This window comes from Burkholderia sp. JPY481 (assembly GCF_038900515.1).
GTDB lineage: Bacteria > Pseudomonadota > Gammaproteobacteria > Burkholderiales > Burkholderiaceae > Paraburkholderia > Paraburkholderia youngii.
On record NZ_JAYMRT010000010.1, the window covers coordinates 111,984 to 167,991 of the forward strand.

Here is a 56,008-nt window from a genome sequence, read left to right on the forward strand (position 1 = left end):
CGATACCGACAATACCGCTACCACGACGCGCGCCTGGTACGGCGATGTCCAGTTCCTTCCCGCGCCTTGAAACCCGGTGCCGTCGAACTGATCGAACCCGCCAGCACGACGCGGCTGGCCCGGTTCTTGAACCGATTTCCCGATCCTGCCCAGCTGTGGCATAACACGTGCTACGAGATCATATTCCCCAGGATCGCATAGCATGAATCAATCGAAACCCGGCGACTACCGAGCAACAGACGGCGCGCAAGGCGAGCCATCCATGCCTGAGGACTGGGCGCAGCGATGGATCGACTCGGTCATCGACTACGCGGTCATCGGACTTTCGCCGGAAGGCATCATCCGTACCTGGAATGTCGGCGGCGAGAAAATTCATGGCTTTCTGGCTGACGAAGTCATCGGGCAGCGTTTCGACATTTTCCACACGCAGGACGATCGCGACAAAGGCAGCGCCGCTGCGTTGCTCGATATCGCCCGAAGCACCGGCCGCTCCGAGTCCGAAGGCTGGCGCATCCGCAAGGACGGGTCACGCTTCTGGGCCAATGTCGTGATCACCGCTCTGATCGACGACACGGGGCGTGTGCTCGGCTTCGGCAAGATCGTGCGCGACATGACGGACAAGAAGACCGCGCACGATGCCGTCGTCGAGAGCGAACGGCGCTTTCGCATGCTCGTGAACGGAGTGACGGACTACGCGATCTTCATGCTTTCTCCCGCCGGCATCGTCACGAACTGGAACGCCGGCGCGCGCCGGATCCACGGGTACAGCGCCGACGAAATCATCGGCTCGCACATGTCGCGCTTCTACACGCCCGAGGATGCCGCGGCCGGCCTGCCGCAACGGGGACTGTCGATCGCAGCCAGCGAGGGACGGTTCGAAGCCGAAGGGTGGCGGGTGCGCAAGGACGGCCGGCGCTTCTGGGCGCACGTGGTGATCGATGCGATCCGCGACGAAGAGGGGACGCTGGCCGGCTTTGCGAAAATCACGCGCGACATCACCGAGCGTATGGAAGCCAGCCGGATGCTGGAGGACACGCGCAAGGCGCTGTTCCAGTCGCAAAAGATGGAAGCAGTCGGCAAACTGACGGGCGGCGTTGCTCACGATTTCAACAACGTGCTGCAAATCCTGCGCGGCAATCTGGAATTGCTCGACAGCCGGCATTACCGCGATGAATGGACTCGCGAGCGCGTGGCAAAAGCGATAACGGCGGTCGAGCGCGGCTCGAAACTCGCGTCGCAACTGCTCGCGTTCGGACGGCGGCAGCCGCTACAGCCGGTCGTTATCAACCTGGCCTCCGCTCTTCGCGGCATGGACGATCTGCTGCGCCGGGCTCTCGACGAGACGATCGACGTGGAAACGGTCGTCGCCGGCGGCTTGTGGAACACGCTCGTCGATATCCATCAGCTGGAAAACGTGATCCTCAATCTGGCGATCAACGCACGGGACGCGATGTCCGAGGGCGGCAAGCTGACGATGGAACTCTCCAATGCGATGCTGGACGACGAGTACGTCGCTTCTGTGCCGGACATCCAGGCCGGCCAGTACGTGCTGCTGGCCGTCACCGACACCGGCACAGGCATGCCGCCCGACGTGGTGGATCGCGCTTTCGATCCTTTCTTTACGACCAAACCGGAGGGCAGAGGAACGGGTCTCGGGCTCAGCATGGCCTACGGCTTCGTCAAGCAGAGCGGCGGCCATATCAAGATTTACAGCGAGGTCGGGCACGGCACGACGGTCAAACTGTATCTGCCCCGCTCGACCCGACCGGCAGTCGAACTGCCGCCACGCGTCACGCCGGCGCCCAAGGGAGGATCGGAAACGATCCTCGTCGTGGAAGACGACAGGAACGTGCAGTCGACCGCCCTCGACACGCTCTCGGACCTCGGTTACCGGGTCCTGAAAGCCGACGCCGCGGAGGAAGCGCTCGCCGTATTGCGCAGCGGCGTCCACATCGATCTGGTTTTCTCCGATGTCGTGATGCCGGGTCCGCTTCGCAGCACGGACATGGTCGCGCAAGCTCTGCGGCTGCTGCCGCATCTGAAGGTCCTTTTCACGTCGGGGTATACGCAGAACGCGATCGTCCATGGCGGCAGGCTGGACCCGGGCGTCGACCTGCTCAGCAAGCCGTACAGCCGCGAGCAGCTTGCGCATAAGATCCGCCAGGTGCTCGATGCCGGCGACCCGGTACGCAGTAAGACTTCGCGCGATGCGGCGCTCGGCGGCCCTCTCACCCCATTGCGTATCCTGCTGGTCGACGACGACGTGAATCTGGCTCAAGCGACCAACGAACTGATCGGCCTGCTCGGGCATTCGGGGAAATTCACGACGTCGCCGCATGAGGCGCTCGAGTGGCTGGCAAAAGAACCCTTCGACGTGCTGATCACGGACCTGCGCATGCCGGATATCGACGGTATCGAACTGGCGAAGCAGGCGACCGCGCGAGCGCCTTCACTGCATGTGGTGTTTTCGTCGGGATACGCAAACCCGCAATTGCCAGCGATGCAATTTCGCTGGACCGCATTGAGCAAACCGTTCACCATCGACGAACTCGCAAGGGTGCTGGCCGGCGTTCGTAAGCGGCAATGACGTGCACCTGCGCTCACCGGCGCGTCGGCGGGAGCCTTCCTCTATCTGACCTGTTCGCCCCGCCGGTCAATAGCGTAACGCCGGCAGTGCTCCAGATATTCCGCTTTGTTTGCGACGGTCAATTCAACCATGCTGCGTTTGCCGGTCCAGCTTGCGCCACGACCGGTGTAGCGCCCTCTTCATCGCGACCTGCACGACCGCCGGCCGTTGCGCCCGCTTCGTCTCGTTGCTGCGGGTGTCGTCGAAGGCCTGCTGGTAGCCGTCGATGAGCGCTTCCGCCATGCAACTGGTGATGACGCCCGGCAAGTCCGCGCTGCGCGCGGCGGTCGCGAGCGACAGTCCCAGCCTGAGCAGGTCGTGCACAGGATTGCCGATCACGCATTGATCCAGATCCCTGATCTGGACTGCCACGTGACCCGCTGCATCCGCGACCGGGCCGAGATTCCCGAGATGACAGTCGCCACAGATCCACACGGGCGGACCATCGGGCAACGCGCCGGGAGCCTGGCTGTCGAGCCACGCATAAAAGCGCCTGGCGCCTCCGCGTACGTAGTCGTACGCCGATCGAGCCATTTTGTGCCGGCGAAGCTCCGCCAGAAGAGGCGCCCGTTGGTCAGGAGCCGGCAATTTCTTCGAGGACGCCTTTTTCACAGTGCACCTCGCTACAACGGCCATCTGCCACAACCGCGTAGCTAAAACCGTGCCGCACCTGTCTTCAGCGGGCCGCGCGCCGATAGCCGCGATCATCGAGCCGAACGAACAGACCGACGATTTCCCGGGTGGGTATGCTGGCCGACAAGGTCGCGATCTTGATCGGAGTAAACCATCGGCATTGGACGATCTCATTGCCGGGCTCAGGTGATATGTCGCGCGCGAACTCGGCCAGGAAAACATGATGCCGCTTGTTCAGCCCGCCAAACTGGAACAGATACGTCAGGTGGACCTCGACGACGTTCGTTTCTTCCTCCAGTTCGCGTCGAGCTGCGTCCAGCGGGGTTTCGAGCCGCTTTATCGTGCCGCCGGGCAGCGACCAGCGCGAGCGCGAGCGAGCGACCAGGAGCAGTTTGCTGTCGCGTGCGCATAGGATTGTGGATCGATCTTTCATTTCCAGGTCGCGGGCATTCAGTCGTGGGAGCCGATCGCAGCACGACGAGCAAGCAGCGTGCGCGCTGACCTAATAAGTCACTGGCAGGCCGCGAGTTGTTCGACCCGGAGAAAGCTAAATACAATGCGATGCATGGCCCGAAGCACCGTCCCAATCAAGCCGGCTCGTGTCTTCGACTCCTTTGCGGATGATCGCGAGGACGAAGTGCGAGTTGCGCCAATCTGAGCGAGCACGCATGCGGAACTCCCACGAGCCGATAGCCGCCGGGCCCCGAGGCGCACTTCGGACGCCGACGCTCAGCGGCTCGTTGCTCGCGCTCGTGTTCTGGTGGCAGTCACTGACGCCAACGCTGATTCCGCGGTCGTGGGTAACGCAAACCGTCGTCGGCGCGTTTTGTCTGGCCATCGGCTACGGGGTAGGCACTTTGGCTGGCTGCGGGGTGAATCGGCTGCTGGAGCGATGGGGGCGCGTGCCCGGCATCGGGATCCGCCGGCGCATAGGGATCGTTCTCGCGGCGGCGTGGCTCATTGCACTATTCGTTGGCGCGAAGCTATGGCTCGGCTGGCAGAACGAGCAACGTAGTTTCATGGGGATGACAAGCATCGGCTGGTTGGATGGCGTGCTGATGAGCGTGGTGTCGCCGTTGGCGGCGGTGCTGCTGGTGGTCATCGGGCGAGTGGCGGCCCGTGGTGTCGCGGCAGTCAACCGGGTGATCCAGGGTCACGTGCCGTCGATCGTCTCCGTGCCGGCAACCGCGCTGCTCATCATCGTGATTGGCGTGGCGCTCGGTCGCGCAGTGGCTTTTCCCGCCCTCGCCACGGGCTCCGATCTCGTCCACGAGCCGAAGAACGAGAACACGACCGAGGGAACCCTGTCCCCCACGTCGCCCACGGTGTCCGGCAGCAGCATGTCGTTGGTCGCATGGGACAGCTTGGGACGCATGGGGCGCGACTTCGTCGCAACGGCGACAAGCAGGCAGGAGCTGGCGAAGTTCCACGGAGCGGATGCGAGGCTGGTAGATCCGGTGAGGGTCTACGTGGGGGTGCGTTCCGCGGATTCGCTCGAGCAGCGTGCGCGGATTGCGGTCCGCGAGCTCGAGCGCGCGGGCGGGTTCGACCGCAAAGTACTGGTCGTATGGATACCCACCGGCACGGGCTGGATCGTGCCCAAAGCCGCCGCCTCGCTGGAGCAACTGCACGGTGGCGACACGGCGATCGTGGCGATTCAATACTCCTTCCTGCCTAGCCGCTACGCGATCTTCGTGGACGCTGGGCTCGCGGACGTGGCGGGTATCACGCTCTTCAACGCCGTTCGCGCCCGCTGGTCGACGCTCCCACCGCAAAAGCGGCCGAAGCTCATTCTGTTCGGCAAGAGCCTCGGCGCCGCGGGAGTGGAAGCGCCTTTCGTGGGAGCGGACGCATCCGCGTCGGTGGCCAATATGGTGGCCGCGACCGATGGCGTGCTGATCGCCGGCGCCAAACAAAGCAATCTCATCCATGCGCAACTCACTCGCGAGCGCGATCGCGGGTCGCCCTTCTGGCAGCCGGTCTTCAATGGGGGGCGTGTCGTACGGTTCCTGAATCGCGATCCGCATCAGGTGGCATTGAATGCCGACTGGTCGGCTCCGCGAATCGTGTACCTTCAGCATCCGGCCGATCCGGCTGTCTTCTGGAGCGTCAGAGCGTTCTGGTGGCCGCCGGAATGGATGGCTCCGCCTCGCGGCTTCGACATGCCTCGCGCGATGCATTGGTTTCCGATCGTCTCAGGCGTGCAGGCGGTGGGCGACATGATTCACCAGCTCGCCGTGCCGCCGGGTTTTGGTCACAACTACTCTTCGGAGGATTACGTCAACGGTTGGGCCAGCGTGATGCCGCCCGACGGCTGGACGAAGGCCGACACCGAACGACTGGCGCGGTTCCTCGACAACGTCGCTGGCGACGAAACAGAACCGTGACCAGGCAGAAGGTGAACAGACTGGAGCGATGCTAACGCCACGCCTGGGTGAATTCGCCGATGACCCGCGTCAGATGCGCCTGCATCGCCGTGCGCGCAGCGGTCGCGTCTCGCGCCATGATCGCCGAGAAGATGCGCTGATGCTCGTCCTGCGACGCCGCCCGCAATGCGGGAGTATGGAAGTGCTCCTCGATCTTTTTCCACAACGGGTCCGCGCGCGAGTTGTCCCACATCGCAGTCACCACGAGCCGGAGCATTTCGTTTCCCGTCGCCCGCGCAATCGCCAGATGGAAATCACGGTCGGCGGCCTCGTTCGCCGACTTGTCGTGCATGTTTTCGCGCATCGCGCGCAACGCGGCGAACAGCCGGTCCAGGTCTGAATCCTTGCGTTCGGTAGCGGCCAACGCTGCGATCCCGCTTTCGATCACCACCCGCGCGCGCAGCGTCTCGATCGGCCCTAGCCCGCGCGGCAGTTTGAACATGGCGGAGCGCGGGTCCGGCGCGTCTGCCACATAGATGCCGGAGCCGACACGAACCTCGACCACGCCCTGCACTTCCAGCGCGATGATCGCCTCCCTCACTTGTGTGCGGCTCACGCCAAAGCGTTCGGCCAGCGTGCGCTCGGAAGGCAGGCGCGCACGCGGCCCGACGTCGTCGGCGGCGATCAGATCGTAGATCTGTTTCGCGAGCCCGACATAGGAACGGTCGGTCGCGTCCTCATCGGCACCGCGGCCGTTCGGCGTGTGTGAAAGCTCGTCCATTCAGGATTTCCGAAAGCTTCGAAGCGGCCAAAGGATCGGTTCGAGTTCGACAAAATGGTACACCAATTGACGGATAAGCCCGCCACGGGCCCGGCGCCACCCTTCCTGGGCATCGGACCGAGTCAGCAGGGGTTTCAGACCGTTCGGCTTCGCCGCAACGCCGTGGTAAACCACTATCGCGCGCGGATTGGTATGCCAGTACTGTCAGACGTGACTGATTTCGGACGGCCCTTCGTTTTGCTTCGGAGGCGACGCCTTTGAATACGTCGTTCCGCTGCTTCGGCGAGTCCGAATTCAGCCCCGCCGCAGCACATCCCGCAAGATTCCCTGCTTCACGCACAGAATTCGGCGGCGATTCATGACCGCCATGTTCGCCGGCAATCGGCAAGTTCAATCCAACAAAAAGGAGACGACATGCTTTCAGGAATCCAGGTGCTACGAGCGGCGGCGACCGCGGCATTCACGCTGTGCGCAAGCGCGGCTTTCGCGCAGGCAACGATCGTTTCCGGGCCGTCCAGCGATCCCACATGCATGGTCCCGTGGAAGAGCGACACGAAGTACATCAAGTATCCGAAGAAGAATGGGCCCTATCGGATCGCACTCGTGAACGGCTATATCGCGAACACGTGGCGTATCCAGATGATCAAGACGGCCAAAGCCTATGCGGCACAGCCGGCCGTCGCCGCGAAGCTCAAGGAGTTCAAGGTCGTCTCGACCGGCGAGGACGTGCCGGCGCAGATCTCGGCCGTCAACAACTTCATCGATGCCGGCTACGACGCGATCATCGTCGACGCGCAGAATCCCACCTCGTTCGGCCCCGCGATCCGCCGCGCGAAGAACGCCGGCGTCGTGCTGATCGCGTTCGACAACATCCTCGACAGCGAAGACGCGATCAACGTCAACGTCGACCAGTACGGGCTCGGCGTGCTGTGGGCGAAGTGGCTCGCGAACCACCTGTCGAACGGCGGCAAGGTGCTCGAGGTTCGCGGAGTGGCGGGCACGTCGGTCGACACGGACCGGCACAATGGTTTCATGAAAACCTTGGACGACACCGGCAAGAAGTGGAACGTCGTGCAGGTCTACGGCAAGTGGGACGACGGGGTCGCGCAAAAGGCCGCCGCCGACGCGATCGCCGTGCAGGGTCATTTCGATGGAATCTCGGCGCAAGGCGGCGACACGGGCGTCGTGCGCGCGATGATCGATGCGAAGCATCCGTTCGTGCCCTTCGGCGGCGAGACGGAAAACGGCTTTCGCAAGTTCTGCGCGCAGTACGGGGGCCAGGGCCTGAAGTGCACGTCGGCCGGCACCGGTCCAGCGCAGGTCGCAGTAGCGATCAAGACGGCGCTCGCCGCGCTCGACGGTCAGACGATCCCGGTCTCGATCAAGCTGCCGCTCGACGTCACCGACGATTCGAAGCTGAAGTCGGGCGTCAACTATTTCCCGAACGACTCCGACAACTTTTTCGTCGGCAACTCGTTTCCGACTTGCGGCATCAATTTCTCCGCGCAGGAGATCATGAAGCAGAGCCAGGGCAACCAGTGATCGGATGATGGCCGGAATGTGACGGGAGACGAAGCATGCCGCAGGATGCAGCGCAGCCGTTCTTTCAGATGTCTGGCGTGTCGAAAAGCTACGGCGGCGCGGTCGCGCTGGATCACGCCGAGCTCGCGGTGAAGAGGGGCCGCATTCACGCGATCCTCGGCGAGAACGGCGCGGGCAAGTCTACGTTGCTGAAGGTGATGTCCGGCGTCGTGCAGCCCGACGAGGGCACGATGCACTACGATGGCAGGCAGGTCTCGTTCGCATCCCCGGCCGAGGCGAACGCGGCCGGCATCGTCTGCGTTTATCAGGAGCTGTCGCTGATCCCCGACTTGAGCGTAGCCGACAACATCTTCGCTTCGAACCCGCCGCGACGTTTCGGCATGATCGACCGCCGGGCCCAGCGCCGCCAGGCGGAGGAGGCGCTCGCCCGAGCGGGCGCCGCCGACATCAATCCGCTTGCGAAAGTCCGGGACCTGCCGCTGTCGCGCCAGCAGATGGTCGAGCTTGCCAAGGGTCTGGCGCACGAGCCTCGCATCCTGATCCTCGACGAAGCTACATCGGCGCTGACCGCGGCCGACGTCGCGCGCGTGATCGAGGTGCTCAAGCGCCTGCGCGACGAAGGGCTTGCGCTGCTATTCATCTCGCACCGGATGCACGAGGTGAAGGCGCTCGCGGACGAATGCACGGTCTACCGCAACGGCCGTCATGTAATGAGCTTCGAGGCCGGCACGCGCACCGACAACGAAGTCGTCGAAATGATGATCGGCCGCAAGTACCAGCATGTGTTTCCGGCCAAACCCGCCAACGGCCGCGCAGCCGCCCCGGTTCTCGCGTGTCGTGATCTCGCGTGGAACGACACGCTGCAAGGCATCAGCTTTTCGTTGAAGCCCGGTGAAATCCTCGGCCTGGGCGGCCTCGACGGACAAGGCCAGCGCGAACTGCTGCTCGCGCTGTTCGGCGTGTTGCGCGGTTGCGCGGGCACGATCGAGGTCGACGGCAAAGCGGTGTCGATCGGCAGCCCGAGGGCCGCGCGCGCCAACGGAATCGGCATGGCGCTGATCCCCGAGGACCGCAAGACCGAAGGCCTGATGCTGCCGATGTCGGTACGCGAGAACCTGTCGTTTGCCGCGCTCGATCGCATGTCCAGCGGCGGCGTAATCGATCGCGACCGCCAGCAGTCGCTGGTCGAGCGGATGATGGAGCTGCTCGCGATCAAGTCGTTCAGCGTCGATGCGCCGGTGGGCTCGCTGTCGGGCGGCAACCAGCAGAAGGTGGTCATCGCGAAGTGGCTGATCCGGCAGCCGCGAATACTGCTGCTCAGCGACCCGACGCGCGGTATCGACGTCGGCACCAAGCAGGAGCTCTATCAGCTGCTCAGGCGCCTCGCCGACGAGGGCGCGGCGATCGTGTTCTATTCGACCGACTACGACGAGCTGATCGGCTGCTGCGACCGCGTGCTGGTGCTGTACGAAGGCCGGATCAAGAAGGAACTCGTCGGCTCGGCGATCACCGAGCAGAACCTGATCGCCAGCGCACTGGACCTGCCCGTCGGACAGGTTTCGCCTTCCACGGGAGTCGCGCTATGAGCGGGCTGCGCTACTGGTATGCGGAGAATCGCGGGGCGGTGTTCGCGTTCGGCCTGTTCGTGCTGATGTTCGCGATCTATCTGTTCAACTATCCGTCCGCATTGTCGGCCAACGTGTTTCAGACCGCGGCGAATAAGGCGGTGCTGCTCGCGCTCGTCTCGATGGGACAAGCGCTCGTCGTGCTGACGGCCGGCATCGACCTGTCGATCGGCATGACGCTGGTGCTGACGAATTGCATCGGCTCGTGGATCGTCACCGGCGACGCGCTGCACAGCGCGCTCGGCATCGTCGGCGTGCTCGCGGCGGGCGCGCTGTGCGGCGCGCTGAACGCCGTGATCATCATTTTCGGCCGGCTGCAGCCGATCGTGACGACGATCGCGACGAGCGCGGTCTACTACGGCCTCGCGCTGCTGCTGCGCCCCGTGCCCGGCGGCTCGATCAACGAGAACCTCGCCGACGCACTGACCGGCAAGGTCGCCGGCGTGCTGCCGGCGAGCCTGCTGATTCTGCTCGCCGCCACCCTGCTCGTCTGGGTTCCTTTCAAACGCTCGGCAATCGGGCGCGCGGCGTACGCGACCGGTTCGTCCGAACCGGCCGCGTTTCTGTCCGCCATGCCGATCCGCCGCGCCAAGTTCGCGAGCTATACGCTGGCCGGCCTGCTCGCCGCGATCGGCGGCCTGTTTCTGACGTTCTTCACCGACACCGGCGAAGCGAGCCTCGGCAGCGCCAATTCGTACACGCTGTTTTCGATCGCGGCGGTGGTGATAGGCGGCGTGTCGCTGCTCGGCGGCAAGGGCAGCGCGATCGGCGCGATCTTCGGCGCATTCGCGTTTCGCTCGATCGGCGACCTGCTGTTCGTATTCAACGTCGATGCGCTGTGGCAGCCGCTATTTCAGGGTGTGATTCTTCTGCTCGCTGTCGCGATCGGCGCATGCGGGCTGTTCAGGGTACGCAACCGTCTGGAGTGGTTTCAATGAGCCACGTCTCGACAACCGGCCGCAGCACCTTCGTGTCGAAGCTCACGCGCAGAATCGACAAACCGATCGTGATCGCGTTCGCGTGCATCGTCGCGCTGCTGCTCGTCGGCGGGATGTTTTCGCGCAGCTTCACGTCGCCTGAGTACATCCTGCTGCAACTGAAGGTCGGCGCGTTCCTCGGCATCATCGCGACCGGCCTGATGATGGTGATCCTGCTCGGCCACATCGACCTGTCGCTGCCATGGACGATCACCGTCGGCGCAATGATGGCGTGCGCGGTAGCGGGACACGGCGAACTCGGACAGATCCTCGCGATTCCGGTGGGGATCGGTTGCGGCGTGCTGATCGGCGTCGTCAACGGCATCCTCGTTGCGCTGCTGCGCATTCCGTCGATGATCGCCACGCTCGCGACCAATGCGGTCGCGCAGGGCATCATGATCGTCTATACGGGCGGATCGTCGCCGCAGGATTCCGCGCCACAGGTGATGCGATGGCTCGCGGCAGGCTGGCTGGTACCGGGCGTGCCGAATGCGGTTGCGCTGTGGGTGGTGATCGGCGGCGTCACGGTGTTCCTGCTGTCGCGGACGACCTTCGGCCGCACGCTGTACGCGATCGGCAATACCGAGCGCGCCGCGTATCTGTCCGGCATCAATACGCGGCTCGTGACCGTGGCCGCATTTGCGGTGTGCAGCGGGTTCGCGGCGTTCGGCGGCGTCTTGCTCGCCGGCTATGCATCGAAGGCAGCGCAGTCGATGGGCGATGCCTACCTGCTGCCGGCGATCGCGGCGGTCGTGCTCGGCGGCACGTCGATTCTGGGTGGCCGAGGTTCATACCTCGGCACGGTAGCGGGCGCGATTCTGATCACGCTGCTGCAGTCGATCCTTTCGGTCGCGCAGATGCCGGAGGCTGGACGTCAGATCATCTACGGCGTGGTGATAGCGGCGATGCTTCTGCTGTATGGACGCAGCAAGCGGGAAACGTAGCCCACGGCCACGCTCGCGCTCATCCATGCGCATCCACCCACGCGCGCGCCCAATCGAGGCCTGCATGGTGGGCTTCTTCCTCGCTATCGAATAGTCCGAGAATGCCCGACGCTTCGACCAGCTTTCCGCCCCGGGTGATGGTTCCGCTCGCCGCATAGCGCTCCGGTTGCAGGATGCCCTCGCCTTCCTGCTGAAGGATGGCATGCCCCCACAACGTGTAGCCGTCGTAGTCGCTGGTTTCCATTAGCGCACGACCCCTGAGGTTGCGGCGCGAGTGGGCATGCGATGCGCACTCTCTTCGAGTGTCATTAACGGCGGAATCTCCGACAAGTCCGGTTTTACCGTCGGCATGGTCTGCTGCATGTGGCGCGCGGTAGCAATAGTCATAGAAATGACGACGCAAAAAATATAGCACCGGTTAGCGCTTCAGTGGTGGCGACCATCGGGGCTTCGCGCATGGGGTGGTAGTCGGCGTCGCCAACGGTTCGATTCGACGAAGGAACGTTTCGTGCGGGCGCTACAGCATCCCCGGTTTCGGACGATCAGCCGCATGGACTCTCCCCCCGACAGACGCACCGCGTCCCGCGCCGCACAAGGTAGTGCGCCCGCTTCATCGTCGCAGCCTGCCCGCTCGTGGGCCGCCGATCTCGGACCGGGGCTGGCAAGCCTCGGTTGCGATAACGACCCCAGCGGCATCGCCACCTACTCACTCGCGGGCGCGTGGTACGGCTACGACATGCTGTGGACCTGCATACTGTCGTATCCGTCGATGGTTGCGCTGCAACTGGTCTCGGCGCGCGTCGCCGCCGTCACCGGACATGGCCTGACGGCGAACATGCGCACCCACTATTCGCCGGTGTTCTTCTATTTCGCTGTGGCGCGCTTCGTGATTGCGAACACGCTGAACATCGCCGTCAATGTGATGGCGATGGCCGCAGTTTTCCAACGCTTCACGCATGGGCCGCTCTGGTTGCTCGCGCTCGCATGCGGTTGCACGTCGATTGCACTGCAGTGGTTCATTCCGTATGCGCGCTATGCGCAGGTGCTCAAATGGTTGATGCTGCCGATGTTCGCGTACGTCGGCGTGCTGCTGATAGTCGATGTGCCGTGGCACACGGTCGTGCTGCGCTCTCTGGTGCCACACGTCGAGTGGAAAGAAGAGTTCGTGACCATGCTGATGGCCGTGCTCGGTACGACGATGAGTCCGTATCTGCTTTTTTCGCAGGCCGAGCAGGAAGCCCAGGAAGAACATCGGCAGCACCAACAGCACACCGCGCGGGGCGATCGACGTTCGTCGCAGCAGCTTCGCCGATTGCGTAACCAGACCTTGATGCGCACCGCGTTATCGAGCGTGGCCGCATCGTGCATGATGATTGCGGCTGCGGCGACGCTGCATGGTGCACAGACGCAGCCCGGCGAGCCCACGGAGCTTTCGCGAGCGCTCGAACCGCTGCTGAAGGGCTATGCCGGCCCCCTGCTCGGGCTTGCGCTGGTCGGCTCGGCGCTGCTCGCACTACCGCCGCTTGCCGGCTCGGCTGCGCAAGCGGTCGCGAGTTCGTTCGACTGGCCCCACGGCAAACAGCGTGATCGGCGCATTGCCGTTTTGCTCATCGCGCTCGCGGGGCTCGGGACGCTGCTTGGTCTCGCGCTCGGCCTGTGGCGCGTCGATCCTGTCAAGGCGCTGTACTGGAGCGCCGTCGTCAACGGTATGACGATTACGCCCGTGCTGGTGCTTCTCGTGCTGCTGAGTGCGAAACGCGAAGCGGTCGGCGAACTCGTCGCGCATTGGTCTTTACGCGCGCTGTGCTGGCTCGCGACCCTGACCACCGGCGTGGTCGTGGTCGCGCATTTCGTGCTCGAAGCGGTAGAGCGTGTGTCGCGATGAGCCCGGGCTACTTCACGCTTCGTAGATGTTCAGCGAGGCGCGCGAACATCGCGTCGCACCGGTTCAGTTGTTCGACCGTGATGAACTCATCCGGCTTGTGGCCCTGATCCATGCTGCCGGGTCCACAGACCACGGTCGCAATGCCCGCCTGCGTGAACAGTCCGCCTTCCGTACCAAAGGCGACCGTTTCGTATTGTTTCGATCCGCTCAACAGCGCGAGCAGGCGTGCCACGTCGCTATCGGGCGAAGTCGCGAGTCCAGGATACGCATTCAGCATTTGCACGCGGACATCGGTATCGGGCTGCACCGCGCGCATCTTCGGCAGCAGTTCGCTTGCCACGTAGGTTTGCAGTTGGTCCACCACCCTGTTGGGATCGAAGCCCGGCACGCCCCGCACTTCGAAATCGAACTCGCATTCGGCGGGCACGATATTCAGCGCGCGTCCGCCCTTGATGACACCGGTCTGCACCGTCGAGAACGGCGGATCGAAACGCGCGTCATGGTGTTCCGGCTGCGCGAGTTCGTCGCCAATCTGCTCGAGCCGGTTGATCAGCCGCGCCGCGTATTGAATCGCGTTGACGCCCTGCGGCGCGTACGCGGAATGACATGCCGCGCCCTTCACGTGGCAGCGCATCGCGAGCTTGCTCTTGTGGCCGAGCACCAGTTTCAATTCGGTCGGCTCACCAATCAGACACATGCGCGGCCTATGCGCGCGCTTTTCGAGTTCGGCCAGCATCGGCCGCACGCCGAGACAGCCCACTTCCTCATCGTATGAAAACGCGAGATGCACCGGCACTTCGAGCTTCAGCCTCAGGAATGCGGGCACTGCCGCCAGCACGCACGCGATGTAGCCTTTCATATCCGCCGTGCCGCGTCCGTACAGACGCCCGTCTTTCTCGGTGAGACGAAACGGGTCCACGGTCCATGCCTGACCGTCGACGGGCACCACATCGGTATGCCCGGAGAGCACGATGCCACCACGGTCTCGCGGCCCGATGGTGGCGAACAGATTTGCCTTGGTGCGATCGTCGTTATGGAACAGCTCGCTTTCCACACCTAGATCCGCGAGGTATTGCTGGACGAAGCCGATCAGCTCCAGATTGGAGTCGCGGCTGACGGTCGCAAAACCGATCAGCCGTTCGAGCAGCGCACGGCTCGACAGCTCACTCATCGCCGGGCACTCCGTAGCTCGGCGCCGCGGTCGGATTCAACGCACGCGCGATGTAGTCCCGCATCTGCGGCCGATACGCTTGCCATAGCGCGTCGAGTTTTCCGATCGGATCGTCATCCGCCCAATCGACACGCAGATCGACGACCGGCCAGACGTGTGTATCGACGATCTTCAGAGCCGCCGAATGCACGGGTCCGGCTTCTCCGCCTGCTTCGACGGCAGCATGCATCGCGTGCAGCAGACGATCGGCGAGCGCGCCTTGTGCGCTCTCGAACGCTTTCACCATCGCGTCGATCACCGGCTTGCCGGCGAGCAGATTACCCGCTGCCACACACTGATTTCCCGCGACCGCGTGATGCACGCCGAGGGCTTCCTTGCCGGTGAACAGCGCGGTTCGACCTTCGCTGTCGACCACCGTCACCTGCCGGTACTCGCTCCATTCGCTCGCGCCCAGCGCCCGTTCGAGCGCCGCATCCGGCGCGATACGCTCGCTTTCGAGCAGATCGAGAATCTGCGGGCCGAGCGCGGGCAGCGTCACGTTCTGCGTCGCCACCGCACCGACGCCCGCGCGCACCCACGGACACCGCGCACCCACCGCAATGCTCGACGAACTGATCGCGATACCGAGCTGGCCCGTCTTCTCACAACGTCCGACGATCGAGAATGTCATGGGAATCCTTTTAAGCCTGCGTCGGCGTCCAGTTGTCCGGAATCACGGCGATCACGTCGATTTCCATCAGCCACTGCGGCTGGCCGAGCGCGCTGACGCAAAGCCCCGTCGAAATCGGATACACGCCCTTCAGCCACTTGCCGACTTCCTGATACACCGGCTCGCGATAACGAGGATCGGTGATGTAGGTCGTCGTCTTGACGATATGCGACAGGTCGCTGCCCGCTTCCTCCAGAAGCTGCTTGACGTTCTTCATCGCCTGCTCGGCCTGCGCGCGCGGATCGCCGAGACCGATCAGGTTGCCGTCGAAATCCGTACCGACCTGGCCGCGCACGTAGACCGTATTGCCCGCGCGAACCGCCTGGCAAAGATCGTTATCGAGCGACTGGTTCGGGTACGTGTCCTTCGTATTGAACATACGGATGCGGGTATGGGTAGGCATCAGTTCACTCCCACTTCTTTGGTCTTCGGCTCGTGCGATGCGTCACACGCGGTATCGGGTGCAGTCGCGGCATGCGCGCCGCGCGCGTCCTGCTGACGCTGCGACGCGTCGCGATAGGCGAGGTATTTGCGCTGCGTGACGATGTGATCGGCGATGTGCCTGGCGTCGTGCCAGACGCCCCAGATAAACGACGACGCGCGCCGCGACAACCACGGCAAGCCGAGGAAATACACGCCAGGCTCCTTCGATACGCCGCGTTGATGCTGCGGCTTGCCCTTATCGTCGAACGCGTTCACGTGCAGCCAGCTGAAATCGACCGCATAGCCGGTGGCCCAGATGATCGTGCTAACCCCCGCGTTCCTCAGATCCAGTTCCGGCAGCGGATGCGTCACGCACTCCGGGTCCGGTGGAATCAGCCGTGCGTCGGGGTCTTCCGGAAGGTCGACGCCGTTGCGCTCGATGTAGGCGTCGGCGGTGTCGAGCAGCGACATCAGGTATTCGTCGCCACGCTTCAGATTGACGGCGAGGTCGGGTTCGAAGGTCACAACGCGATTCGCGAACGATTTCGTGGTGCCGACGAGCGTCATGCCGCGCTGCGCGAGCCTGCGAAAATCGATGGTCTGGCCGCCGTATGCGCCGCTGACGGCGATCGTCACATGCTCGCGTCCCGGCACCGCAACTTCCTTGTCCCATTCGCCGAGCACACCCAGCCACCAGCAGAAATCGCGGCCGCGATAGGCGCGCGGCGGACGGTCATGCGCGCCGACGGACAGATAAACCTTGCGGCCCGCGCGTTGCAGTTCGTCGGCGATCTGCACGCCGGACGACCCCGCGCCCACCATGAGCACCGCGCCCTCGGGCAGTTGCTCAGGGTTCCGATAGTGGGCCGAATGAAGCTGCGTGAGTTCGAGGTCCTGCGGCGCGATGGGGGGAATGACGGGACGCTGGAACGGCCCGGTCGCAACGACGACGCGACGAGCTTCGATCGTGCCGTCGGACGTTGCGACCGCAAATCCTGCCCGGCCCTTCAGACGCTCGACGCTCGTGACTTCGACGCCGGTGCGGATCGGCGCATTGAACATGCGCGCATAGGCTTCGAAGTACTCGGCGACCTGATCCTTGCCGGCGAAGCCATCGGGATCGAGTCCTTCGAACTCCATATTAGGGAAGCGGTCGTGCCAGGCGGGACCATTCGCGACCAACGAGTCCCAGCGGCAGGTGCGCCAGCGTTCCGCGATGCGGTCGCGCTCCAGCACGAGATGGGGCACGCCGAGTTTGCTCAGATGTTCGCTCATCGCCACGCCAGCCTGACCCGCGCCTATGACCAGCGTGTCGATCGACAATTTTTCAGCCGCCATGGCCTTCTCCTTCTGAAATACGCTCTGGATTCGGGTCTCTCGGTCGGACAGAATGTACGCCGCGCGGCGGCCAACAAAAACTATATTTTAAAAATGCTCTGCATCGTTTTTCGCTATGCAATCGAAAATTGTCGAGCGACAATCGGTTCGACCGAACACGGAGCAATTGATGGACGGCACCTCGATCCGCTACTCGTTGCGTCAGCTCAGGTATTTTGTCGTCACGGCCGAAACGCTTTCGTTCACCGCCGCGGCAAAGCGGCTGCACATCTCGCAGCCGTCTATCTCGACGTCGCTCGCGGATCTGGAGGAATCGTTCGGCGTCCAGCTGTTCATCCGCCATCACGCGAGCGGGTTGTCGCTCACGCAACCGGGCCGCGATCTGCTCGGCCACGCTCGCAATCTGCTTCAGAACGCCGAAGAATTACAGCTGACCGCAACCGAAATCGACGGCGGCATGTCGGGCTCCATTTCGCTCGGCTGCATGGTGTCGCTGGCGCCGCCGCTGATGCCCGGCATCATCAGCCGCTTCGTGCAGGATTATTCGGCGATCACCTTCCGTACCACGGAAGCGCATCAGGACACGCTTTTGAGCGGCCTGCACGACGGCTCGCTCGATATCGCGCTGACCTACAGCCTCGATATCACCGATGGAATCGCGTTTACCCCGCTGCTTTCGCTGCCCCCGTATGTCATCCTGCCCAAAACACACAGGCTTGCACGGGCGCGCCAGGTGTCGCTGGCCGATCTGCTGCCCGAGCCCTATGTGATGCTGGATCTTCCGCATAGCCGCGAGTACTTCTCCGCGCTGTTCGACGCGGTCGGCAGCCGCCCTACCGCGGCGTTCCGCTCGTCACAGCCTGAAGTGGTGCGTGGCATGGTCGCCAACGGCTTGGGTTACAGCATACTCAACTTCCCGCTGAAGTCGACCCGGACTGTGGACGGCGAAGACTTCGTGATTAAACATTTCAGGGAGAGTGTCAATGCGACGACGCTTGGCATTGCGCTATCGGGCGCCGTCAAGCCGCGCGAGGTTGTGAAACGCTTTTCGGCATTCTGTGAAACGTATATCCGGCGACTGCGCATCAGCTAACAGGAGCCCGCAAGTGTCACTGCATAGCCATGTGCTATGCGCTGCATGCAAAAACAATATTTTACCTAGTAATTTGGATTGTTAGATTGGTGCTCATCGGATGCAAACACTGATGGGGGGCCCCTATGTCAGCCATTCTTCAGTCGACGGACACTGAGCTCGACATCGTTCACGCGCTGCGCGAGAACTGCGAGCGTCCGTTCGAGGATGCACACGCGATGCCGCCGGCCGTCTACACGTCGGAGGCGTTTCTCGCGCTCGAGCAGCGCGACGTGTTTCGCAACGAGTGGTTGTGCGTGGGCCGCGCGAGCGCGCTGGCAGAGACCGGCGACTATCTGACCGCGCAGATCGACGACCAGCCGCTGTTCGTGCTGCGCGATGCGAGCGGCGCGTTGCGCGCATTCTCTAATGTTTGCCTGCACCGGATGTCGGTCTTGCTCGAAGGGCGCGGCAACGTGCGCCGGATCGTCTGTCCGTATCACGCATGGAACTACACGCTCGATGGCTCGCTCGCGGGCGCGCCGTTGATGGATCAGCAACCGGGCTTCTGCAAAGACCAATACAGGCTGCCTGCCGTGCGCTGCGAGACGTGGCAAGGCTGGATTTACGTCACGCTCAACGCGCACGCGCCTTCGGTCGAATCGCATCTGTCCGAGCTGACGAAGCTGATCGCGCCGTACGGCATGGGCGACTACGTCGAGACCTTCCACGAGGAACACGTGTGGGACACCAACTGGAAGATCCTCGCGGAAAATTTCATGGAGAGCTACCACCTGCCGATGCTGCATCGCGCAACGGTCGGACCGCACTCGAAGCTCGAAGAAATGGAATGTCCGCCGGGTTTGCCTGCGTTCAACTATCACTGGATCACCAAGGAAGCATCGCTGCCGATCGGCAATGCGCATCCCGCCAACACGCGTTTGCAAGGGCACTGGCGCCGCACCACCGCGCTGCTGGCGATCTACCCGACCCACCTGATCACGCTGACGCCCGGCTACTTCTGGTATCTGATCCTGCAGCCGCGGGGCGTTGGCCGCGTGCATATCCGCTTCGGCGGCGGCCTCGCGCCGGAATTCGTCGACGATCCGCGCGCCGCCGATTACATGTCTACGCTCAAGACCCTGCTCGACGAAGTCAATGCCGAGGACCGGCGCGGCGTCGAGGCGGTGTTTCGCGGCGTGCACGCGCCACTCGCGAAGCCCGGTCATCTGAGCCCACTCGAACGGCCGAATTACGACTTCGCCCGCTATCTGGCGGGACGCGTGGGCGCGACGTGATCCGCCGCCCCACGTAGACCGCCAACACTCTGCCGAGATGCCCATGTCAAGCCAACCATTTATCTCGTTCGACGGCGTCAGCAAGTCATACGACGGCGTGCATAGCGTCGTCGAGGGACTCGATCTCGACGTCGGGCACGGTGAATTCGTTTCGCTGCTCGGTCCGTCCGGTTCCGGCAAGACCACGACACTGATGATGCTGGCGGGATTCGAATCGCCGACCCGCGGCGAAATCCGCCTCGCCGGCAAGCGCCTGGACGACAAGCCGCCGCATCGGCGCGATATCGGCATGGTGTTTCAGAACTATGCGCTGTTCCCGCACATGACGATTGCCGAGAACGTCGCGTTTCCGCTGTCCGTGCGCAAGGTCAGCCGCAGCGAACAGAAAACGCGCGTGACGCGCGTGCTCGACATGGTGGAGTTGTCGCATCTGGCGGGGCGGCGTCCGTCGCAACTCTCGGGTGGCCAGCAGCAGCGTGTCGCGCTGGCCCGCGCGCTGGTTTTCGAGCCGAGCGTGGTGCTGATGGACGAGCCGCTCGGCGCGCTCGACAAGCGCCTGCGCGAAACCATGCAATACGAAATCATGCGGCTGCATCGCGAACTGTCGCTGACGATCGTCTACGTGACCCACGACCAGAACGAAGCGCTGACGATGTCGAACCGCGTCGCCGTGTTTTCCGATGGACGCATCCAGCAGGCCGCCACGCCGACCGAACTCTACGAAAACGCGGCGAATGCATTCGTTGCCAATTTCGTCGGCGAGAACAACGGACTCACTGGCCGCGTCAATTCCGACGGCGGCGAATGGGCCGCGATGCAACTGGCCGACGGCAGCACGGTGCGCGGACGCCCAGGCGCCGGGCTCGCGTCAGGCGACGCGGCGGTGCTGGCGCTGCGACCCGAGCGCGCGCACATCGCCGCAACGCCCGAAGCCGTGCAGGAAGCGACCCGGCAGAACATGAACGTGGTGCACGCGCTGGTCGAGGAGCTCGTCTACTGCGGCGATCATCATCGCGTGCATCTGAAGCTCGGCCATGGCGAAAGCATGGTCGTCAAGGTGCCGAATACACAGCATCATGATCTGCCCGCACTCGGCCGCCAGACCGCCGTGACCTGGCGACGCGACGACTGCAAGGTGCTGCCCGCGATGGCGGCCGCGCCGAAATCCTCCGCCGCGTCCGGCGGCGCCGACTATTCCACTGTTGCCGTTCCCTCGTCCGCCTCGCCACTTATCGCAGGAGCCAACTAGAAATGAAGACCACGTTCTCGTCATTCCGGACCACCCTCGGGGCATGCGCGCTCGGGATGTTTGCCACAGCCACGGTTCACGCGGCCGATACGATTTCCGTCGTCACCTTCGGCGGTGCGTATGAAGCGGCCGCGAAAAAAGCATGGTTCGAACCGTTCACCGCGAAAACCGGCAACCAGTTCTCCACCGAGTCCTACGATGGCGGCCTCGCCAAGCTGCAGGCAATGGAGCAGTCGAAGAACCCGACCTGGGATCTGATCGACCTCGAAACCAACGACGCGATCACCGCCTGCGACGAAGGCCTGATCGCCAAGTTCGACAGGAAGGCCCTCGGCAACACCAGCGACTTCCTGCCGGGCTCGATCAGTGATTGCGCCGTCAGCGCGATGGTGTGGTCCACCGTCTATGCGTACGACAGCAGCAAGCTGAAAACCGCGCCGACCACCATCAACGATTTCTTCGACCTGAACAAGTACCCCGGCAAGCGCGGCATGCGCAAGTCGCCGAAGGTCGCGATGGAATGGGCGCTGATCGCCGATGGCGTGGCGCCCAAGGACGTCTACAAGACGCTCTCCACGCCTGCCGGCGTCGACCGCGCGTTCAAGAAGCTCGACACGATCAAGCCGAGCATCGTCTGGTGGGAAGCGGGTGCGCAGGCGCCGCAGCTGCTCGCCGACGGCGCGGTCGTGATGACGCAGGCGTACAACGGCCGTATCGACGACGCCGTGCACAAGGACAAGAAGCCGTTCAAGATCGTCTGGGATGCGCAGGTGTACGACTACGAATGGTGGGCGGTGGTCAACGGTGCGAAGCATGCCGACGCGGCGCAGAAGTTCATCATCGCGTCCTCGACGCCGCAAGCCTATGCGGATCTGTCGAAGTACATCGCGTACGCGCCGCCGCGCAAGGACGCCATTCCGCTGATCGACAAGGCGCGTCTGAACGATCTGCCGACGGCACCGGACAACTTCAAGCGTCCGCTGCAGATTAACGCGACGTTCTGGGCCGACAACGCGGATGCGATCAACAAGCGGTTCCAGAACTGGCTGACGCAGTAACGCCGGATCGAACGAACGTCACCCGAGAGATCGAGCACGATGAATACGCCGCTGCCATCCACCGCCCCTTTCGGCCGCGGCCCGCAGGCCGCGAACCGCGAGTCGTTCCGGGCTGCGCGCCGCAAGGCCGCGATGCGCGCATTGCTGCTGGCTTTGCCGTTGCTGATCTTTCTGCTGGTGACGTTCGTCGCACCGATCGCCAGCCTGCTCGCGCGCAGCGTGCGAAATCCTGAAGTGCGCACCGGCATGCCGCAGTTGAGCGCCGCGCTGGCCGGATGGGACGGCGCGGGCGTGCCCGGCGAACCGGCGTTCGCCGCACTCGCGCACGACCTGAAGGGCGCCAGCGAATCCGGCCAGCTCGGCAATATCGCGCGGCGCATGAACTTCTATCAGCCGGAGTTCCGCAGCCTGCTGTTCAAGACGGCGCGTGCCACACGTTCGGAAACACCCGCGCAATGGAAACCCGTCCTGATCGATCTGGACGAACGCTGGAACACGCCGGAAACCTGGCGTCTGCTCAAGCGTGCGTCGATCTCGCCCACACCCGACTATTTGCTGAACGCCGTCGACGCGCAAGTCGCGCCTGACGGTTCGGTGACGTCCGTCGCGGCGGACAGCGCCATCTTCCGCGCGGCGTTCGGGCGCACGGTCACGATCAGTGCGACGGTCACGCTGCTGTGCCTGGTGCTGGGCTACCCGGTCGCGTATCTGCTCGCGACGCTGCCGGAGAACCAGAGCAACCGGCTGATTCTGTTCGTGATCGTGCCGTTCTGGACCTCGCTGCTGGTGCGCACCACCGCGTGGTATGTGCTGCTGCAACCCGGTGGCGTGATCAATAGCGCGTTGCTCCGCTTCGGCATCATCAACCATCCGCTGCCGCTGATTTTCAATCGCACGGGTGTGTTGATCGGCATGACGCATATCCTGCTGCCCTACATGATCCTCGCGATCTTCTCGGTCATGAAAGGCGTGCCGCCCGTGTACATGCGCGCGGCGAAATCGCTCGGCGCGCATCCGGCCGTGGCCTTCGCGCGTGTGTATATCCCGCAGACGCTGCCGGGTGTCGGCGCGGGATGTTTTCTCGTGTTCGTGCTCGCGCTCGGCTATTACATCACCCCCGCCCTGCTAGGCGGCGCCGGCGACGAAATGATCAGCCAGCTGATCGCGTCGCAGACCAACGATCAGCTCAACTGGGGACTCGCGGGTGCGCTGTCGTGCTATCTGATCGCATTTACAGCGGTGTTCTATTTCATCTTCAACCGGCTGGTCGGTATCGACCGCTTGCGCTTCGGCTGACGCGCCGCGCAAGCGCCGCCAAGTAGTTGTCGCTCATTCGGATAGTTGATCAACAGGCAGACTCAGATGAAAGACGGACGAACCCGGCTACTCTCGGAACGCATCGCTGGCGCCGGACTGCGCGTGCATTGCGCGCTGATTTTCTTTTTCCTCGTCGCGCCGATCCTCGCGATCGTGCCGCTGTCGTTCAACTCCGGCTCGTTCTTCTCGTACCCGATGCAGGGCTTCTCGCTGCGCTGGTACGCGCAGGCGCTGAGTTCGCCGGACTGGCAACGCGCGTTTGCCAACAGCATCGGCATTGGCGCGGCGTCGACGCTGATCGCGACGGTGCTCGGCACGCTGGCCGCGCTCGGCTTGAGCCGCGCGCAGTTTCCGTACCGTTCGATCATCATGCCGATCATCGTGTCGCCGATGATCGTGCCGATCGTCGTCGTCGCGGCGGGGTTTTATCTGGTCTTTTCGCCGCTCGGGCTGGTCAATTCGTACACTGGCGTCGTGCTTGCGCATGCGGCGCTCGGTACGCCCTTCGTGGTGATCACCGTGACGGCTTCGCTGCTGTCGTTCGATCAGAGCCTGCTTCGCGCCGCGTCGGGTTTGGGCGCGCAGCCGTGGGTCGCGTTTCGTCGCGTCACGCTGCCGCTGATCACGCCGGCCGTCGCGACGGGCAGCGTGTTCGCATTCGCGACGTCGTTCGACGAGGTGATCGTCATTCTGTTCATTGGCGGCCCCGAGCAGCGTACCGTGCCGCGGCAGATGTGGAGCGGCATCCGCGACCAGATCGACCCGTCGATCCTCGCCGTGGCCACACTGCTGATGGCATTCGCGATCGCCCTGTTCGCCTGCATGAACTGGCTGCGCAAGCGCGCGGCGGCAGCCAGCCGCTCATTTGCGTGAGCCGACTGTTGCGCCAGTATGATGACGTGAAGATGCGACTGGATGGCCTCGCTCTGACCGTGGAGCGTTGCTAACCGCTGTGCGGCGAAGCCGGAACTGCTGGCGCGGCGGTCCTTGACAGTTAGTTGCAGATTTATAAAGAAAAATATTGAGCGCGTGAGTGCGTGACGATATGCTTCGCATCGCCGCTAAACCACATGCAACGACCGAGGGTCGGGAAGGAAACGACAACATGCGATTGCGACGCATCACCGCACGACGCTCACCCGTGCATGGCATGGGACTGTTCGCGCTGCAGCCGATCGCCGCAGGCGAACGGGTCATCGAGTACAAGGGGGAAGTGACCAGCTGGCGGCGCGCCGCCGCCCGTCAGCGAGCCGATGCGGGCCACACGTTCGTGTTCGGTCTGTCCGATGGACGCGTGATCGACGGCAGCCGCGGCGGCAACAGCGCGCGCTTTCTGAACCATGCGTGCGCCCCCAACTGCGAGGCCATCGAAACGGGCGACCGGGTGTTCATTCATGCGCTCGCCACCATCGCACCCGGGGAAGAGCTTTTCATCAACTACGGTCTGTCGGTGGACGGTGCGGTCACCGACGACATTCGCGCCCAGTACGCGTGTCATTGCGGTGCACCTACATGTCGTCGAACCATGCTGGGAAATCACGGGTAGTCGCGTCTCGCCGTTGCCAACGCGAACTTGCGACGCAAAGCGGTAGTAACTATTAAGCCGGCGGTTAAAGCAACATGATTTACTGCCCCGGCGGCTCTTTTATCTGGCTCTCTGCCGGTAGGTTAGGCGTATGGCCAGACAGGTTACCGCGGTCGCTTGGCGCTCGAGAACGCATTCTTAACACCTGAAGTTCAAGCGCCGCATTAAATAACTCGTCATGCCGATCCTTCGTCATTTCGCCTGAACGAAGCTGACGTTCGAGAATGAGACAATCAGTTTCGGTTTCGAGCTCAATATCCAAAAGACGGAGCGTGCCGAGCTGCGTAATATCTGGTTGCGCGCGGCCGAGCCCATTCAGCAAAGCATTTCTTATTTGGATGAACTTCGGCAGTCTTTCGCGAAGAAGCGGTGACAGTCGTTGATAATAATCGCCGTCATCCATCAGTTGCTTCATTGCGGAGGACTCGACTATCACTGGCCCGTCTTTCGATGAAGGCACGGCAATATCGTTACCCTCCAACTTCAATTCCCCGATTTGTTTGAGTGACGAGAGCTGGTTCCTGATGGATTTGGCATCTTCGATTGCGGCAAGCAACGCACCGTCCAATCGTTTTTCTGTCGGATCGGACGTAAAGATCAGCGGCCAAAGAAAGAACAGAACTGCCAAAAGAAGACTCAGAACTCCGACGAAAGTCCCAACAAAAGTGAGCTTGCTGGGTAAAGACCATTTATCCCATTGTTCTTTCGTCGGAATCAGGAGCCAGTTTCGCATTTAAGTGCCCCTATCAGCAACTTCGTTATCCGGAGACCGCTATCCGCCCCAGCTTCGACGGTGATTCCCCTGGCAATACAGAAGTATATTGCACGGAAGATAGCTCGTTGACCCGGTTCCAGACACGTGGCTCGACGACGTGACACAGATCGCCGACAATGCGCACTGCAAAGCCATCAATAGCAAATGACCAAAGGAAGGTAACAATGTCTATAGCGAAGACCAGAGCCACTCCCTATTACGCGGTGATCTTCACGTCCATCCGAACCCCCGGGGACAACGGGTATGGAGACATGGCCGATGCAATGGCCGAAGCGGCCGCTAAACAGCCCGGATTCCTGGGTGTCGAGTCTGCGCGGGAGGAACTCGGAATTACGGTTTCCTATTGGGATAGCCTCGAATCCATCGCCGCCTGGAAACGGGATTCAATGCATCTGGTAGCACAACAGGCCGGGCGGGAAAAATGGTACGAATCCTACAAAACCCGCATTTGCCTTGTTGAGCGAGACTACGACTTCTCGAAAATCTAGTTTCCCGCGCCTTGTCTGTTGACTGCGCGGCCCTGCCGGCCGTTCGCGCGACCTGGCTGCCGATGAAAGCCGTGGTCGCGGGTTGACCGGTGCAAGTGCCGAAGATCGAAGAGGATCGCCCGCGTTGTGACACGGCTCGGCCGCTACCCGCCTCCCCTCATCTCACCGTCATGAGCGCTTCCTGCCAGCCCCTGGTGGCGGCGCTCCACCCTTCGAGCTTTTCAAGCCACCCTACGCGCCTGCCGCGCCGCGGCCAGCGTGCCACGCAACCCTTCGAACGAGTAGAGCGCGAGTGCTGCCCAGATTGCGCCGTAGCCGATCGCTCGCACGGACCCGAACGGCTCGCCGTAGATCAGCACGCCAGTGAGGAGCTGAAGCGTGGGGGTCACGTACTGGATCAAGCCGAGCATCGAGAGCGGGATGCGTCGCGCCGCAGCCGCGAAGAGCAGCAGCGGCACGGCCGTGATAGGCCCGGCGGCGGCCAGCAGCAGTTGCAATCCGAGCGACGCATGCGTGAAATGGCTCGCGCCGGCCATGCCGATCATCATCAGATAGACGATCGCCACGGGAAAGAGCAGCACCGTTTCGAGCGCGAGGCCTTCGAGCGCGCCGAGCTTTGCAGTCTTGCGCAACAGGCCATAGCCGCCGAACGTCAGCGCGAGCGCGAGGCTGATCCACGGCGGCGCGCCGTTTTGCCAGGTGAGCCAGGCCACGCCGAGCGACGCAAGCGCCACCGCGCACCATTGCAGCGAGCGCATCCGCTCATGCAGGAAAACGAAGCCGAACAACACGTTGATCAGTGGATTGATGAAGTAGCCGAGGCTCGCCTCGACGATATGGCCTGCGTTCACGGCCCAGATGTAGATGCCCCAGTTGGCCGAAAGTAGCGCGGCGCTCGCGGAGAAGCGGCCGACCAGGCGCCTGTCGCGCAGCGCGGGCCGCAGCCACGCCCAGTGGTGTCGCGCGACGAGCACGGCGAGGATGAACACGAGCGACCACGCCATCCGGTGGGCGAGCATCTCGAGCGCGGGAATCTGGTGGAGCGTCTTGAAGTAGACGGGAAAGAGCCCCCAGATGACGAAGGCGGAAAAGGCGTAGACGATGCCGGGGTTCATGGTTGGTTGTAGTTGGCCGGTGCGCGTGGTCGGTGCTAGGGCGCGCCGGTCGCAAAGATTTTCGCCCTGATTTTACCCGCGCAGTGCAGGCTCCGCTCAGCGCATCGTCGTCAAAAAGGGCCTGCTCTCGCCGTTCAGCGAGCTTTGCTTTTGCTGCCTACGATGTACATGTCGTCTTCGCAGAATGACAGAGCGACCTTGGCGGCGATAACGAGGTCGGGCTCGTCCTACGCGACGACGATCAAGGCAATCGTTTGGAGACGGCCATGCATTTCGACTACCAACAGTTCCACATCGACGCGTCACCTCTGGATGAAGGCGGCCGCTATTACGCTCGCGCAAAGATCTACCGGCGCGCGTCGGCGAGCGGCGATGCCGTCGAGGTAAAGTATTCGGGCGACCTCGGCGATTACCCGTCCGACGTGGATGCGATGGAGGCGGCGCAGCGTTGGGCGATTCAGTGGTGCAACGAGCACTCCGCCTAGGCTTCATTCGCCATCAAGCTCTACGCTGTTCCTGGGTTCCGCTCATCCCCGGCAAAATAAGCGGCGCATAATGCAAACATCCCTTTGTCAGGACGATGGAGGTGAATGTGACAACCTTTGCTATCGACGCCGTTCGCATCAACCCTGCGAACGACAGGTTCACCCACGTACGTTGGGCTCCCGTCGATCCGTCGACGCGGGAATGGCTGTCCCCCCCTGCGGTTGTGGAGGTGGTCGAAGTCGTCGCCGCGATCCGCCGGGGAGATGTCGTTTGGTCCCTTTTTACACTCGGCGGCACACGGTATCTCGGGCCAAAAATCGTATCTGTCTCTCACACCGACGGACCCGCCGGGATCGACACGGATGTCCCCGGCGATCATGTCGAAAAATGCATCGACGATTTGCCGCACCTTTGACGGCATACCTTTGACGCCGTCGGGCAGCCGCTAGAATTGCGGTTTTAGCCCGGAATACGTCAATGTCTTTTGCCTCGCTTGGCCTGATCGATCCCCTGCTGCGTAACGTGCAGGGCCTCAATTACCAGACTCCTACGCCGGTGCAGGCCAAGGCGATTCCCGCTGTGCTCGGTGGCAAGGACGTGATGGCTGCGGCCCAGACCGGCACTGGCAAAACCGCGGGCTTTGCGTTGCCGCTGTTGCAACGGCTGGTGCAGCACGGCCCGGCGGTGTCCAGCAATCGCGCGCGTGTGCTGGTGCTGGTGCCCACGCGTGAACTGGCCGAACAGCTGCTGCAAAGCTTTATCGCTTACGGCAAAGGCCTCGACCTGCGATTTCTGGCCGCCTACGGCGGTGTGAGTATCAATCCGCAGATGATGAAATTGCGCAAAGGCGTGGATGTGCTCGTCGCCACGCCGGGCCGTCTGCTGGATCTCAATCGCCAGAACGCAGTGCAGTTCGATCAGGTACAAACGCTGGTGCTGGATGAAGCCGATCGCATGCTGGATCTGGGCTTTGCGCGCGAACTCAACGCCGTGTTTGCCGCCTTGCCCGCTCAGCGCCAGACTCTGCTGTTCTCCGCCACGTTTACCGACGATATCCGCGCGATGGCGGCGAAGATTCTGCACGGCCCGGTCAATATCAGCGTCAGCCCGCCCAATGCCACCGCCAGCAGGATCAAGCAGTGGGTGGTGCCGGTGGATAAAAAGAACAAGCCCGACCTCTTCATGCACCTCGTGGCTGAGAACCGTTGGCAGCACGCGCTGGTGTTCGTCAAAACCCGCAATGGCGTCGATTACCTGGCGGCCGTACTGGATGAAGCCGGCTATGCGGTCGACACCATCCACGGCGACAAACCCCAACCCGCGCGCCTGCGTGCGCTGGAGCGCTTCAAGGCAGGCGAAGTACAAATGCTGGTAGCCACCGACGTGGCCGCTCGCGGGCTGGATATCGACGACCTGCCGCTGGTGATCAACGTTGATCTGCCGATCGTGGCGCAAGACTACGTGCACCGTATTGGCCGGACTGGCCGCGCGGGCGCGAGCGGTGTGGCGGTGTCTCTCGTGTGTGCCGATGAAGCGCCGCAACTGGCAGCGATTGAAGCGCTGATCCGGCAAACGCTGCCCCGGAAAGAAGAGCCGGGTTTTGAAGCCGAACACCGCGTGCCGCAAACCAGCGCGACGGGCCAGATCATCAAGAAGCCCAAAAAGCCCAAGGCACCGAAGGTGCCGCAAGCCGCACCGGGCGCGATTCAGCCGCTCGGCAAAAAACCGCGCCCGCAAAATGGCGAAAACAAACGCAAGCCTGCGGCGCAGCGCGCCGCGGCCGTTGGCAAAGGCGCACGCTCGTCCAGCGGTAGCTCCTTGAGCGCGCCAAAGCCACGCAGCAAACCCTTCGGCAAGCCCGCTGCGGGTTCACGTAAGCCGGCTGGCAAGCCCGCTGGTGGCCGAGGCAAACGCCAACCCTGATCCGTTGCCGGGGCGACTGCGCGCTAAACTGGGTGCGTGCTATCGAAAAGTTCGGTGAGTCGAGCGCAAGACGATGAAATTCACCCGAATGATGGTCGGCCTCGCCGTCACGTACCTGATCGTGTTAGCCGGAGTCGCCATCTTGCAGGATCGTTTTCTCTACTTCCCTCAGAAGGCCACGATCGAGGAGGTCACCTCCGGCGGACTGCGCGCCTGGCCGACACCTGAGGCGTACCGGGGCCTCGTCGCGGAGCCGGACGGTTCCGCGCGCGCCACGGTCATCGTCTTTCATGGCAATGCCGGGCATGCCGGCCACCGCTCGTTCTATGCCGCAGCGCTCACCCGGCTCGGGATTCGCGTGATTCTCGCCGAATATCCAGGCTACGGACCGCGCACCGGTGCGTTAGGCGAAGCCAGTCTGGTCGACGATGCGCAACAAACCATCGCGCTCGCATATCGCCTCTATGGAGCGCCGCTGCTGCTCATCGGCGAATCGCTCGGGGCCGGCGTGGCGGCTGCGGCCGGCTCGCGTGAACGCGACAGGATCGCAGGCATGATGCTGATCACGCCATGGGATCGGCTCGAGCACGTCGCCGCTCATCACTTTCCGTGGCTGCCCGTGAGGTGGCTGCTGCGCGACCGATACGACAGCGTGACCCACCTGGCGTCGTTCGACCGCCCGATTCTCGTCATGGTTGCCGAACGCGACAGCATCGTCCCTGCGCGCTTCGGCGAGGCGCTTTACAACTCGCTGTCCGCACCGAGAAAGCTCACGGTGGTGAAGGCGGCTGACCATAACGACTGGATTGGCCACGTCAACCAAACCTGGTGGCGGGAGGCGATGGACTTCCTGCTCACGCCTTCGCATTGAGATATGAAGACGCCACCGGTCCCGTCCAGCTCGGCACGCATCTATGTTCTCGATGCGAAGAACCGGCCCGTCGAGGTGTTCGACCACGACGCGTGGTCGCGCTGGATGACGGAAAACGAACTGATCTTCCGCCGCACACTGCTGGACGACTACGGTGTGACGGTCACGACCCGCTTCCGTGGTGTGTCCAATCCGAAAACCGCGGAGGTTCTGCTGTTCGTAACTCGCGTCGCCGGAATGCAGACGCAAGACAACAAGAGCTACGGAGCACGTACGCTCGCTGAGGCGCTGGAGCAGCATGAGCGCATCGTGCAGAAAATCCTCCGGATGATGACGGGGCGGTGAACATCACTGCACGCGACGGTTCCGCGAAGTGGTGAGCCGAGGAGCTCGGGCGTAAATAGCGCGAGCGAACCGCGTGGAGTGTCGTGAGGCTCAGATGAAGCTCACGCCGCCATTGACGGGAATCGTCTGGCCGGTAACAAAGCCGTTGCCGACCACCATCAGCACGACCTGGGCGACCTCGTCGACTTCACCGAGGCGTCCAACGGGAAGCCGTTCCGCGACGTTCGCGGCCTTCAGCGGCGCGGCCATTTCTGTGTCGATCGGTCCCGGGGCCACGGCGTTCACGGTGATGCCTTCGCGGGCCAGCCGCGCCGCATAACCGCGTGTCAACCCTTCGAGGCCGGCTTTCGAGGCGTTGTAGTGCACCCCAACCAACCCAGCGCCACGGGCAGCGGCCGACGACAGGTTGACGATGCGGCCCCAGCGCTGTGCGCGCATTCCGGGCAGCACCGCCTGCGTGCACAGAAACGCCGATTTCAGATTGACCGCAAGCGTTCGATCGAATTCGGCTTCCGTGAGCCTATCGATATCGACAATCGTCCCGGTGCCCGCGTTGTTGACGAGAATACCGACGACGCCAAGGCGGTTTCCCACCTCATCGATCATTGCCTTGACGTCGGACGCAACCGATACGTCGGCTTGCACCGCAATCGCACGGCCTCCCGCACTTTCGATCTGCTCGACGATCCGAGCGGCCTCATTCCCGCGTTGCCGATAGTTGACCGCCACCGCTGCGCCAGCCGATGCAAGCGAGAGGGAAACGGCGCGGCCGATTCCTCGTGATCCGCCGGTCACAAGGGCGACACGATCGTTCAAAGCGGGCAAATGAGCGGGCATGGAAATCCTCCTGTCCTGTGGAACGCGCCCGCCGGGTGCCGCTGCGTCGCGTTTCAAGGTGCAACGTCACAGCGCGAACAGCCGCCCAAGATGAGGCTCGCTATCCCCCACGCCGGCGAGCCGCAACGCGTGCCACGCCATCGCGTAGTTGCTCGAGATCACCGGCTTGCCGATCGCCGCTTCCAGCTCCGGAATCAACGCAGCGATGCGCAAGCTCGTGCACGACACGAAAATCGCGTCCACGTCGCGATTGCGCGCAAGTCGCTCGACGCCAGTTCGCAACGACAGCGCATCGATCCGCGCCACTTCGTTATCGTTCGCATGCTCGAACGACGCCATGCGCGTAATCCGGTGACCACGCGACTCGATATAGTCGCGCATGTATTCGTTGATCGAACGCACATAGGGTGTGAGCAAGGCCGTACGTTGGACGCCTAGCGCACGAAGCGCCGCCAGCGCCGCGGTGATCGGCGTTGTGCACGCGGCGTCCGCGCGCGCTTCGCGAATCCGCGCGAACACCTTGTCTTCCCCGATCACCATCGACGCGGACGTGCAGCCAAACGCCACCACGTCGATACGCTCGGCCGGACGGATCAACGCGACCGCCGGTGCGATACGGTCCTCCATTTCCGCTAGCCGTTCAGGCGTGATGTCCGCCGAGTTATATACACGGCTTTCGTAGAACGCCACGCCCTCCTGCGTCATCAAGCCCCGCCACTCATGCTCAATCGTATGATCGGTGGCGAGCACCACGAGCCCAATCGCGGCGCGGCGGCAGATGCCGTCGTCCAGCGTGAAATCGAGCTTCGTGTACACATCGTCATGCTGTGCGATCGCACTCATTTCGGAGTCTTCCTGTCTTGTCGCGTTCGGCTTCGCGAGTCGCTGCCATCACTGCCTCTTAAAGGTAGAGGATCGAAGGCGCCTTTGTGTAACGGTTTATACGCAAATACCCTATACCGTCCCTTCGAACCCGGCTCCTATCATGAAAGCAGCGCTTTTGTGTCAGCGCTCCGGTGCAAGCCAGCCGTCACGCTGTTGACCTGGTGGGTATGAATCACTCGCAATCGCCCCATTTCCGTCCGCTTTCCGATGTCACCGGTATGCCCGTGTGGCGGATCGTCCGATCCCTCTCACAAAAAGGAGTCGCTAACATGTTTGCTCAGACGATTGGCTGGTCCGGTGCAGAGCGCGGCTCGCGGCGAACGACTGTCGCGGGCATGGCGGCCGCCGTGGCCTTGCTTGCGGGCTTGGTTCCGGGTTCGGCGCAGAGCCAGGGTGCCACCATCAAGATCGGTGTGCCGGTTCCGCTGTCGGGCAGCAGTGCCAATGCCGGCACGGATATCGTCAATGGTGCGAAGCTCGCCGCCGCCAAAATCAACGCGGCCGGCGGCGTGCTCGGCAAGCAGATCGAGCTGGTGCCCGAAGACGACGCCTGTGATGCGCAGACCGCGGTGCAGGCGGCGCAGAAACTCGTCGATGCTGGCGTTGTCGCGGTAGCGGGCGGCTATTGTTCCAGCGCGGCGTTGCCGGAATCGACGACCTTTCATCGCGCCGGGATTCCATATGTGCTGGATGCGTCGACCAATCCGCAACTGACCGAGATGGGGTACGACAACGTGTTCCGCACGATCGGCCGTGACGACCAGCAGGGCCCGTTCGCGGCGAGCTTCATGAAGGACGTGCTGCACGCGAAGCACGTGGCGGTGATCGACGACAACACGACCTATTCCAAAGGCCTCGCGCAGAACACCGTGCAAGCGCTGAAGAAGGACGGCGTCGATGTCGTCTACGCCAATTCGATCACGCCCGGTCAGATGGACTACTCACCGACGCTCACGCGAGTCTCCTCACTCAAGCCCGACGTGATCTACTACACAGGCTACTTCTCCGAAGCCGGCCTGATCGTCAAGGAGGCGCGGCAACTGGGTCTGAAAATGACCTTCATGGGCGGCGACGCCACCAACGACCCGACCCTGATGAAGACGGCCGGTCCCGCCGCCGACGGCATGATCATCACGACCGCCCCACTCGCGCAGTTCCTGAGCGGCGCGCACGCCTACGTCGATGACTATACGAAGGCTTACGGGCAAGGGCCGGGACCGTACTCGGTCTATGAATACGATGCGGTCGGGGTCACGGCGAAAGCCATCGCGGACGCGAAGTCCACCCAGCCTGCCGCGATCACCGCTGCCCTGCACAAGATCCAGAACTACCCGGGCGCGACCGGAACGATTGCCTTCAATCCGAAGGGAGACCGCAGCAAAGCCGTGTACATCACCATCGTCGTGCACGACGACAAATTCGAGCCCTACCAGAGGCAGGATGCGAACGGACATTGGGTGGCGATGAAGTAAGTGCGATTGCGCACCGCGCGCCGTCATGAGCGACTTCTTCCAGTTCGTGATCGAAGGGCTGACGACCGGCTCGTTCTACGCGCTCGTCGCCCTCGGGTACACGATGGTCTACGGAATCATCCGGCTGATCAACTTCGCTCATGGCGACCTGTTCATGGTCGGCGCGTTCATCGGCTGGACCGGCCTGATGGTGCTGGCGTCCGCGCATCTGCCGCTCGCGCTCGCCCTGCTGATCGCTCTGGTGGCCGCCATGACGGTCACGGGCGCGCTCGGCCTGCTGATCGAGCGGCTCGCGTATCAGCCGTTGCTGCGCGCGCCGCGGCTGTCGATTCTGATCACCGCGCTGGGCGTCTCGCTGGCGTTGCAAAATGGCGTGCTGCTGATCTACGGCGCGGGCTTTCGCACCTATCCGCATGTGCTGAGCCAGGCGGGGTTCGAACTCCACGGCGTGCAGATCACGTTCGCGCAGATCGGCATTATCGTCGCAAGCCTGGCGCTGATGCTCGCGCTGTATTTCTTCGTTCATCACACGTTCCTTGGGACCGCGATGCGCGCGCTGGCCATCGACCAGGACGCCGCGCGTCTGATGGGCATCGACGTCGAACGCCTGATCCAGCTCACCTTTCTGCTGGGATCGGTGCTGGCCGCCGTGGCGGGCGTCATGGAAGGGCTTTACTACACGCAGATCAATTTCTTCATGGGTTTCGTGCTAGGCCTGCGCGCGTTCACCGCCGCCGTCCTCGGCGGTATCGGCAACATCCCGGGCGCGATGGCGGGCGGCATCCTGATCGGCCTGCTCGAAGCCTTCGGCGCGGGCTATGTCTCTTCCCAATGGACCGACGTGTTCGTGTTCGGCGTGCTGATCGCCGTGCTCGTGATCAAGCCGACCGGGCTGTTCGGCGAACGCGTCGTCGAGAGAATGTAGTTTATGAGCGCCCGTCAGGCTTCCGCGCGCTGGGCCAGGCCTGTCGGCGCTGCGCTTTTGGCCGCCGCCGTGGCGCTGCGCGCGGTCGCCAGCAACTATGTGGTCGATGTCGGCCTGACCATCGTCACCTATTCGATCCTGGGTCTTGGGCTGAACATCGTGGTCGGTTACGCCGGATTGCTCGATCTGGGCTACGCGGCCTTCTTCGCGATCGGCGCGTACACGACGGCGTTGCTGGAAACCCTGCTGCACTTCTCGTTCTGGGAAACGCTGCCGTTCAGTCTGGCGTTCACCGCGGTATCGGGCATCGTGATCGGCTACCCCACCCTGCGCCTGCGCAGCGACTATCTGGCGATCGTCACGCTGGGGTTCGGCGAAATCACGCGTATCGTCGCCACCAATCTCGACATCACGGGTGGCCCGAACGGCATCTTCGGCATCGCGAGCCCGAGCCTGTTCGGCTTCGAGATCAGTTCGCCGCAAGCGCTCTACGAACTGGGCATGGCGTTCCTCGTGGTGGTGCTCGTGTTCGCGATCCGGCTCGGCCGGTCGCGGCTGGGCCGCGCCTGGACCAGCATCCGCGAGGACGAGGCGGCTGCCGAGGCCGTCGGCGTGCCGACGCTGCGCGTCAAGCTGCTCGCCTATGTGATGGGCGCGCTGATCGGCGGGCTCGGCGGCAGTCTGTTCGCCGCCCGCTTCGGCACCATCGATCCGACCGGCTTCACGTATCTGCAATCGGTCACGATCCTGATCGTCGTCGTGCTCGGCGGGCGCGGCAGCATTCCCGGCGTGATCCTCGGCGCCATCATCGTCGCCGGCTTGCCGGAGATACTGCGTTTTCTCAACCTCTGGCGCATTTTCGCTTTCGCGATCGGGCTCGTGATCCTGATGCTGCTAAGGCCGCAGGGCTTGTGGCCAGCGCCGTTGCGCCGCGTCGCGCCGGCGCGCAAGGGCGCTGACGCCGATCGGGCTCCGGTGCCCAGCCACGCGGTCACCGACGAGACCTTGCTGGAGGTACGCGACATGCAGCGCCGCTTCGGCGGCGTGCTGGCGGTCGGCGGTGTCAGCTTCGCGGTGAAGAGCGGCGAGATCGTGAGCCTGATCGGTCCGAACGGCGCCGGCAAGACGACCGTGTTCAACTGCCTGACCGGCGTGATCCGCCCGACCGGCGGTCAGATCGTCTGGTGCGGAGAACGGCTTGCCGGCGGCGCGCCTCATCGCATCGTCCATCAAGGGATGGCGCGCACCTTCCAGGGCATCCGCCTGTTCGGCCACATGACGGCCTTCGAAAACGTGCTGACCGGCATGGATCATCGGCTTCGGACACCGCTCGCCGCCGAGCTTCTGGCGTTGCCGTCCGCGCGCGCCGAGGCGGCCGACCATTCCACCGAGGGCCTACGCTGGCTCGCCTTCGTCGGTCTTGCCGGCAGGTCGGGCGAGCGCGCCGCCGATCTGCCCTACGGCGACCAACGCAGGCTGGAGATCGCCCGTGCGCTCGCCAGCAGCCCGCGACTGCTGCTGCTCGACGAGCCGGCAGCGGGCATGAACCCGACAGAGAAACGCGCGCTGATGGAACTGATCCGGCGGATCCGGGATCATGGCGTGACGGTGCTGTTGATCGAGCACGACATGATGCTGGTGATGGGCGTGTCGGACCGGATCATCGTGATGGATCACGGCGTCATCATCGCCGAGGGCCCGCCCGCCGCGATCCAGGCGGACCCGCGCGTGATCGATGCCTATCTCGGCACAGCCGAAAAGGACGAGGCGAGCGACGATACCGCCGGGGAGAAATCGCTGTGGGACTCCTAGAAATCCGCGATCTGCGTGTCAGTTATGGGACTGTCGAAGTGCTGCACGGCATCTCGCTGGACGTCGCACAGGGCGAGGTCGTCGCGTTGCTAGGCAGCAACGGCGCGGGAAAAACGACCACACTGCGGGCGATTTCCGGATTGATCCGGCCGCGCGCGGGCAACATTGCGATGGACGGCCAGCGCCTGACGGGATTGCGCGCACACCAGATCGTGGCGCTGGGTTTGGGTCACGTGCCGGAGGGGCGGCGCATTTTCGGGGCGCTGACGGTGGAGGAAAACCTGCATCTGGGCGGCTATCTGATCCGGCGCGACAGTACCGCATTGCAACAGCGAAGGGATCAGCTGTATGCGACTTTCCCCCGGCTCGGCGAGCGCCGCAGCCAACTGGCAGGCACGCTCAGCGGCGGCGAACAGCAGATGCTGGCGATTGCCCGAGCCCTGATGCTGCGCCCGCGTATCGTCGTGCTGGACGAACCATCGATGGGACTCGCGCCGAAGCTGGTCCGCGCGATCTTCGGCATGGTCGCCGACATCTGCCGCGAAGGCACTTCGATACTGCTGGTCGAGCAGAACGCCCGCCAGGCGCTGCGAATCGCGCATCGGGCTTACGTGCTGGAAAGTGGGCGCATTGCGCTCGCGGGATCCGCCCGCGAGCTGGCTCAGGACAGCCGGGTCCGCGCTGCCTATCTGGGAGGCAGTGCCATGTCGGCAGAGTGACCCGCCGACCGAGCCGCGCGAGGAAATCCTAATACAGGCTCAGGCCTGAGTTCGAGGGAGAACGCATGATGCTGAATTACCCTGCTGCCTATCAGTCCACCAAAGGCTCGGCGCTCGACGTCGACAAGACGTTCTATCAGCGCATCGCCTCACAGCACGACACCCGCACGCTGGTCGAATCGATCGTCGTGCCGATCCGCTCGGGGCGAGCGTGGACCGTGCCGGCCGGCCACGTGTTTCGCATCGTCACGATCGAAGGCCCGCAGGTTGCCGACCTGAACATGTGGAACCGGCACAACCCGCGCGAGCGCATGTGGGCATCGCGCACGCGCCAGTTGCAGCAGGCGCACGTGAGCACGTTCGACCGTCTGTGGTCGACGCTGCCATTCCTGCGTCCGATGGTGACCATCACCGATGACAGTCTCGCCGGCTACGGCGTCGACGAGCACGGCGGCCGCGTCCACGATCTGCTCGGCACGCGCTGCGATCCCTACGTGAACCGCATGCTGACCGGCGAGGATTTTCATTTCCACTGCCACTCGAACCTGACGCGCGCCATCGCCCCGTATGGCTTGACCGAATACGACGTCCACGACGTGCTCAACGTGTTCCAGTGCACCGGCCTGAATCTCGACGACAAATACTTCATGAAGGCGTGTCCGGCAAAGAAAGGCGACTACCTCGAATTCTTCGCGGAGATCGACTTGCTGTGCGCACTGTCGACCTGTCCGGGCGGCGATCTGTCGGTGCCGATGTGGGGACCCGACGCGCGCGATCCGCTGGAAGTGTGCCGGCCGCTCGGCATCGAGGTCTGGCAACTCGCGCCGCAAATGCTGGACGGCTGGACGCCGCCGGCTGTGGCTGCCTACAAGGGGCAGCACGGCATGGTGCTGAATCAGCCGCAATGGAAGTGAGAGCGCCGCAGCCCCCTGTATCTCAGGACATTATGAAAATTATCGTGCTCGGTGGCGGGGTGGTCGGTGTGACGACCGCGTACCAGTTGCAGAAAGACGGCCATGAGGTCGTGATCGTCGAGCGGCAGCCTTTAGTCGCCGCGGAAACCAGTTGGGGTAACGCGGGCATGATCGCGCCCGGGCATTCCTTCGTCTGGTCCTCGCCGAAAGCGCCAATGATTCTGCTCAAATCGCTGGTGCTGAAAGATCAGGCGTTGCGCTTCAAGTTCTCGGCGGACCCGAGGCTTTACAGCTGGTCGTGGCGTTTCCTGATGGAATGCACATCGGAGAAGGCACGCCGCAATACCCTGCTCAAGCATCGGCTTGCCGCGTATTCGCAGCGAGTACTACAGGATGTAATCGCCGAGGAGGCCATCGAATACGATCGAAATGCGCGCGGAATTCTGTATCTCCATCGGACTCAGGAGGCGCAGGACCGCGGAATCGAACACATGAAGCTGCTGGAATCCGATGGGCAGGTCATCAGGGTCCTCAACCCCGATGAGGTGGTCGCGCTCGACCCGTCGCTGGCTTCGGCAAAAGACCGGATAGCGGGCGCCATTCACTGCCCAACCGATGAGACCGGAGACCCTGCGAAATTCACCCGCGCGCTTGCGGAAAAGATCGTCGCGCGTGGCGGCACGCTTCTGAGCGAGACGACTATCGACGGCTTCGAAACCGCCGGGCAGGACATAGTCGGCACGAGAACGAGCCGAGGCCTTGTCAAAGGCGACGCGTATGTGCTCGCCCTCGGCCCCTATAGTCCGGTTCTCGCCCGACAGATCGGCATCGATCTTCCGATTTATCCGATCAAGGGATACTCGCTGACGATTCCCATCGACGGCCGGCCCATGCCGCCCGCCGTTGCAGCGGTCGACGAGCACAACCTGGTCGCAATCTCGCGCTTCGGCGACCGGATCCGGGTCACCGCGACGGCCGAGTTTGCCGGCTACGACACGAGCCACAAGCCTTCTGATTTTGCGTTCATGAAGAGCGTGACGCAGGAACTCTACCCGGCCGGCGCGAACTACGATCGCGCCGAAATGTGGGCCGGTCTCAGGCCGATGACGCCAACCAACATGCCGTTTTTTGGCCGCAAGAGGTACCGCAATCTTTATCTAAATACCGGTCACGGGCACATCGGCTGGACGATGTCACACGGATCGGCTCGAATCACGGCCGACCTGATCGCGGGACGAATCCCCGCGATTCCGATGGTTGGGCTGCTTTGCGACTGACGGCGGCACCACCCGGACCCCGCCTCAGGCCCGGCCGCTGCCCAGCCCTCGCATCCGCCGTGCGAAATGCGCGCGCTCCGCATCGCCCATCAGCGCGAGAAACTGATCCGCTTCCATATGGATCAGTTCTTCGTGATCGCCCGCCTCGAAGTAGACGTCCGGCTGACCTGCCAGGCTCGATTCCAGGTAGGTTTTCATGCCATACGCCATACAAATCGGCGGCACCGCTCCGGCATCGCAGTCCTTGAACAATTCACGCAGTTCGACTTCCGTGGCGAGAGCAAGCCGGCGCCCGGTCTTGCTCCAGAACTCGGAGAGCTGCACGGCGTAAGTCGATGGCAGCACGGCGGCCACATAGCCGTGTTCGTCTTCGAGCAGCACGGTCTTGGCAAGGCGGTCACCCGGAATGTGCGCCGCGGCAGCCGTTTCGACACTCGAGTGGCTGTACGGATGACGCACGACTTCGTAGCGGGAACCCTTGCTGCGCAGGCACTCCTGCAAGGTTGGCGACATCGCCATGGCACACCTCCTGTCGAATATCTGAAAAGGAATGAACACTTGCGATCTTTTCAGAATAGTTCACGCACCGGCAATCCGCACGCCGGCTGAATGCGCGGAAATGAGCGGCGGATCAGTACGACGCAAGTGCAGCGTGCATCGGTGAGCGGCGCCGCAACTTCGCGTGACAAGCGGTGCAAAGGCCTAGAATGAAAGCACGGTTTGTACCTTATAAGGGGCCGTCTATGTCTCGATCGATCACGGTTTTTTCGGTGAGACTCAGCCCAAAGGAGGCGCCCAATGTCAGTGATCGCACCCGACGAAAGGGCTGATTTTCTCGCCGTCCTGCGTCGGCACCATCTCGCCGAATCCGACTTTGTGCTTCAGGAGACCGGAGCGACCGATATCGTCGACGAGGTCTACCCGCTGAGGGGCAGTGTCACCGTCGTTCGCACGTCGTCACTGCGGGAACGGGAGTACCAGACCGGACACGGCACGGCGTGGACAGTCGAGTTCGAGAAAGACGTGATCCGGGGCGTATTCGGCTGAGCGCCGACAGGCGACGGTTTCCCCCACTGCTCTGACTCTGTGGCGACGCTGTCGCTTGCCTCGGATCTATGGCGCCCGCGTTGAATCGATGAGCTCGTCGGCCTCGCGTTCCAATGCGTCGCCTTCCGCCGAACGTTGCGTGTGGCTGAGCAGGGTGCCCAAATTTCGCAACGTGCGTGCTTCATCCTGCCGCCAGGTCAACGGATCGTCGTGGGCGAGTTTGCGGTACACATCCAGCGCCCGGCGCCATGCGTCTTCCGCTTCGCGCGGCCTGCCCGTGCGGCTGTAGAGCACGCCCAGATTGTTCAGTATCCGTGCCTCGTCAGGCTGGTACGCGACCGGCGTATCGCGCGACAGCGCGTGGACGATGCGCAGCGCGTCCTGGTAGGTCTGCAGCGCCTTGGCCGGCTGCCGTTCGAGGCGGTACAGCACGCCCAGATTGCCCAGCGTATGCGCGAGGTCTGGCTCGTAAATCGCGGGATTTTCCCGGGCGAGCTGTTGACGGATCTTCAGAGCTTGCCGGTAAGCGTGCTCCGCTTCCGACAGCCGCCCGCTTGCGCTGTAGAAGTTCCCGAGGTTATTCAGCGTGCGCGCAAGCGCCGGACGCCACGCGGCGGGATTGTCATGTTCGAGTGCGCGCTGGATGCTGAGCGCTTCGAGGTAGGCGAGTTCCGCGTCATGGGTGCGCTGGGTCGCACTGTAGAGGATACCGAGGTCGTTGAGCGTCATCGCGACCGCGGGCCGGTACTTTGCCGGGTCCTGCCGGGCCAGCGCACGGTCGAGGGCCAGAGCTTCGCGCCACGCGTCGGCCGCATCCTGCAGACGCTGCGTGTCGCGGTACAACGTTGCGAGGCTATCGAAGGTGTTTGCGACTGCGGGACCGTAGGCCGAAGGGTCCACGCGCGCGAGCGCCCAGTAGACTTCGAGCGCGTGCAGCCATGCGGCTTCGGCTTCCTTCTGCTGCCGCAGCATCACATACAGACTGCCGAGCTTGCTGAGCGTGCGCGCGACGGACGGCTGCCACGCGGTAGGCCTCTGTTGCGCAAGCGTCCGATACTGAACCAGCAGCGCCCGATACACCGGCTCGGCACGCTCGGGCTCGTGCTGCGCGAGCAGCGTGTCGGCGAATGCCGCGGCGATGTTCGTATCGTCGGGTTGCAGCGTATGGGCATGCTCCAGGTACGGCAGCGCGTTCCATGGCATGAAGCGAAGCAGTTCGATGTTCGCCGCTTCGTAGTTGCGCGCGGCGCTTAGCTGTACGTTGCCGGCTGCATCTGCCAGGAGCCGCGTGAGCAACGCAGATGCGTGATCCAGATCGAGGCGCCTCACGGCGGCGGCGGCCTGCAATTCGGTGGGGGCCGTGCTGTGCGTAATCGATAACCTGCGCAGCAGCCCTTCATAACGTGCGTTCCATTCCGAAGCCTCGGCTGCGAGGTCGATGTCGGAGCGCGTCCTGATCTGCGATGCGAGGCTTTCGAGGATCGGTTCGAAGTTGGCGAGCGCGGCTTCGTTGGTGGCTTCGTCGTGATCAGTCTGCGAGAAGATCGCGTGCAGCATCGTGTTGGCCGCGCTCGCCAGCGCGGCACGTTGCTCGGCGGAAAGCCCGTCGTGCTTCACCGCGCGGTTCAGGCGTTCGGTGACGCGTGAGAGCGCGGGCGCGGAGACAGCGCAGCGGGTCCGCACTGCGAGTCCATCCTTGACGGCGACCTCGGAGAACGACGGCACACACGCACCGGACGCCCCCGCAGCGGCGCATGCGGTGGGCAGCGCGGCCATCGCGATGCCGGACAAAATCTTGCCCGTACTCATTTGCGGTCAGGCCTACAGAATTACCGCTACAGCGTTGCGCGGCGCATCGCATTCGCCCGGAATGCCGAAATGCCGTCGCGTGTATTCATTCTATCGAATACAGTTAGCCTACATTCGCCAACTTGATAACGTCCATCGTGAAACTCGAACGTGGCCACACCTTCTCGTTTAGCCCCGACGGCGAACACTTCCTGCTCGACGGCCTGCCGTTCCAGATTCGCAGCGGCGAGATGCATCCAGCCCGTATCCCACGCGAATACTGGCGACACCGGATCCGCATGGCAAGGGCGATGGGGATGAACTGCATCGCGTTGTACATCATGTGGAATTACCACGAGACGCACAGCGGCGTGTTCGACTTCCATAGCGGTAACCGCGATATCGAGGCCTTCATCCGCCTATGCCAATCCGAGCAGATGTGGGTGCTGTTGCGTCCCGGGCCTTACGTTTGCGCAGAGTGGGACCTGGGCGGCCTCCCTTCCTGGCTGTTGCGCGATCCGGACATCCAGTTGCGGACCGACTCGGCCACCGATCCTCGCTACATGGCGGCGGTGGCTCGCTATATCGACGAACTGGTTCCGCGTATCAAGCCATTGATGTGCGAGCACGGAGGTCCGATCCTGATGATCCAGATCGAAAACGAATTCGGTTCGTATGCGAGTAACCCGGCTTACCTCGAAGAGCTCAGGCAGCTTTGGCTCAAAGGAGGCATAACCGGGCCGTTCTACACCGAAGACGGTCTCGCGCAACTGGAACGCAATCACACCACGGTGACCGGCGGCGCGATCGCGCTGAGCAACGGCAATGCAGCGCAAATCGCAACGTTGCGCCGCAAGTTCCCCTTGGTGCCCGCGATGGCCGGCGAGGTGTATCCGGGGTGGCTTACCCATTGGGGCGAAGCGGGCTTCGCGGGCGTGGACTACGACCTGTCCAGCATCCTGGCCACGTTCATGCAGGCGCGACTGTCGTTCAACCTGTATGTGATTCACGGCGGCACGAGCTTCGGCTTTTTTGCCGGCGCTAACGTGGACGATGCAGGCAACTATCAGCCCGACATCACGAGCTACGACTACTGCGCGCCGATCAACGAGCAAGGCATGGCGACGCCGAAGTACTTCAAGTATCGAGACCTGATCTCCAGCTATCTGCCCGAACCGTTGCCAGCCATACCCGACGCCGTCGCCACGCTTGGCTGCGCAGGCATTGGGGTCTTGATGCCGACGCTCTACGCGTCGATCTGGGATAACCTGCCCGCGGCGCTGCCGCGCGAGCAAGGCCTCGATCCGCAGTCGTTTGAACATTACGGTCAGGCGTTTGGCTTCGTGCTGTATCGCAAGCTTTTGCCGAAGCACGCGAGCGGCGTGCTTGATATCAGCGGCGTCCACGACTATGCAACCGTTTTCGTTGGAGAACAGTACGCGGGCGGCGTATCGAGAGCGCAACTGCCGCGCAGGTACGCGCGGTCGCTTCACATGATGCACCGCGCGCCGCTTGCGCTGCCTTCGGTGCGGCAAAATCAAGAGGCGATCCCGGACGGTCCCGTACCGCTGGAGATACTCGTCGAGGCCATGGGGCGCGTCAACTTCGGACCCGCGCTCGTCGACCGCAAAGGTCTGCTCGAACCGGTCACGATGCAACACGTAGACGGCTCAGTCTCGTTGATCGAGGAATGGGACGTCCACCTGTTGCCGATGGATGACACGTTCATCGCTAACCTCAACGAAGCGTGCACGAACCCGAGCAAACCCGGTCTCTTTTTCAAGGCGAATGTGCTGCTGACTGAAGTCGGCGACACGTGGCTCGACATGAGCAATTGGACCAAGGGTCTCGTCTGGGTCAATGGTCACAACCTGGGACGCTACTGGAACATCGGCCCGCAAAGGCGCTTGTATTGCCCGGCGCCGTGGCTCGTGCAAGGTAACAACGAGGTGCTGGTCTTCGACCTCCATCAGATCGACGCGAAGCCGATTCCACTCGCCGATCGCTTGTACTAGCGCGCACGCCCTTTCCCCTTCACCGTTTCGCGGCGGCAACCGGCAGCAGTTCGAGCGTGAGCACTTCGAACGGCGCGAGTTGCACGGCTTGCGGCAGATCAGCGTCAAGTTGAGCGGTAATGCCGGAAGCCGTTGCACGCCACACGCTGCGCGCCTCGAATCGTCCCGCCTCTCCATCCGGCAACTCCAGTTGGCGCCGCAGGTCGAGCGTGAAGCGTTGCGTGCGACTGTGAGGATTGCGCAGCGTCACGATAGCCTTGTGCGGCGCCCAGGCTGCCCAACCGTAAGCCGCCCGTTCGTCCGGCGCGCCGCCAATCCAATGACTGTCGCGCAGGATGTCGCGGTTTTCGCGCGCCCATTTCGCGGCGCGCGCAAGCACATCCCAGTCGTGCTCGCCCAGCAGCCCCGGCGTGATGTAGAGCTCCTGCAATTGCGTGCCGGTCCCGAAGTACGACCACACCTCGTTGGAAAATGCGTTTCCCGTCGAGGTATTGAGGCGTGGATTGCACTGCGCGTACAGGATGCCGTGCAGCATCAGCGAATTGAGCGGAAAGAGCGGACTGCGCTCCACGACGTTGTGATACGTCTGCGTGTCGCGGTAGGTGATCCAGCGCTCGCGGTTCGTGCCGCTGCCTGCGAGGCCATCGTCGCTGCCGCCGCGCCAGATGGAGTCGACATGGCGCAGCCAGAACGGCGACGGATGCGTACCTGTAGTGAGATTGATGAAGGTTTCGGGCTTGGCCGCGCGGATGTCCTCGATCAGTTGAATCGCCGCGTCCCAATCGCTATCGAACAGGCTGCCAGGAAACACCCTGTCGGCATTGCCTGTGCCGTCGAACTTGAATTGATTGATGCCGCCCTTGTCGAGCAAGTCCCTCACGACTTCATGAAAGCGCCGGTAATACGTCGGACCCGACAACGCGAGACCGTTGTCGATGACCTCATAACCAGCGGCACGTCCTCGCGCTACGCGTTCCTGTTTTGGCGTACCGTAGCCGCCCCACGGCGAAAGCCATATGCCGGGAGCGGCGCCGACTCGCGCGGCAGCGTCGCGCAGCGGAACGAAGCCATCTGGAAAGGCATTGCTGAATTGCCAGCCGCCGCCAAGATCGTCCCAACCATCGTCGAACAGAAAAGAATCGATTTGCACCCCGCGCGCTGTATGCAACTCGTGGCCGATCGTCTCGATGCGTTCGAGCGCCTGTTTCTGCGTATACGGCGTCAGGTAGCCGATGTCGCCCCAGCTGTTGTAGTGCAGAAACGGACGATACGGGCGAGCACGTTCCCGCTCCAGATAGATGCCGAAATCGCGCCGAAGCTGGCCGTCACTGGCTACACCTGCCACTGCGGCGTAGACCAACGTCCTGTTTTTCTGTAGCGGCAACGCGCGATGCAGCGTAAAGCTCAGAGTGTCGCCATCTACCTGACTGGTCGCCAACGGATGCTCGAAGCCCAGATACAAGTTGCCCGTAGTGGCTGGCGTGCCCTTGCGCTCAGGACTGGCCTTGGCGCCAGGGGCACGCGTCTGCAGCAATGAGACGGCAGTGATCGCTTCATCCTGAAGAAGCGCCGTAATTGCCAGTTGGACGCGCAGATATCGTGATCCTTCGCGTTGCTCGACGCTCCATTGCAGCTTTAGGCGTCCATGATTATCGATCAGGGAGACGCTTGCGCGCCGCCCTGCGATTCGTTCGCCCAGGCGGGACGCGTGTGGGTTGGGTTCGAGCGCAGCGTCGCTCGCCGGTGCCACGACCTTCACCTCGTCCAGGCCCACGGTGGTTCCGTCAGCGAGCGTGAGCGTGAACGGCGTGGCGATCAGCAGCGTGCGTTTTCGCTCGCAATCGATCAGCGAGACACCCGCGAGACGTTCGTTCTCGTGCGTCCAGCGCAATGCAATCGCGTCGTTGCCGAATGAGCAGAAATGGCCCGTCGTCTGGAACACGGGCATGCCAGTTTGCGTAGGCAAAGAATGGTTGGCGCGCATGGAGCACCTGTCTCGGGCCAAAGCAGCAAATAGCGTAACGGCAACGGACCCACGTGTTCAAGGCGGAGCGTGCGCGGATGAAATTTTCTCATGAGACGTCGGATATCTCGCTGCATTGCGCTCGATACCGCTGCGCCGTCTGCGCCGGCGCCATCCCATGCAAATGACAGACCGGTCACCCGCGAAGTGCGCGTGGACTGAAGCGACCTTGCTGGCCTGCCCGACGTGCGGCAGCTATCAAATCCGCGCAGGCGGGCGAGTCGGAGCGAGGAAACGCGTAGAAACGTACAACCGGCAACGCGGGCAATCCTTCTTTGCGACCCAGCAGGCGCAAGCCTTCGGCTCGCTGGCTATCGGCGATGACGGTAACAGCAAAACCCGAACTCGCCGCCGACAGGCAGCCCGCCATGCTGCTGCTCTCGAACACGAGGCGCCATGCGCGCCCCGCCTTGTTGAGTGCCGTGATCGCCGACTCTCGATAGATGCACGGATCGGGAAAAACGGCCAGCGGCAGCGGCTGGTCGAGATCCAGAGGTTCATGTTGCGCGTAGGCCCAGACTAGCGGCTCTTCCCACAGCAGCTCACCGCCTTTTGCGATACGGCTGCATTGCTTGCCGAACACGAGTTCGAGACGACCGCGCTCCTGCTGGCGCAACAGATCGGCTGTGATGCCGACTTTGAGGTCGATCGTCGCCTCGGGATGTCGCTGACGAAAACGCTGTAGCACCTGGGGCAGCCAGGTGCCGGCAAAATCTTCCGATGCACCGACCCGCAGTAACCCACGCAGCGGCGCGCCGCGCAGTTTCGCGCGGGCCTCGCGTTCCAGATCGAGAATGTTGCGGCCGTACGCATACAAGGTGTCGCCGCCCTGCGTCAACGCCAGGTGGCGAGTCGTGCGTGTCAGCAGATCAACGCCGACCATTTGTTCCAGGCGCTTGATATGGCCGCTCACGGCCGAAGGCGTCAGCGCCAGACGCTCGGCGGCCGTGGCAAAGCTGCCGCTGTCCACGACTTCGAGAAAAGTGCGGAGCAATACGGTATCGAGCGGAACACCGTCGGCGGTGGGCAGAATGTCCATCGAATGATTCAACGCGAATAATCACCAATGAGTCGTGATTATTCACCAATCGCAATGAGACGTCGAGCTATCGTGGCACTACCCCGATTGCACGAGGAAAACCATGAACACCTACCGCCACGCCGCTACCCAGCGGCTCGACATTGCCTATCTCGAATGGAACCCGCAGGGAGCGCAAACTGCGGTGCTGCTGCATGGCTGGCCGGACAGCCCGCAGTGCTGGAAGAGCGTCGCGCGTATTCTGGCCGATTCGGGTTACCGCGTGCTCGCGCCTGCTCTGCGCGGCTTCGCGCCCACCCGGTTTCTCGATACGACCACGCATCGCAGCGGCCAGTTGTCCGCGCTGGGGCGCGATCTTCTGGATTTCGTCGACGTGATGGAAGTCGAGCGGCCGGTCCTGGTCGGACATGATTGGGGCGCACGCGCGGTCGCCAATGCGTGCGGTCTGCGAGATCGCGTGGCTTCACATCTGGTGATGCTATCGGTGGGATACGGCACCAATGCTCCGGACCAGATACTGACCCTGCAGCAGGTACGCAATTATTGGTATCACTGGTTTATGGCTACACCGCGAGGCGCACGCGTGCTACGGGACGAACGTGAGGCCTTCGCCCGGCAGATGTGGGATAGCTGGGCGCCGGCCGACTGGTACAAGCCGGCCGACTTCGACGAAGCGGCGCAGTCATTCGTGGGCGACGACTGGGCCGACATCGTGCTCCATTCCTACCGACATCGTTGGGGCTTTGTCGACGGAGACCCCGCCTATGCCGACGATGAAGCGCGTCTGAATCCGGCACCGGCGCTATCGGTTGCAACGCTGGTGCTGCACGGCGGTGCGGACACCTGCAATCATCCCGATAGTTCGAGCGGACGGGAGTCCTTCTTCCTTGGGCGATATGAACGGAAAGTTCTCGATGGTGTCGGCCACTTTCCGCAGCGCGAAGCGCCTCGGGAGGTCGCCGATGCCACCTTGCAGTTCTGCCGATAAGACTGCGCGGAGGTCTTTCGTTCGGGCGGCGTTGTGGGCGGGCGCAGGCAGGCGTTCCAAAGCGGGCGCGGGCGCGGACGTCAAATCTCGAGCGAAATGCCTTCACTATGGAGCGCGCGCTGTACCGCCGGCCGTTCAACGACGCGCCTCGCCGATGCAGTCCAAGCCTGATACCTGTCACCCATCGGTAGGCCGATGCGCATGCCCCACCGATAGAGAACAAGTAGAAACGGATCGACGATCGTGTAGCCGCATGGCAACGCGTACGAACATCCGTCGGTGAGCGTGCTCTCGATCTGCGCAAACGCGGCCTCAATAGTCTGTCGAGCGTGTGCGGACACCGCGGCATGCAACGACACCTCTGCGACGAAACGTGCGGGTCGCCACAGGCCACCGAAGCCGACGCCGTGCACCCAGCCCGCGAGCCATGCGAACCACTCATGGCAGCGGGCTTCATCGACGGGGGCTGTCGGCAGCATGGCCAGGGTTTGGTAATGGCGCCGCGCGATAAACGTCACGATTGCTGGGAGTTCCGTCAGTACGCGTGGTTCGCCGGGAATCGCGAGCGCCGGCACCCGGCCCTTCGGGTTGACCGCGAGATAGCCGGGTTGCAGATTGGCTCCCTCAGCGACGGGCACTGAGATCAGCTCGAACGGCGCCCCCGTTTCTTCAAGCACGATATGCGCGGCCAGCGAGCATGCACCGGGCGAAAAATAGAGTCGATAAGCATTCATGCACAAAGTCTAAAGAGACGCCCACCCGCGCTCAAACGATATATTGTGATCTTTCGGCATTAGTGATACTAATGCCTGATGACGACCGCCCGCCTCCCACCCCTTCAGACGTTGCGTGCTTTCGAAGCTGCCGTACGGCTGCGTAGCTTTACACGTGCGGCTGACGAACTCGCCCTCACGCAAGGCGCTGTCAGCCAGCACGTGCGGGCGCTCGAATCGCAGCTCGACGTCGCGCTGTTTTCACGTGGCCGCACGGGTGTCGAGCCAACCCATGCGGCATTCGCACTCGCGTTGCAGGTCCGTCAAGGGCTCAAGGTACTCGAGCGCGCGTTCGGTCTGTCTTCGGCAAGAGCGGTTCGGCGCGCGAACGCATCGAAGGGCAACACCACGCTAACGGTCAGCGCGTTGCCGTCGTTTGCCGCGCGCTGGCTCGCACCGCGACTGCCACGCTTTCATGCCGAGCATCCAGGGATCACGATCGACGTGCGCGCCAGCGTGCAGCTTGCACGCCTGGACGAGCGCGATGGAATCGATGTCGCGTTGCGCTACGGCCCTGGCCATTGGCCGGGCCTTGCCAGCGAGAAGCTGATGGACGAAGAGGTCTTCCCGGTTGCAAGCCCTGCTTATCGCAACGGCCGGCTGCCGCGCCGACTCGCGGACCTCGCGCAATGCACGTTGCTCGTGCAGGCGACTCAGCCTTGGGAGCCGTGGTTCCAGGCAGTGGCCCTCGCACTGGAAGTACCGGCCGACGCCCCTTCATTCGATGACGTGAGCAGCATGCTGAACGCGGCCGTGGGCGGCGCCGGCATCGCGCTGGCGCGACGCTCGCTGGTCGAGGCGGAACTGGCGGATGGCCGGCTGATGCGGCTGTGGCGGCGCAGCATCGTCGACGTACACGGTAATTACATCGTGTGGCGAGCCGACAGCAAGAGACTCGCCGCGATCGATGCGTTTCGGGCATGGCTGCGGCGCGAGGTGATTGCGGCGGCGCCTGCGGGGGCCGAAGGCCGCCCGCGCAACCGGGCGAGGCGCGGTCCGACGCGGCGCTAACAATCGATCGTCCGGTGTGGTGTCTCGTTGAGGTCACCAGGAGCCATCCTACCTTTCGCTGTTCTTGCCGCCGACACCGACCTTGCCGCGCCCGATCTTGCGATGCGGCGCACTTTGGCGCAGCTTTTTCCTCGAACTAGCTGTCAACGTGACGTGCTCCGAAGGGTAGCGGGTCGTTCTGTTCAGTGCGGCTTGATAGGCCCGATGGCCTGGATCGTTGCGCCTGGTAGCTGACATGATTGGCACCTCCTCGGAGAATTCTAGGCCGAGACCGCCGGGGGTTATGCCGCCTTCCCGAGTTCGGTCCGCGTCATTCATGACAACCCGGCCGCCGTGCCCGGAAACCCGGAAAAAGCTGTTGCCGCAGTCGGTCAGTCAGCGCCATTGCACCCTCAGCGGCGATCCAGTCCAGTCCCGGGGTCACACCGTTCGTTTTTCCGCAACCATGCTTTCGCCCGGCCCCGCTTCTTCCAGACGGCGGGAAGCACGACTATACGTCCACGCCTCGGCACATCGTCGCGGCCTCTTCCAAAAGGATCAGCAATCAAAGTGGACACCGTTCATCGATATCGGATCGGCAGTGCGACCGTAACACGGGTCGCCGAGCTCGTGCTTCCCGAGATTCCTTCGGCCTACCTGTTTCCCGACCGGGATCGCACGATCCTTGCCAACAATCCGCCGCCACGGATCGGCCGCGAGAACGTGTCGCAAGACGGTGAGACCCTCGCGTTGAGCGTGCATACCTGGGTCGTGCAGACGGAGGGCAAAACCGTCCTGATCGACACGGGTGCCGGCAACGGCAAGCATCGACCGCTGAACCCCGTGTTCGATCAACTCGATACGCCGTACCTGCAGCGCCTTGCGGCAGCCGGCGTTCAGCCGGCCGACGTCGACTTCGTGCTGATCACGCACCTGCACGTCGATCACGTCGGCTGGAACACGGTGCGCAAAGGTGACGCGTGGCGCCCGACATTCGCCAATGCGACCTACGTGTTCTCGGATGCCGAGTACCGTTTCTATGCCGACGAAGCGCACGTGCAGACACCGAGCGCCGGCGTATTCGAGGACAGTGTGCAGCCGATTATCGATGCGGGCCAGGCCCTGTTGATCGACGCACATAGCCAGCCCACGCTCGAAGGCCTGGAGGGCTTCACGTTCTATCGAACCAAAGGCCACAGCTTCGACCATCTGTCGATCGGTTTCACGTCTGAAGAGCAGCATGCGCTGTTTTCAGGTGACGTCATGCATCACCCGATTCAGATAGCCAAGCCCGAGTGGAACTCGACTTTCTGCGAGTTTCCCGACGATGCCGCACGCTCGCGGCTCTGGGCGCTGAACCACGCAGCAGACCGCCACGCGCTGTTCTTCAGCAGTCATTTCCCCGGAACGTCCGTGGGCGTGGTCGAAAGGCGGTCCGGCGGCTTCGCCTGGCTGCCCCGCTGAACCTCTCCACCAAGAGAGCAAACATCATGGCAACGCAAGCACAGATCGAATCCCGCGACTTCATGATCCCGAGCGATACGCCCGAGATCGAGCTTCACATCCGCAACAAGCGGCCGGCAGGCCGCACCGACTTTGGCGAAGCACGCACCGTGATGTTGATGCACGGCGCGACCTACGGATCCGGCAGCCTCTACGACACGCAGATCGGCGGATATTCGTTTATGGACTACCTCGCTCGCGCTGGCTTCGATGCTTACGCCGTGGATGCACGCGGCTATGGTGAGTCGACACGACCACCGCAAATGCGTGTCGCCGCGGCGCAGAGCGAGCCGCTGGGGCGTACCGAATCCGGCTTGCGCGACTTCACGAGCGCCGTGAACTTCGTGCTGCGCACTTCAGGCATCGCGCGTACCAATGTGATCGGCATGTCCTGGGGCGGCAGCGTGACTGGCGCGTTCACCGCCCGCAACGGTCACAAGGTTCGCAGGCTCGGGCTCGTTGCACCGCAGTGGGTCAGCGACAAGCCAATCCCACTGGACCCAGGTGGCCCGCTGGGTGGTTACCGGGTGGTGCGCGCGGCCGATGCGCGCGAGCGCTGGGTCAGTGCCGCCCCCGAGTGGAAGCGCAGCACACTGATACCGGATGGTGGCTTCGAAGCATGGCTCGACAACACGGTTCGCACCGAGCCCGACGAGGCGTTGCGCGAGAACCAGTCGATCCGTGTCGCGAACGGGCCGATTCAGGACATTCGCGAGTACTGGGGAGCAGGTAAGGCATTTTATGACCCGGGCCACATCGAAGTGCCGGTCCTGCTGATTCATGGCGAATGGGATGTCGACGTGCCGCTCGCGCTTGCGCAGGATTACTTTGCGCATCTGAGCGGATCGCCGGACAAGCGTTGGCTCGAACTGGGCGAAGCGACCCACATGCTCATGCTCGAAAAGAACCGGGGGCACGCATATCAGGCATTGGTCAGCTTCCTGAGCGAGGCTTGATGGCGGCGCAAGCGCACCGGCGACCGACGCTTACGACACGCTTTCGGCACCGGCGCCGTGCGAGAATGCCGCAGCACATCGCATGCATCCTCGCACGACGCAAACATCCGTATCGCCGCGCGACCGGCATGCATCCCAATCTGACAGGACTGATGCATGGATAAGCTGGCCGCAATGCAGACCTTCGTTCGTGTCGTCGACTCAGGCACTTTTACGCGTGCTGCAGACCTCATGAATGTGCCCAAATCGTCCGTCACCCGCCTCATACAGGAACTCGAAAAAGAACTGGGGGTGCGGCTGCTGCACCGTACAAGTCGTCAACTCACGCTGACGCAGGAAGGCCAGATCTATTACGAGGGCTCGATTCGCGTGCTCGACGAGGTTGGCTCGCTGGATGGCAGTGTCCTGAGCGCAACCCGTTCGCCGAAGGGAAAAATCAGAGTGGAACTGCCCGGCTCGTTGGCGTATCAATTGTTCGTCCCGGCCATGCCGGACTTCTTTGCGCGCTATCCCGATGTCCAGGTCGAGCTGAGCGTCGGTAACCGGTCGGTTGATCTCATCGCGGAGAACCTTGACTGTGTTCTGCGTCTCGGGCCATTGCTCAGCGACTCGCTGATCGCGCGCTCTGCCGGCACGCTGCCGCTCGTGACGTGCGCGTCGCCCGCCTACATTCAGCGCCATGGCCTGCCCCGCGAGCCCGCGGATCTCATGCAAGGCCATACGATCGTCCGCATGAATTCGCCGCGCTCGGGGCGAGACTTCGTCTTTCAACTCCATCGGGAGAAACAGCTCTTCGAAATCCACGGCAGTCATCGGTTAAGTGTCAACGACTCGAGCGCCGCGCTAGCGGCTGGACTTGCAGGGCTCGGCGTACTCACCACCTATGCGTTCCTCGTCACCCCGCACCTTCGCTCCGGCGCGCTCGTGCGCCTCTTTCCCGATTGGCGCGGCGATGACGTCGCTGTGCACATTGCCTATCCGGCTAATCGGCATCTCGCCTCCAAGGTGCGCGTATTCGTCGAATGGGCGATTGAACTTCTGAGGGCAAGCGAACCGGCGTAACTCTTCGCGTCGTCACCAGACAATCGTCTGTCCGCCTGCTCGCCAAATGAACGATGTCCAAGCCTGCAATCGTCTGGACGAAGATATAAACGCTCTTCGTAGCGAATGAAAGTGAAGGCGGTCGGCAAGTCGGCATCGAATCGTGCGTCGTCCTGCCACAGGTTGGACAATTCAAGCGCAGCGCGGATTGCCTGTGTCCTTTGGGATTACCGTCAGTTCATCTTTCGGAATTCGGGTCGGTCTGCCAATGAAGGGGAAAGCATTGCCGTAGTAGCGAATCTCGACGGGTATTTGTTCCGGCTCGAGTATCTCCGATACAAACGCGGGAGTCTGCATCTGATGATCGCATGCTCGCATTTCCACGTCGCCCCAAACTGCTGCAAATCTGGCTCCCTCCCACGTCGAAATCAACCTGGCAGTATCCAGCGTGCCTGCTCGCTTTATCACGTCACCGATCCACAAAATCGCACTTACCACGATGAGGTCCGGATATTTGTAACTGATCGGGGCGTCAGGATAGTAATCGCGCCATTCCCGGATATCCGCTATGTTTTCCGGAGTATCGAGCGTTGTGTGATAAACGTTCGCGGTGATATGACCGACCGCCGCGTCCTTCACCGCTTGCAATACTGTGGGATCGCTGAGAAAGTATCCGCCCGTCTTCACCTTCCAGCCCAAGGACTTCCCCTGTTGGAGCAGCAGGCGCAGATCCTGGCCCCAGTCCCCGGTGATGACGACGTCAGCATCGGAAGCCATGATCTTGGTGACGTACGGACCAAAATCCTGGACCTTCTGGAGCGGGTGGTATTCATCCCCGACAATGCTCTGATTGGGCGCCTTCATCTTGTCGAATGCCTTTTTGAAGCCATCCGCGCAAGCGTGTCCGAAATTGTAGTCCTGGTTCAGAAGATAGAATCTTGCGGGCTTGTGCTTCGCCATTCTGGTGAAGTAGAAAGCGAGTATTCTCGAGTGCATATCGGTATTCAGGCAGCACCGAAAGGTCGTGTCCAGGAACTCTTCACCCGTAAGTTCAGCGGCTTCAGAAGCGTATGTGACGAATAGCTTTCGATTCAGGTTGGCAACCTGAGAAACCGCCTTCGCAACAGCCGATCCGGGCCCAACCGCAAGAACGTCTACCTTCTCACGGTAGAGCAGATCATTCGCGCGGCGAGTTGCGACGTCGGGTTTGAGTTCACTATCCGCGGGTACGATCTCCACCTGCCGTCCGAGCACCCCGCCGGTCCGATTGAGCTTGTAAGCGCCGAATCTGGCGGCCGCGACGAAAGCCCCTCCAACATAGGCTACCGGCCCCGACAGTGGTTCAATTACACCAATCTTGATGGAACTACTCTGACTCCAGGCAGGGCGCGCGACAATCCATGGTCCGACAGCAACGGCGCCAGCCGCAGCGACGCCTTTGACAAACGTGCGCCGACCGGTTCGAACGTTCATGATTAGCCTCTCTGAAGAAGCGGTCACGCACCCTAAGTGCGCATTTTCATAACTCCAGATATCGCTTTCTGACTTGCTCGTCCGCAATCAAATCCACCGAGCTGCCGTCAAACACGATGCGTCCCTTCGACATCACATAGAAGCGGCTTCCGAGCGACAGCGCGAGCCCCATCGTCTGATCGACAAGCAGGATGGCCGTGCCATCGTGATGAGCCGCGCTGAGTATTCTCTCGACTTGCGTGATGATTGCGGGAGCGAGTCCCTCGGTTGGCTCGTCTACCAATAGCAAGCTTGGGTTGCCCATTAGCGCGCGACCGGTGCAGAGCATTTTCTGCTCGCCGCCGGACAAGGTACCGGCACGCTGGGCATTCCGCTCTCGCAGCCTCGGAAAGAACTCATAGACGCGGTCCAAGGTCCAGCGGTTGCCGTTCGTGGCGCTGGCTGACGGCGGTGCCTCTTTCATTCCGATCAGAAGATTTTCCTTCACGGTGATAGTCGGAAAGATACGGCGCTCCTCGGGCACATATCCAAAACCCAGCCTCGCAATGGAGTGAGCCGGAAAATTGGTTATGTTTCTGCCATTAAAGACCACTGAGCCTGACGCCAGCTTGACGAGTCCCATCATGGACTTCAGTGTCGTCGACTTGCCGACACCATTTCGGCCCAAAAGACAAACAACCTCACCATCGTCGATCATCAAAGACGCACCTTGAAGAACGTGCGATTTTTCATAGTAGGCGTGCAACTCCGTGGCTTTCATCATGATCTTTTTCCCGCGCGAGAGTCCGATCCGAGATACGCCGACTGGACATCCTTGCTATGGCGTATTTCATCCGGTGTCCCGCACGCGAGCAACGTACCATAGTGAAGTACGCTAATGCGGTCGGCCACTGCGAAAACGACGTCCATGTCATGCTCAATCATCACGA

General features: G+C 62.8%; 53 protein-coding genes and 1 pseudogene (2 of these 54 only partly in view). 34 read left to right on the plus strand and 20 right to left on the minus strand.

The window, feature by feature from the left end; translation table 11 throughout:
* Positions 1–70: the final stretch of a DUF3047 domain-containing protein gene (locus tag VSR82_RS23330; protein WP_429463263.1), read on the plus strand. Its footprint begins 701 nt before the window's first position; the window shows 70 of its 771 coding nt (coding positions 702–771); the start codon falls outside the window, past its left edge; its stop codon occupies positions 68–70.
* 192 nt (positions 71–262) lie between these two features.
* Positions 263–2,587, plus strand: a complete 2,325-nt coding sequence (locus tag VSR82_RS23335; protein WP_410850922.1) for a hybrid sensor histidine kinase/response regulator — start codon at positions 263–265, stop codon at positions 2,585–2,587.
* Between the two features lie 135 nt (positions 2,588–2,722).
* Here VSR82_RS23335 and VSR82_RS23340 read toward each other — a convergent pair.
* Positions 2,723–3,262, minus strand: a pseudogene (locus VSR82_RS23340) (DUF2252 family protein); the annotation flags it as partial.
* Positions 3,263–3,302: 40 nt separating this feature from the next.
* Positions 3,303–3,692 (minus strand): NUDIX hydrolase, encoded by a 390-nt coding sequence (locus VSR82_RS23345; protein WP_368581372.1) that lies wholly within the window; start codon positions 3,690–3,692, stop codon positions 3,303–3,305.
* 307 nt (positions 3,693–3,999) lie between these two features.
* On the opposite strand from VSR82_RS23345, the gene VSR82_RS23350 reads away from it, so the two are divergent.
* A complete protein-coding gene (locus tag VSR82_RS23350) occupies positions 4,000–5,646 on the plus strand; it encodes an alpha/beta-hydrolase family protein (protein ID WP_429463261.1) in 1,647 nt (548 codons plus the stop codon).
* Between the two features lie 31 nt (positions 5,647–5,677).
* Here the strand turns inward: VSR82_RS23350 and VSR82_RS23355 are convergent, their stop codons facing one another.
* Positions 5,678–6,406: a FadR/GntR family transcriptional regulator gene (locus VSR82_RS23355; RefSeq protein WP_368581370.1), complete on the minus strand. Its 729-nt coding sequence runs from the start codon at positions 6,404–6,406 to the stop codon at positions 5,678–5,680.
* A 414-nt stretch (positions 6,407–6,820) separates the two neighbouring features.
* On the opposite strand from VSR82_RS23355, the gene VSR82_RS23360 reads away from it, so the two are divergent.
* The 4 genes from VSR82_RS23360 to VSR82_RS23375 are packed head-to-tail and all read left to right on the plus strand — an operon-like array spanning position 6,821 to position 11,494.
* Entirely contained in the window at positions 6,821–7,948 is a 1,128-nt protein-coding gene (locus VSR82_RS23360; protein WP_368581369.1) for a sugar ABC transporter substrate-binding protein, read from the plus strand.
* Positions 7,949–7,983: 35 nt separating this feature from the next.
* Positions 7,984–9,534, plus strand: coding sequence for a sugar ABC transporter ATP-binding protein (locus VSR82_RS23365; RefSeq protein WP_410850888.1), 1,551 nt, complete (start codon positions 7,984–7,986; stop codon positions 9,532–9,534).
* Positions 9,531–10,511, plus strand: coding sequence for an ABC transporter permease (locus VSR82_RS23370; RefSeq protein WP_429463258.1), 981 nt, complete (start codon positions 9,531–9,533; stop codon positions 10,509–10,511). The genes VSR82_RS23365 and VSR82_RS23370 overlap by 4 nt, the downstream gene beginning before the upstream one ends.
* On the plus strand, positions 10,508–11,494 hold the full coding sequence (locus tag VSR82_RS23375) for an ABC transporter permease (RefSeq protein WP_368581366.1): 987 nt from the start codon (positions 10,508–10,510) through the stop codon (positions 11,492–11,494). The genes VSR82_RS23370 and VSR82_RS23375 overlap by 4 nt, the downstream gene beginning before the upstream one ends.
* A gap of 19 nt (positions 11,495–11,513) precedes the next feature.
* Here VSR82_RS23375 and VSR82_RS23380 read toward each other — a convergent pair whose 3' ends face one another.
* Positions 11,514–11,738 carry a hypothetical protein gene (locus tag VSR82_RS23380; protein WP_176111200.1) on the minus strand — a complete coding sequence of 75 codons (225 nt, stop codon included), beginning with the start codon at positions 11,736–11,738 and terminating at the stop codon, positions 11,514–11,516.
* Between the two features lie 306 nt (positions 11,739–12,044).
* Here VSR82_RS23380 and VSR82_RS23385 point away from each other — a divergent pair, with 306 nt between their 5' ends.
* On the plus strand, positions 12,045–13,379 hold the full coding sequence (locus VSR82_RS23385) for an NRAMP family divalent metal transporter (protein ID WP_429463255.1): 1,335 nt from the start codon (positions 12,045–12,047) through the stop codon (positions 13,377–13,379).
* A 7-nt stretch (positions 13,380–13,386) separates the two neighbouring features.
* Here VSR82_RS23385 and argE read toward each other — a convergent pair whose 3' ends face one another.
* From argE to VSR82_RS23405, 4 genes are read right to left on the minus strand one after another with little or no spacing between them, the layout of a single operon-like run.
* Positions 13,387–14,550 carry an acetylornithine deacetylase gene (gene argE / locus VSR82_RS23390; RefSeq protein WP_429463253.1) on the minus strand — a complete coding sequence of 388 codons (1,164 nt, stop codon included), beginning with the start codon at positions 14,548–14,550 and terminating at the stop codon, positions 13,387–13,389.
* Entirely contained in the window at positions 14,543–15,220 is a 678-nt protein-coding gene (locus VSR82_RS23395) for a DUF1028 domain-containing protein (protein WP_368581363.1), read from the minus strand. Before VSR82_RS23395 ends, argE begins: the two co-directional genes overlap by 8 nt.
* A 10-nt stretch (positions 15,221–15,230) precedes the next feature.
* Positions 15,231–15,662, minus strand: a complete 432-nt coding sequence (locus tag VSR82_RS23400) for a RidA family protein (protein WP_410850894.1) — start codon at positions 15,660–15,662, stop codon at positions 15,231–15,233.
* Entirely contained in the window at positions 15,662–17,020 is a 1,359-nt protein-coding gene (locus tag VSR82_RS23405) for a flavin-containing monooxygenase (protein ID WP_498858100.1), read from the minus strand. The genes VSR82_RS23400 and VSR82_RS23405 overlap by 1 nt, the downstream gene beginning before the upstream one ends.
* 169 nt (positions 17,021–17,189) lie before the next feature.
* On the opposite strand from VSR82_RS23405, the gene VSR82_RS23410 reads away from it, so the two are divergent.
* From VSR82_RS23410 to VSR82_RS23440, 7 genes are all read left to right on the plus strand, one after another.
* Complete coding sequence (locus VSR82_RS23410) at positions 17,190–18,113, plus strand: LysR family transcriptional regulator (RefSeq protein ID WP_368581360.1); 924 nt, start codon at positions 17,190–17,192, stop codon at positions 18,111–18,113.
* A gap of 125 nt (positions 18,114–18,238) precedes the next feature.
* A complete protein-coding gene (locus tag VSR82_RS23415; protein ID WP_498858101.1) occupies positions 18,239–19,390 on the plus strand; it encodes an SRPBCC family protein in 1,152 nt (383 codons plus the stop codon).
* Between the two features lie 43 nt (positions 19,391–19,433).
* Positions 19,434–20,639 (plus strand): ABC transporter ATP-binding protein, encoded by a 1,206-nt coding sequence (locus VSR82_RS23420; protein ID WP_410850897.1) that lies wholly within the window; start codon positions 19,434–19,436, stop codon positions 20,637–20,639.
* Positions 20,640–20,641: 2 nt separating this feature from the next.
* Positions 20,642–21,697, plus strand: a complete 1,056-nt coding sequence (locus tag VSR82_RS23425) for an ABC transporter substrate-binding protein (RefSeq protein WP_368581357.1) — start codon at positions 20,642–20,644, stop codon at positions 21,695–21,697.
* A 39-nt stretch (positions 21,698–21,736) separates the two neighbouring features.
* A complete protein-coding gene (locus tag VSR82_RS23430) occupies positions 21,737–22,993 on the plus strand; it encodes an ABC transporter permease (RefSeq protein WP_429463244.1) in 1,257 nt (418 codons plus the stop codon).
* Positions 22,994–23,059: 66 nt separating this feature from the next.
* Positions 23,060–23,887: an ABC transporter permease gene (locus VSR82_RS23435; RefSeq protein ID WP_368581355.1), complete on the plus strand. Its 828-nt coding sequence runs from the start codon at positions 23,060–23,062 to the stop codon at positions 23,885–23,887.
* 232 nt (positions 23,888–24,119) lie between these two features.
* A complete protein-coding gene (locus VSR82_RS23440) occupies positions 24,120–24,560 on the plus strand; it encodes an SET domain-containing protein (RefSeq protein ID WP_410850899.1) in 441 nt (146 codons plus the stop codon).
* A gap of 79 nt (positions 24,561–24,639) precedes the next feature.
* On the opposite strand, the gene VSR82_RS23445 is transcribed toward VSR82_RS23440, so the two are convergent.
* On the minus strand, positions 24,640–25,332 hold the full coding sequence (locus VSR82_RS23445) for a hypothetical protein (protein ID WP_429463241.1): 693 nt from the start codon (positions 25,330–25,332) through the stop codon (positions 24,640–24,642).
* Positions 25,333–25,538: 206 nt separating this feature from the next.
* Here VSR82_RS23445 and VSR82_RS23450 point away from each other — a divergent pair, with 206 nt between their 5' ends.
* The gene (locus VSR82_RS23450) at positions 25,539–25,862 is read left to right on the plus strand and encodes an antibiotic biosynthesis monooxygenase family protein (RefSeq protein WP_429463239.1); all 324 of its coding nucleotides are present in this window, start codon (positions 25,539–25,541) and stop codon (positions 25,860–25,862) included.
* 221 nt (positions 25,863–26,083) lie between these two features.
* Here the strand turns inward: VSR82_RS23450 and rarD are convergent, their stop codons facing one another.
* On the minus strand, positions 26,084–26,977 hold the full coding sequence (rarD, locus tag VSR82_RS23455) for an EamA family transporter RarD (RefSeq protein WP_429463237.1): 894 nt from the start codon (positions 26,975–26,977) through the stop codon (positions 26,084–26,086).
* A 266-nt stretch (positions 26,978–27,243) separates the two neighbouring features.
* Between rarD and VSR82_RS23460 the strand changes: the two genes are divergently transcribed.
* From VSR82_RS23460 to VSR82_RS23480, 5 genes are all read left to right on the plus strand, one after another.
* On the plus strand, positions 27,244–27,462 hold the full coding sequence (locus tag VSR82_RS23460) for a hypothetical protein (RefSeq protein ID WP_368581350.1): 219 nt from the start codon (positions 27,244–27,246) through the stop codon (positions 27,460–27,462).
* Between the two features lie 107 nt (positions 27,463–27,569).
* Positions 27,570–27,878, plus strand: a complete 309-nt coding sequence (locus VSR82_RS23465) for a hypothetical protein (protein WP_368581349.1) — start codon at positions 27,570–27,572, stop codon at positions 27,876–27,878.
* 62 nt (positions 27,879–27,940) lie between these two features.
* Positions 27,941–29,386: a DEAD/DEAH box helicase gene (locus VSR82_RS23470; protein ID WP_429463234.1), complete on the plus strand. Its 1,446-nt coding sequence runs from the start codon at positions 27,941–27,943 to the stop codon at positions 29,384–29,386.
* 73 nt (positions 29,387–29,459) lie between these two features.
* Positions 29,460–30,257, plus strand: coding sequence for an alpha/beta hydrolase (locus VSR82_RS23475; RefSeq protein ID WP_429463232.1), 798 nt, complete (start codon positions 29,460–29,462; stop codon positions 30,255–30,257).
* Between the two features lie 3 nt (positions 30,258–30,260).
* Positions 30,261–30,602, plus strand: coding sequence for a hypothetical protein (locus tag VSR82_RS23480; RefSeq protein WP_368581346.1), 342 nt, complete (start codon positions 30,261–30,263; stop codon positions 30,600–30,602).
* A gap of 90 nt (positions 30,603–30,692) precedes the next feature.
* Here the strand turns inward: VSR82_RS23480 and VSR82_RS23485 are convergent, their stop codons facing one another.
* Complete coding sequence (locus tag VSR82_RS23485; RefSeq protein WP_368581345.1) at positions 30,693–31,439, minus strand: SDR family NAD(P)-dependent oxidoreductase; 747 nt, start codon at positions 31,437–31,439, stop codon at positions 30,693–30,695.
* A 66-nt stretch (positions 31,440–31,505) separates the two neighbouring features.
* Positions 31,506–32,282 carry a maleate cis-trans isomerase family protein gene (locus tag VSR82_RS23490; protein WP_368581344.1) on the minus strand — a complete coding sequence of 259 codons (777 nt, stop codon included), beginning with the start codon at positions 32,280–32,282 and terminating at the stop codon, positions 31,506–31,508.
* 311 nt (positions 32,283–32,593) lie between these two features.
* On the opposite strand from VSR82_RS23490, the gene VSR82_RS23495 reads away from it, so the two are divergent.
* The 6 genes from VSR82_RS23495 (at position 32,594) to VSR82_RS23520 (ending at position 39,443) form a co-directional block, all read left to right on the plus strand.
* Positions 32,594–33,796 carry a branched-chain amino acid ABC transporter substrate-binding protein gene (locus tag VSR82_RS23495; protein WP_410850906.1) on the plus strand — a complete coding sequence of 401 codons (1,203 nt, stop codon included), beginning with the start codon at positions 32,594–32,596 and terminating at the stop codon, positions 33,794–33,796.
* Between the two features lie 25 nt (positions 33,797–33,821).
* A complete protein-coding gene (locus VSR82_RS23500) occupies positions 33,822–34,721 on the plus strand; it encodes a branched-chain amino acid ABC transporter permease (RefSeq protein ID WP_149669379.1) in 900 nt (299 codons plus the stop codon).
* 3 nt (positions 34,722–34,724) lie between these two features.
* Positions 34,725–36,533 (plus strand): branched-chain amino acid ABC transporter ATP-binding protein/permease, encoded by a 1,809-nt coding sequence (locus tag VSR82_RS23505; RefSeq protein WP_498858102.1) that lies wholly within the window; start codon positions 34,725–34,727, stop codon positions 36,531–36,533.
* Positions 36,521–37,252 (plus strand): ABC transporter ATP-binding protein, encoded by a 732-nt coding sequence (locus tag VSR82_RS23510; protein ID WP_410850909.1) that lies wholly within the window; start codon positions 36,521–36,523, stop codon positions 37,250–37,252. The genes VSR82_RS23505 and VSR82_RS23510 overlap by 13 nt, the downstream gene beginning before the upstream one ends.
* Before the next feature lie 68 nt (positions 37,253–37,320).
* Complete coding sequence (locus VSR82_RS23515; RefSeq protein ID WP_410850923.1) at positions 37,321–38,166, plus strand: urea carboxylase-associated family protein; 846 nt, start codon at positions 37,321–37,323, stop codon at positions 38,164–38,166.
* Positions 38,167–38,198: 32 nt separating this feature from the next.
* Complete coding sequence (locus VSR82_RS23520) at positions 38,199–39,443, plus strand: D-amino acid dehydrogenase (RefSeq protein ID WP_498858126.1); 1,245 nt, start codon at positions 38,199–38,201, stop codon at positions 39,441–39,443.
* A 24-nt stretch (positions 39,444–39,467) separates the two neighbouring features.
* On the opposite strand, the gene VSR82_RS23525 is transcribed toward VSR82_RS23520, so the two are convergent.
* Positions 39,468–39,962: an aminoacyl-tRNA deacylase gene (locus VSR82_RS23525; RefSeq protein ID WP_368581338.1), complete on the minus strand. Its 495-nt coding sequence runs from the start codon at positions 39,960–39,962 to the stop codon at positions 39,468–39,470.
* Between the two features lie 279 nt (positions 39,963–40,241).
* Here VSR82_RS23525 and VSR82_RS23530 point away from each other — a divergent pair, with 279 nt between their 5' ends.
* On the plus strand, positions 40,242–40,490 hold the full coding sequence (locus VSR82_RS23530; RefSeq protein WP_018436237.1) for a hypothetical protein: 249 nt from the start codon (positions 40,242–40,244) through the stop codon (positions 40,488–40,490).
* 66 nt (positions 40,491–40,556) lie between these two features.
* Here the strand turns inward: VSR82_RS23530 and VSR82_RS23535 are convergent, their stop codons facing one another.
* Positions 40,557–42,299, minus strand: coding sequence for a tetratricopeptide repeat protein (locus tag VSR82_RS23535; protein ID WP_429463223.1), 1,743 nt, complete (start codon positions 42,297–42,299; stop codon positions 40,557–40,559).
* A 122-nt stretch (positions 42,300–42,421) separates the two neighbouring features.
* Between VSR82_RS23535 and VSR82_RS23540 the strand changes: the two genes are divergently transcribed.
* On the plus strand, positions 42,422–44,293 hold the full coding sequence (locus VSR82_RS23540; RefSeq protein ID WP_498858103.1) for a beta-galactosidase: 1,872 nt from the start codon (positions 42,422–42,424) through the stop codon (positions 44,291–44,293).
* A gap of 19 nt (positions 44,294–44,312) precedes the next feature.
* Here VSR82_RS23540 and VSR82_RS23545 read toward each other — a convergent pair whose 3' ends face one another.
* Together VSR82_RS23545 and VSR82_RS23550 are read right to left on the minus strand one after the other, a co-directional pair.
* Positions 44,313–46,241, minus strand: a complete 1,929-nt coding sequence (locus VSR82_RS23545; protein ID WP_429463221.1) for an enterotoxin — start codon at positions 46,239–46,241, stop codon at positions 44,313–44,315.
* Between the two features lie 211 nt (positions 46,242–46,452).
* On the minus strand, positions 46,453–47,355 hold the full coding sequence (locus VSR82_RS23550) for a LysR substrate-binding domain-containing protein (protein ID WP_429463219.1): 903 nt from the start codon (positions 47,353–47,355) through the stop codon (positions 46,453–46,455).
* Positions 47,356–47,458: 103 nt separating this feature from the next.
* Between VSR82_RS23550 and VSR82_RS23555 the strand changes: the two genes are divergently transcribed.
* Entirely contained in the window at positions 47,459–48,343 is an 885-nt protein-coding gene (locus VSR82_RS23555) for an alpha/beta fold hydrolase (RefSeq protein ID WP_429463217.1), read from the plus strand.
* Positions 48,344–48,423: 80 nt separating this feature from the next.
* Here VSR82_RS23555 and VSR82_RS23560 read toward each other — a convergent pair whose 3' ends face one another.
* A complete protein-coding gene (locus tag VSR82_RS23560) occupies positions 48,424–49,077 on the minus strand; it encodes a glutathione S-transferase family protein (protein ID WP_498858104.1) in 654 nt (217 codons plus the stop codon).
* Positions 49,078–49,155: 78 nt separating this feature from the next.
* Between VSR82_RS23560 and VSR82_RS23565 the strand changes: the two genes are divergently transcribed.
* The 4 genes from VSR82_RS23565 (at position 49,156) to VSR82_RS23580 (ending at position 53,627) form a co-directional block, all read left to right on the plus strand.
* Positions 49,156–50,127 carry a LysR substrate-binding domain-containing protein gene (locus tag VSR82_RS23565; RefSeq protein WP_429463213.1) on the plus strand — a complete coding sequence of 324 codons (972 nt, stop codon included), beginning with the start codon at positions 49,156–49,158 and terminating at the stop codon, positions 50,125–50,127.
* A gap of 549 nt (positions 50,128–50,676) precedes the next feature.
* A complete protein-coding gene (locus VSR82_RS23570) occupies positions 50,677–51,570 on the plus strand; it encodes an MBL fold metallo-hydrolase (protein ID WP_429463211.1) in 894 nt (297 codons plus the stop codon).
* Between the two features lie 26 nt (positions 51,571–51,596).
* Positions 51,597–52,565, plus strand: coding sequence for an alpha/beta hydrolase (locus VSR82_RS23575; protein ID WP_429463209.1), 969 nt, complete (start codon positions 51,597–51,599; stop codon positions 52,563–52,565).
* Positions 52,566–52,721: 156 nt separating this feature from the next.
* Positions 52,722–53,627, plus strand: a complete 906-nt coding sequence (locus tag VSR82_RS23580) for a LysR family transcriptional regulator (protein WP_429463207.1) — start codon at positions 52,722–52,724, stop codon at positions 53,625–53,627.
* Between the two features lie 171 nt (positions 53,628–53,798).
* Here VSR82_RS23580 and VSR82_RS23585 read toward each other — a convergent pair whose 3' ends face one another.
* The 3 genes in view from VSR82_RS23585 to VSR82_RS23595 are tightly spaced (at most 46 nt apart) and all read right to left on the minus strand, a layout consistent with a single transcriptional unit that may run on beyond the window.
* Entirely contained in the window at positions 53,799–55,079 is a 1,281-nt protein-coding gene (locus VSR82_RS23585) for an ABC transporter substrate-binding protein (protein WP_368581332.1), read from the minus strand.
* A gap of 46 nt (positions 55,080–55,125) precedes the next feature.
* Complete coding sequence (locus tag VSR82_RS23590) at positions 55,126–55,842, minus strand: ABC transporter ATP-binding protein (RefSeq protein WP_429463204.1); 717 nt, start codon at positions 55,840–55,842, stop codon at positions 55,126–55,128.
* On the minus strand, positions 55,839–56,008 hold the end of the coding sequence (locus tag VSR82_RS23595; protein ID WP_429463202.1) for an ABC transporter ATP-binding protein. The gene runs 595 nt beyond the window's last position; only the last 170 of its 765 coding nucleotides appear in the window; the start codon falls outside the window, past its right edge — the gene reads right to left on this strand; its stop codon occupies positions 55,839–55,841. Before VSR82_RS23595 ends, VSR82_RS23590 begins: the two co-directional genes overlap by 4 nt.

Bases quoted from the DNA above. Each gene is read 5' to 3' on its own strand.
- VSR82_RS23335 (WP_410850922.1), top strand. From the start codon at position 263: ATGCCTGAGGACTGGGCGCAGCGATGGATCGACTCGGTCATCGACTAC.
- VSR82_RS23345 (WP_368581372.1), bottom strand. From the start codon at position 3,692: ATGAAAGATCGATCCACAATCCTATGCGCACGCGACAGCAAACTGCTC.
- VSR82_RS23355 (WP_368581370.1), bottom strand. From the start codon at position 6,406: ATGGACGAGCTTTCACACACGCCGAACGGCCGCGGTGCCGATGAGGAC.
- VSR82_RS23360 (WP_368581369.1), top strand. From the start codon at position 6,821: ATGCTTTCAGGAATCCAGGTGCTACGAGCGGCGGCGACCGCGGCATTC.
- VSR82_RS23365 (WP_410850888.1), top strand. From the start codon at position 7,984: ATGCCGCAGGATGCAGCGCAGCCGTTCTTTCAGATGTCTGGCGTGTCG.
- VSR82_RS23370 (WP_429463258.1), top strand. From the start codon at position 9,531: ATGAGCGGGCTGCGCTACTGGTATGCGGAGAATCGCGGGGCGGTGTTC.
- VSR82_RS23375 (WP_368581366.1), top strand. From the start codon at position 10,508: ATGAGCCACGTCTCGACAACCGGCCGCAGCACCTTCGTGTCGAAGCTC.
- VSR82_RS23380 (WP_176111200.1), bottom strand. From the start codon at position 11,738: ATGGAAACCAGCGACTACGACGGCTACACGTTGTGGGGGCATGCCATC.
- VSR82_RS23385 (WP_429463255.1), top strand. From the start codon at position 12,045: ATGGACTCTCCCCCCGACAGACGCACCGCGTCCCGCGCCGCACAAGGT.
- argE (WP_429463253.1), bottom strand. From the start codon at position 14,550: ATGAGTGAGCTGTCGAGCCGTGCGCTGCTCGAACGGCTGATCGGTTTT.
- VSR82_RS23395 (WP_368581363.1), bottom strand. From the start codon at position 15,220: ATGACATTCTCGATCGTCGGACGTTGTGAGAAGACGGGCCAGCTCGGT.
- VSR82_RS23400 (WP_410850894.1), bottom strand. From the start codon at position 15,662: ATGCCTACCCATACCCGCATCCGTATGTTCAATACGAAGGACACGTAC.
- VSR82_RS23405 (WP_498858100.1), bottom strand. From the start codon at position 17,020: ATGGCGGCTGAAAAATTGTCGATCGACACGCTGGTCATAGGCGCGGGT.
- VSR82_RS23410 (WP_368581360.1), top strand. From the start codon at position 17,190: ATGGACGGCACCTCGATCCGCTACTCGTTGCGTCAGCTCAGGTATTTT.
- VSR82_RS23415 (WP_498858101.1), top strand. From the start codon at position 18,239: ATGTCAGCCATTCTTCAGTCGACGGACACTGAGCTCGACATCGTTCAC.
- VSR82_RS23420 (WP_410850897.1), top strand. From the start codon at position 19,434: ATGTCAAGCCAACCATTTATCTCGTTCGACGGCGTCAGCAAGTCATAC.
- VSR82_RS23425 (WP_368581357.1), top strand. From the start codon at position 20,642: ATGAAGACCACGTTCTCGTCATTCCGGACCACCCTCGGGGCATGCGCG.
- VSR82_RS23430 (WP_429463244.1), top strand. From the start codon at position 21,737: ATGAATACGCCGCTGCCATCCACCGCCCCTTTCGGCCGCGGCCCGCAG.
- VSR82_RS23435 (WP_368581355.1), top strand. From the start codon at position 23,060: ATGAAAGACGGACGAACCCGGCTACTCTCGGAACGCATCGCTGGCGCC.
- VSR82_RS23440 (WP_410850899.1), top strand. From the start codon at position 24,120: ATGCGATTGCGACGCATCACCGCACGACGCTCACCCGTGCATGGCATG.
- VSR82_RS23445 (WP_429463241.1), bottom strand. From the start codon at position 25,332: ATGCGAAACTGGCTCCTGATTCCGACGAAAGAACAATGGGATAAATGG.
- VSR82_RS23450 (WP_429463239.1), top strand. From the start codon at position 25,539: ATGTCTATAGCGAAGACCAGAGCCACTCCCTATTACGCGGTGATCTTC.
- rarD (WP_429463237.1), bottom strand. From the start codon at position 26,977: ATGAACCCCGGCATCGTCTACGCCTTTTCCGCCTTCGTCATCTGGGGG.
- VSR82_RS23460 (WP_368581350.1), top strand. From the start codon at position 27,244: ATGCATTTCGACTACCAACAGTTCCACATCGACGCGTCACCTCTGGAT.
- VSR82_RS23470 (WP_429463234.1), top strand. From the start codon at position 27,941: ATGTCTTTTGCCTCGCTTGGCCTGATCGATCCCCTGCTGCGTAACGTG.
- VSR82_RS23475 (WP_429463232.1), top strand. From the start codon at position 29,460: ATGAAATTCACCCGAATGATGGTCGGCCTCGCCGTCACGTACCTGATC.
- VSR82_RS23480 (WP_368581346.1), top strand. From the start codon at position 30,261: ATGAAGACGCCACCGGTCCCGTCCAGCTCGGCACGCATCTATGTTCTC.
- VSR82_RS23485 (WP_368581345.1), bottom strand. From the start codon at position 31,439: ATGCCCGCTCATTTGCCCGCTTTGAACGATCGTGTCGCCCTTGTGACC.
- VSR82_RS23490 (WP_368581344.1), bottom strand. From the start codon at position 32,282: ATGAGTGCGATCGCACAGCATGACGATGTGTACACGAAGCTCGATTTC.
- VSR82_RS23495 (WP_410850906.1), top strand. From the start codon at position 32,594: ATGTTTGCTCAGACGATTGGCTGGTCCGGTGCAGAGCGCGGCTCGCGG.
- VSR82_RS23500 (WP_149669379.1), top strand. From the start codon at position 33,822: ATGAGCGACTTCTTCCAGTTCGTGATCGAAGGGCTGACGACCGGCTCG.
- VSR82_RS23505 (WP_498858102.1), top strand. From the start codon at position 34,725: ATGAGCGCCCGTCAGGCTTCCGCGCGCTGGGCCAGGCCTGTCGGCGCT.
- VSR82_RS23515 (WP_410850923.1), top strand. From the start codon at position 37,321: ATGCTGAATTACCCTGCTGCCTATCAGTCCACCAAAGGCTCGGCGCTC.
- VSR82_RS23520 (WP_498858126.1), top strand. From the start codon at position 38,199: ATGAAAATTATCGTGCTCGGTGGCGGGGTGGTCGGTGTGACGACCGCG.
- VSR82_RS23525 (WP_368581338.1), bottom strand. From the start codon at position 39,962: ATGGCGATGTCGCCAACCTTGCAGGAGTGCCTGCGCAGCAAGGGTTCC.
- VSR82_RS23530 (WP_018436237.1), top strand. From the start codon at position 40,242: ATGTCAGTGATCGCACCCGACGAAAGGGCTGATTTTCTCGCCGTCCTG.
- VSR82_RS23535 (WP_429463223.1), bottom strand. From the start codon at position 42,299: ATGAGTACGGGCAAGATTTTGTCCGGCATCGCGATGGCCGCGCTGCCC.
- VSR82_RS23545 (WP_429463221.1), bottom strand. From the start codon at position 46,241: ATGCCCGTGTTCCAGACGACGGGCCATTTCTGCTCATTCGGCAACGAC.
- VSR82_RS23550 (WP_429463219.1), bottom strand. From the start codon at position 47,355: ATGGACATTCTGCCCACCGCCGACGGTGTTCCGCTCGATACCGTATTG.
- VSR82_RS23555 (WP_429463217.1), top strand. From the start codon at position 47,459: ATGAACACCTACCGCCACGCCGCTACCCAGCGGCTCGACATTGCCTAT.
- VSR82_RS23560 (WP_498858104.1), bottom strand. From the start codon at position 49,077: ATGAATGCTTATCGACTCTATTTTTCGCCCGGTGCATGCTCGCTGGCC.
- VSR82_RS23565 (WP_429463213.1), top strand. From the start codon at position 49,156: ATGACGACCGCCCGCCTCCCACCCCTTCAGACGTTGCGTGCTTTCGAA.
- VSR82_RS23575 (WP_429463209.1), top strand. From the start codon at position 51,597: ATGGCAACGCAAGCACAGATCGAATCCCGCGACTTCATGATCCCGAGC.
- VSR82_RS23580 (WP_429463207.1), top strand. From the start codon at position 52,722: ATGGATAAGCTGGCCGCAATGCAGACCTTCGTTCGTGTCGTCGACTCA.
- VSR82_RS23585 (WP_368581332.1), bottom strand. From the start codon at position 55,079: ATGAACGTTCGAACCGGTCGGCGCACGTTTGTCAAAGGCGTCGCTGCG.
- VSR82_RS23590 (WP_429463204.1), bottom strand. From the start codon at position 55,842: ATGATGAAAGCCACGGAGTTGCACGCCTACTATGAAAAATCGCACGTT.